Below are 57200 nucleotides of genomic sequence, written 5' to 3' on the forward strand. Positions count from 1 at the left end.
CGTCCGGCTCGATGCCGAGGAACATCGGCACCGAGCGGGGCACCTCGGGCAGCTCGTCCGGGCCGACCAGCACCAGCTCCGGCGGGGCGGCCTCACCGCGCACCAGCGCCCGGCCATCGTCGGTCGAGTCCAGCACCAGCACCCGGGCCCGCTCCCACGCCTCGGCGAGCCAGTCCGGGTCGGTACGCCGGTGCGCCGCCCGGTCCAGCGTGGACCGGGCCAGTGGCGGACAGACCTCGCCGCTCACACCGCCGCCCCGCTGCTCAGCCCGATGGTCCGCTCGCTCACGCCGGCTCCGTCCGGACCTCGGTGAGCGCGGCCAGCGGCTCCGCGATCCGCTCGGCGTCACCGAGGATCACGGTGACCGCCTTCGCCGGTGCGAGGTAGCGTGCCGCCGCCTCGGCGACGTCGTCCACGGTCGCCTTCGCCAGCCGGGCGGCATGCTCGGCGAGGAAGTCCAGGCGCAGCCCGTTGCCGGCGTACGCGCTGGTCAGCGATGCCAGCCCGGCCTGGGTCGACATGCCGAGCTGGAGCGTGCCGAGGGCGTACTGGCGGGCCTGCTCCAGCTCCTCCGGCTTGGCCGGCAGGGCGGCGAGGCGACCCAGCTCGTACCAGGTCTCCAGCAGCGCGGGTGCGGTGACCTCGGTGGCCACCTCGGCGGCGGCGACCAGCACCGACCCGGCCACCGAATGCTCCACCACCGAGTGCGGCCCGTACGTGTAGCCCTTGTCCTCCCGGATGTTCTCCACCCAGCGGGACGAGAAGTAACCACCGAAGAGCAGGTTGGCCAGTTGCAGGGCGGCGTGGTCGGGGTGCGTACGGGGCACCGCCGGCAGGGCGATCCGCAGCGAGGACTGCACCGAACCGGGCCGATCGACCAGCAGCAGCGGGCCGGGCTCCAGCGGCGGCGCGGGCGGCAGCTCAACGACCTTCCCGGCCCCGTCCCAGCCGGCGAGCGCCTGTTCGGCGGCGTCCAGGGCCCGTTCCGGCTGCACGTCGCCGACCAGCACCAGCACCGCGCCGGCCGGGTGCACCCGCTCGGCGTGCAGCTTGCGCAGCACCGGTGGCCGAACCGTGCGCACCTCGTCCGGCTCGGGGGTCTGCACCGCGTACGGATGCTTGCCGTAGATCCGCTTGAGCAGCGCGGTCCGGGCCAGGTGAGCGGGCTGGCTCCGGGCGACCTGGATCCGGTCGACCAGTCGGTCCCGCTCGGTCTCCACCCAATCACCGGGGTAGACGGCCCCGGTCAGCACGTCGGCGAGCAGCTCCAGCATCCGGCCCAGGCCGCTGACCAGGCTGGCCCCGGACAGCATCAGCCGGTCCGGGTCGATCCCGGCGGAGAGCCCGCCGCCGACCTTCTGCAGCTCGGCCGCGATCTGGGTCGCGGTGTGCGTCGCCGTGCCGGAAAGGATGGTCTGCGCGAGCATCCCGCCGCGGGCCAGGTGGGTACGCCCGAACGGCATCCACAGCCGCAGCTCGACCAGCGGAACCGCCTTCCGGCGTACGGCGATCACGGTGAGCCCGTTGGCGAGCGTGCGCTCGGCCTGCGTCGGCACCTTGAGCCTGCGGGTGGGCCCGAGCGGCGGCAGCGGCCGGGTCCCGGTCTCCACGGTTGCCGTCACTGATCTTCCTCCGTTCGCGACTGCAAGGCTCGCAAACCCGGCTCACTCCTCGCGCTCACCGAGCCGGTCCTCGTTCGCGACTGCAAGGCTCGCAAACCCGGCTCACTCCTCGCGCTCACCGGGCCGGTCTTCGTTCGCGACTGCGGGGCTCGCAAACCCGGCTCACTCCTCGCGCTCACCGGGCCGGTCTTCGTTCGCGACTGCGGGGCTCGCAAACCCGGCTCACTCCTCGCGCTCACCGGGCACCTCCCGGGATGACCTCAATGGACGCGCGGCGTTGCGGCCGCAGGGTGGCGGCGGCGGCGAGGACCTGCTCCTCGGTCACCTCGCCGACCAGCCGGGGCAGCTCGTTGAGCAGGCCCGGCTCGCCGCGCTGCTGTTCGAGTACGGCCATCCGCAGCGCCCGGCCGAGCACCGCGTCGGTGTCCCGCAGCAGGTGGGTGGCCATCCGGGCCTGGGTGCGGGCCAGCTCCCCCTCGGTCAGCCCGTCGGTGGCGAGCCGGTCCAGTTCCTCGTCGATGGTGCGCAGCACCTTGTCGACGTCGCCGCCGGGCGGCAGGTGGGCCTGGAGCAGCAGCGCGGTGGGGTCGCGCACGTCGAACGGGTCGCCCATGAAGCCGAGGTAGCCACCGAGACTGGTGACCGTGCGGTCCCGCTGCACCAGCCGCTCGACCAGCCGGGACGCGTCGCCGTCGGTGAGCACCTCGGCGAGGACCACGTACGGCAGGTAACCGGAGAAGTCGGTCACCGGGTCGGGCACCCGCCAGGCCCCGGCCACCGCCGGCAGCGGGGCCAGCCGGTCGGTGTACGAGGTGCGTCGCTCGGCGGTCAGGTCGGGCTCGGCGAAGTCGGGCCGGCGCGGGGCGGGTCGGGCCGGCACGTCCCCGAAGTGCCGCTCGATCAGCGCGGTCGCCTCGGCCACGTCGATGTCCCCGCTGACGGCGAGGACGGCGTTGCCGCTGGCGTAGTAGCGGCGGAAGAAGTCGGCGGCGTCGGCGACGGTGGCCGATTCCAGATCGTCGAAGGAGCCGTAGCCGTCGTGCGCGTTGGGGAAGGTATCGAACATGACCGGCGGCAGGGTCAGCCAGGGGAACCCGCCGTACGGCCGGTTGAGCACGTTGACCCGGATCTCCTCCTTGACCACGTCGACCTGGTTGCGCAGGTTCTCCTCGGTCAGCCGGGGGCCGCGCATCCGGTCGGCCTCCAGGAAGAGGGCCCGTTCCAGCGCGTTGCTCGGCAGGGTCTCGAAGTAGTCGGTGTAGTCCAGGTGGGTGGAGCCGTTGAAGGTCCCCCCGGCGCCCTGGACGTGCCGGAAGTGGGCCAGCTTCTCCAGGTTCTCCGAGCCTTGGAACATCAGGTGCTCGAAGAGGTGGGCGAAGCCGGTGCGGCCCTCCGGCTCGGACCGGATGCCGACGTCGTAGACCACCGCCACCCCGATCACCGGGGCGCTGCGGTCGGGGGTGAGCACCACCCGCAGGCCGTTGTCGAGGGTGAACCGCTCGACCGGGTACTTCGTCGCTGGAATTCTCGCTCTCGGCGGCACGGATCGACCCTAACGTGTCCGCACCGGCCGCACCGGCCGTGTGACGCGGCACTCCGGACGGCCGTCGTGGCGATCGGTCGACCAGTGCCACTTACTCCACCGAACAGGTAGGAAATACCGGGACCCTCCGGGTCGCCATTCCCGGATCGTGGATAGGCCTTGACGCCGCCCATCGCCTGCCCCACTCTTCCTACCAAGTAAGTAGGAATACTGTGGATTGGATACCCGATGAGACGGCTTCCCTTCCGTCGACTGCTCTCCGTGGCCACCCTCGCCGTGGTCGGCGCGGCCACCCTGGGCGCCACCGCGGCCTGCGGCGACGACACCGACAGCTCCGGCGGATCCGGTCCGGTGACGCTGCGCCTCGGCTACTTCCCCAACATCACCCACGCGCCGGCAGTGGTCGGGGTGGAAAAGGGAATCTTCGCCGAGACGCTCGGCAGCGGCGTCAAGCTCGACACGAAGACCTTCAACGCCGGCCCGGCCGCCATCGAGGCGCTCTTCTCCGGCGCGCTCGACGCCACGTACATCGGCCCGAACCCGACCGTGAACGCCTTCTCCAAGTCCAAGGGCGAGGCGGTCCGGGTCGTCTCCGGCGCCGCCTCCGGCGGCGTCGCGCTGGTGGTGAAGCCGGGGATCACGTCGGTCGAGCAACTGCGCGGCAAGAAGATCGCCACCCCGCAGCTCGGCAACACCCAGGACGTGGCGCTGCGCTACTGGCTCAAGGAGCAGGGCCTGACCGCCACCAAGGAGGGCGGCGGCGACGTCAAGGTCGTCCCACAGGAGAACGCGCAGACGGTGGAGACCTTCACCAGCGGCGCCATCGACGGCGCCTGGGTGCCGGAGCCGTTCGTCTCCCGGCTGGTCAACGCCGGTGGCAAGGTGCTGATCGACGAGCGCGACCTCTGGCCGGACAAGAAGTTCGTGATCACCAACCTGATCGTCAGCACCAAGTTCCTGAAGGCCCACCCCGACGTGGTGAAGAAGCTGGTCGAGGGGCAGGTCGCGGCGAACGACTTCGTCAACAGCAAGCCGGACGAGGCCCAGCAGGCCGTCTCCGACCACATCGGCAAGATCACCGGCAAACCGCTGGACCTCAAGCTGATCAAGCAGGCGTGGCCCACTCTGGAGTTCACCAACGACCCGATCCCGTCCTCGCTGAAGGTCGGCCTGGACCACGCGGTCGCCGTCGAGTTGACCGAGCCCGTGGACCTCACCGGCCTCTACGACCTGACGTACCTCAACGAGGTACTCAAGGCGCAGGGCAAGCCCGAGGTCACCCTGCCGTGACGTCGACCACGACCCTCCCGCGCGGCGCGACCGGCTCGGTCGCGCTGCGCGGCGTGACCAAGGTGTACGGCCAGGGCGAGCACGCCGTCCTGGCCCTGGACGGGGTGACGCTGGACGTCGCCCCGGGCGAGTTCGTCTGTCTGGTCGGCGCCTCCGGCTGCGGCAAGAGCACCCTGCTCAACCTGGTCGCCGGGCTGGACCGGGTCAGCGGCGGGCAGATCGACCTCGGTGAGGGGATCAACCCCGGCCTGATGTTCCAGGAGTCGGCCCTGTTCCCGTGGCTCACCGTCGAGTCGAACGTCGAGGTGCCGCTCAAGCTGCGCGGGCTGCCCCGGGACGAGCGCCGGGCACGGGTCGCCGAGTTGCTGCGCACGGTCCACCTGGCCGACTTCGGTCGCAGGCGCCCACACCAGCTCTCCGGCGGCATGCGGCAGCGCGTCGCCCTGGCCCGTACCCTCGCGCTGGACACGCCGGTGCTGCTGATGGACGAGCCGTTCGGCGCACTCGACGCGATGACCCGGGACATCCTGCACGACGAGTTGGAACGGATCTGGTCCGAGCGGAAGCTCACCGTGCTCTTCGTGACCCACAACGTCCGCGAGGCGGCCCGCCTCGCCGACCGGATCATCCTGCTCTCCAGCCGGCCCGGCCGGATCATCTGGTCCACCCGGGTCGACGTGCCCCGGCCCCGCCGGATCGACTCCCCGGAGATCGCGACCATCGCCGCCGAGGTCACCGAGCGGCTGCGTACGGAGGTGGGCCGTCATGGCCAGTGACACGCTCGCCGGGTCGTCGCGTACCGACGCGGAGATCACCGGCCTGGACGCGCTGGAGATCGCGGGCCGCGAGCAGAGCCCGACCCGACTGCGCCGGGCCTGGTCGGCGCTGTGGCCGAAGCTGGCCGCGCTGGCCCTGGCCATCGCGATCTGGCAGGGCGTGGTCTGGACCGGCTGGAAGGACCCGTGGGCCCTGCCCGGCCCGGCGACGGTCTTCGCGGACCTCGGCCACTACCTGGTCAGCTCGGCGCTCTGGGACGGCCTGGCGACCACCGGCCGGCGGGCCGCCGTCGGCTTCGCCGCCGCGGTCGCCGTCGGGCTGACGCTCGGCCTCGCCGTGGCCCGGGTGAAGGTGCTCCGGGCCGCCCTCGGCTCGATGATCACCGCCCTGCAGACCATGCCGTCGATCGCCTGGTTCCCGCTGGCCATCCTGCTCTTCCAGCTCAGCGAGCAGGCGATCTTCTTCGTGGTGGTGCTCGGCGCGGCGCCGTCGGTCGCCAACGGCGTCATCCACGGCGTCGACTACGTGCCGCCGCTGCTGGTGCGGGCCGGCCGCAACCTCGGCGCCCGGGGCCTCAACCTCTACCGGTACGTCATCGCGCCCGCGGCGCTGCCCGCCATCGTGGCCGGACTCAAGCAGGGCTGGGCGTTCGCCTGGCGCAGCCTGATGGCCGGCGAGTTGCTGGTGGTCATCGCCACCCGGACCTCGATCGGCGCGCAGCTCACCTACGCCCGAGAGCTCAGCGAGGCGCCCCGGCTGATGGCGATCATGATCGTCATCCTGGTGGTGGGGCTCGGCGTGGACGCCGCCTTCGGCGCGGCCGACAAGGCGATCCGCCGCCGGTGGGGCGTGCTGGACCAGGCCGGCAACTGACGCCGTGTACGTCTCCGCGCTTTTGGCCATGCTCGCCGTCGCCGACGCCACCGGGGCGGTGGCCTCCACCGGCGGTTACGCCGACGGCGTCCACCCTGGCCGGCGCGGGCCGGGGGTGGACGCCGACGGCGGGACCGATCAGTATTTGCCCGTGCAGTACAGGACGTGCTTCTTGTCGTTCATGAAGTCGAGTTCGCTGTCGTACTGGTAGAAGCAGGCCTGGGCCAGCAGACCCTTGTCGTTGGCCATCCGCGACCAAGCACCGTCCGAGGTCTGGCTGTCGTAGGTTGCCCGGAGGCTGCCGTCGGTGCGGTAGCTGCGGACCAGCACACCGCTGAGGTAGCCGTAGCTGCCGGTCTGCCGGCCCCAGGCCGTCCGGCACCAGGGGCTGTACCGCAACTCGACGTAGCTGGCGGTCGACACCGTCTTCGCGTCCATGTAGCAGTAACCGGCCTGGTCGACCATGGCGACGTACGTCTGCGGGTCCTTGTTGTCGCAGGCACTGCCACAGCCCACGGTGGCGGCCGACGCCGGTGAGGGCACGGCCATCATCCCGGCGACCACGGCGGCGGCCAGGCCGGCCGCGACACGGGCCAGCCGACGCCGGGAGGTGACCGCTGCCACCCGCCATACCCGCAGCTTGCTCAACACTCGCATGTTCTCGTCCAATCGCTCCAGAATGGGCGAAGCCATGGTGCGAGAACACATCATCACCGCGTCATCACGCGGCCATCACAGAATCACGGCAGGAGCCACCCGACCGCCATGACGCGCCGGCGGGGCTAGCCTGCGGTCAGCCCGACCGCCGGAGGCTGCGCCTCGTCCGGTCCGTGCAGTTCGACCAGGCTGGCCGGGGCGGCGTGACCTGGCCACTGGGGCCAGGGCGCGAACGCCGCGAGCACGGCGAGCAGCAGGCCCGCCCCCGCGACCAGCAACACCATCAGCAGCTCACGCGCCGCCCCCGACTCGGCATCGCCGGCCATGACACCCCTCCCGCGTGGCCGGCTCGGCCGGCCCGTGCACCCCCGCGCCAAGCATCGATCACGCCGGCCGCCCGAGCCTGTCGTCAATCAGACCCTTTTCGCGCCTGATTCCCGACTCGAAGTCCCGGCCCAAGGGGAAGGGCTGTACGGCCGGCCGGCCGCGCTGGATGCGGGCCGGCCGCGCCGTCGCGCCCGGGTGGGGCGCGCCGCGTGTCCCGACGTTGGGGAGCGCGGCTCAGAGCGGGCGGATGTTCTCCGCCTGCGGGCCCTTCTGGCCCTGGGTCACCTCGAACTCGACCCGCTGGTTCTCGTCCAGCGAGCGGTAGCCCGAGGTCTGGATGGCGGAGAAGTGGGCGAAGACGTCGGCGCCGCCGCCGTCCGGGGTGATGAAGCCGAAGCCCTTGTCAGCGTTGAACCACTTGACAGTGCCGATGGCCATTGTTCGTCTCCTTTGACGGAACGGTCCGACCCGCGCCTGTCGCGGGCCGGAATGGTGGTACGCCACCCGGCGCACCTGTCGCTGCTGGTCGCCCCGTCCGGAGAACTCCGGACACAACAAAAGTGCGCCTGGGCCACAATCCGCCAGGCGCACACAGAGCCTCTGGAAACCAAAACTGCAACGACGCCAAGGTATCACGGCCGGCGGCGCGGGCCGGCCGCCGGCGGAACTTCCGGCACGCCGGCGATCAGTGCGGTCAGTCCGTCGGCGTCGAGCAGGTCGGCCGGCCGGACGGTGGCCCCGTCCCGGACGTAGTGGAAGGCCGCCCCCACCCGCTCGACCGGCACACCGGCCAGCTCGGCCCAGGCCAGCCGGTAGACCGCGAGCTGCACCGCCGCCGCCTCGGCCTCCCGCCCGGTGGGCTGCCGGCCGGTCTTCCAGTCGACCACGTCGTACCGGCCGCCGGGGCGGGCGAAGACGGCGTCCATCCGGCCCCGGACCACCACGCCGGCGAGCACGGTGGCGAACGGCACCTCGACCTCCACCGGCACCCGCTCGGCCCACTCGCTGGCCAGGAAGCGCTCCTGAAGCTCGGCGAGCGCCTCGTCCGGCGCGGCGTCGTCGTCCGCCGCGCCGGGCAGCTCGTCCACGTCCAGCAGCCGGTCGGCGCCGAAGCGCTGCTCCAGCCAGGTGTGGAAGGCGGTGCCGCGCCGGGCGTACGGGTTGGGTTCGGTGGGCATCGGTCGGCGCAGCGCCCGGGCCAGGGCCACCGGATCGCGGCGCAGCGCCACCAACTGGGTCACCGACAGGTGCCCGGGCAGGTCGATCTCGACCGCCTCGGCCCGGCGGGCCAGCTCCGCCCGCTCGGCCAGCAGCAGATCGGCCTCCCGCCGCCACCGGGCCGCCTCGGGATCATCGCCCCGGCTCCCGGTGTCGTCGCCCCCGGGCACCGCCCCGGAGCCGCCGGCCGGCCGCTCGGTCCCGGCCCGGCCGCCCATCTGCTGGGCTTCCGTCGCTCCGGGATCGCCGGCCGGCCCGGCGATCGTGAGCCCGGCCGTCTCGCGGCGGGCCGCCGCCGGGTCGGCGAGGTAGCGGCGGACCAGCGCGGCGGCCTCGGCCAGCGCCGGGCGACGGGCGCCGAGCGGGTCGGCCGGCCACTCCGCCCGGAGCACGACCTCGGTGGTCGGGTTCACCGCGTCTCCGGCCGGCTCCGGCGCCCACTCGTCGACCAGATGCCCGGCCGCGCCGTCCAGGCAGGCGTCGTGCACCTCGCGCAGGAACACCGACGGGCCGCGGAACCTCTTCGTCCCCTCCCCCCACCAGTAACCCGAGCAGAGCAGCAGCCGCCGGGGCCGGGTCACCGCCACGTACGCCAGCCGGCGCTCCTCCCGCTCGTCGTGCGCCCGCCAGGCGTCGCCGAAATCCTCCACCGCCCGGGCCACCCCACGCTGGTCCTCCGCCCCGTGAAGGCCCAGCTCGGGCAGCCCGTCGGCGTCGCCGCGCAGCGGGAACGGCAGCACACCCAACCCGCCGAGCCAGTGGTCGGAGTTGCGCACCGGCCCCGGCCAGACGCCCCGGGTCAGCCCGGCCACCGCCACCACGTCCCACTCCAGGCCCTTCGCGGCGTGCGCGGTGAGAATCTGCACCGCGCCCTCCACCACCTCGACCTCGCCGGGGCTGAGGCCGCGCTCCTCGTCCTCGGCGGCGGCCAGGTAGGCGAGGAAGCCGGCCAGGGTCGCGCCGGGCGTCTCGCCGGAGAACCGGGCCGCCACGTCGCCGAGCGCGTCCAGGTGCCCACGGGCCAGACCGGCGTCGCCGGTGCCGTCCCGACCGGCCCGGACCGCCACCTCCACGTCCAGGCCGATGGTCCGCTCGATGTCCGCGATCAGCTCCGGCAGGGACTGGTCCAGCCGGTAGCGCAGCAGCGCCAGCTCCATCCCGTACGAGCGCAGCCGCGCGTACCCCTCCGCCGAGTACGCCTGCGCCGGCCCCAGGTCGGCGAGCGCCTCGACCAGGGTGGCCTCGTCGAGGGCGTCCACGGTGATCTCCGGCCCCCCGTCGCCGGCCAGTTCCCGGCGGGCCCTCGCGATGCCCTTCGCCCGCCGGTGCAGAGCGACCAGGTCGCGCGGCCCGATCCGCCAGCGCGCCCCGGTGAGCAGCCGCAGCAGCGCCGCCCCGTCGGTGGGGTCGGCGAGCACCCGCAGCGTGCAGACCACGTCCCGGACCTCGGGGGTGTCCAGCAGGCCACCGAGCCCGACCACCTCGACCGGCAGCCCCCGGGCACGCAACGCGGACTCGATGGCGGGGATCTGGCTGCGTAGCCGGACCAGCACGGCGGTGGTGGGGCGGTGCGGCACCGGAATGTGCTCGGGCAGCGCGCCGGGCATCCCGGCCGCGCCGCGCCAGGCGGCGAGCACGCTCTCCGCGATCCACTCGGCCTCGTCGGCGTACGTCTCCAGCAACGCGCAGTGCACGGTGCCGGCGGCCTGCCCGCGCGGGCTGCGGTGCGGGATCGGGTCCTTGACGCTGCGCGCCGCGTGCAGTTCCGGCACCCGGGCACCGGCCGCCCGCAGCGGCACCGAGAGCGCGTTGGCGACGCCGAGGATCTCCGGCCGGTTACGCCAGCTGGTGGTGAGGCTGAGCACGTCTGCGGGGGTGCCGTCGGCGCGGGCGAACTCGGTGGGGAACCGGTCCAGGGTGCCGGCGCTGGCGCCGCGCCAGCCGTAGATGGACTGGCAGGGGTCGCCGACGGCGGTGACCGGGTGGCCGCCGCCGAAGAGCGCGTTGAGCAGCACCACCTGGGCGTGGCTGGTGTCCTGGTACTCGTCGAGCAGCACCACCCGGAACCGATCCCGCTCGATCACCCCGACACCGGGGTGGTCCCGGGCCACCCGCGCGGCCCGGGCGAGCTGGTCGGCGAAGTCCATCGCCTCGAAGTCGTCCTTGCGCCGGGCGTACGCCCGGACCAGCGGCAGCAGCTTGAGCCGGGTCTGCTGGAGCTGCAACGCCTTGCGCACGTCGGCGTAGACCCGGCCGGGGCGGGACTGCACCTCGGCGAAGAACCGGCCGGTCCAGGCGGCCAGCTCGTCCGGGTCGACCAGGTGCTCGTCCAGCTCCCCGGCGAGGGCCAGCACGGCGTCGGTGACCGTGCTGGGCATCCGGTCCACCTCGGACATGTCGCCGTCGTAGTTGCGTACCAGCAGGTCGACGAGCTGCCAGCGGGACGCCTCGGTGAGCAGCCGGGTGGTCGGCTCGTAACCGGCGCGCAGCCCGTGCTCGGTGACGATCCGGCCGGCGTACGAGTGGTAGGTGGAGACGGTCGGCTCACCCGCGAGGGGGTCGTCGTGCGGGTCCCGGCGTGGCCGGCCCAGCCGGCGGATGAGCTGGTCGAGCCGGGTACGCACCCGGTGTGCCAGCTCGCCGGCGGCCTTGCGGGTGAAGGTGAGGCCGAGGATCTGCTCGGGTCGCACGTACTGGTTGGCGACCAGCCAGACCACCCGGGCGGCCATCGTCTCGGTCTTGCCGGACCCGGCGCCGGCGACGACCAGCAGCGGCTCCACCGGCGCGGCGATGATCGCGGCCTGTTCCCGGGTGGGTGCCGGCAGACGTAGCAGTTTCGCCAGCTCCACGGGGGTGTAGCGCGGGCCGGAATCGGCGGTCCGGGGCGCCGGGGTGGTGGCGGTGCCGAAGAGCGCGGGCTGGGTCACGGCTCGACCACCTGACGGCCCTGCCCGGACACCGGGCAGCTCGTCCGGACCGGGCAGACCCGGCACTTCGAGTTGGCGACCGCGGCGAAGGTGGCGGCGGCCATCGTGTCCGCGGTACGCCGGACCAGGGCGGTGGCCCAGCCGGCATCCGGCCCCTCCCCCGCGGCGGCCTGGGTCTGCTCCTTGGCCTCCTTGGCGCTCGTGCCGAGCTGCACCAGCGCGGCGCCGCCGGACTCGTCGCCGTACTCGGCGAACGCCCCCGCCTCCACCGCCGCCTGGTACGCGCCGAGCTGCGGATGCTCGGCCACCTCCCGCTCGGTGACCGCGGTCGACTTGCCGGTCTTCAGGTCGATCACCACGAGCCGCCCCTCGGCGTCCACCTCCAGCCGGTCCACCCGGCCGGTCAGCTGGACCGGCCGCTGCGGGTCGTCGAGGCGCACCGCGAACTCGTGCTCGATGGCGAGCAGCCGGCGCGGGTTGCCGGCCAGCCAGCGCAGCAGCTTGTCCACCATGGCCTCGGCACGGGTGCGTTCCGGCCCGACCATCCAGCGGGCGGCCAGCTCGATCGCGTCGAACCGGGCGGCCACGTACTCCAGCAGGGTGGTCCGGTCGACGCTGGCGTCCTCGGCCAGCATCGCGGCGGCGTGCACCAGGTTGCCGACCCCCTGCGCGGCGCTGGCCGGGGCGCTGCCGCCGTGCCGTTCCAGCAGCCAGCGCAGGCTGCACCGCAGGGCGCTCTCCATCGCCGACGGGGTGACCCGGACCGACTCGCCCTCGTCGACCAGCGGCCGGTCGTCGGAGAGGCCGCGCAGCCCCCACCAGTCGTCCGGGTGCGCCCCGGGCACCCCGGCGGTGGCCAGCCGGGCCAGCTCCGCCGCCGCCGCGTGCCGCCGGGTGGACGGCGCCGCCGGGTCGACCACCGCGGTACGCAGCTCCGCCACCAGCGCGGACAGGGTGAGCCCGCGCGGCGGCAGGGTGACCGGCAGGGCGGCCGGCGGCTCGCCCCGCGGTTCCGCGTCGACCGTCGGCACCGGCCCGTCCGACGCCGGTTGGCCGGCCGGCACGGCGGGATCCCCCGGGCCTCCCGCGGCGCTGCCCCGGGCCTGGCCGGCGTCGTCGCCGGTGTCCGTGCCGCGCCCGCCCCGGGCCTGGCCGGCGTCGTCGCCGCCCGGGCCCGTCGGACGGAGACCCGGAGCCGGGCTCACCGCCACCGCTCCCCCGCCGGCCGGGGGCGGTTCGGTGCCGCCCAGCTCGTGCAGGAAGCGGCTGGGCTGCTCCTCGTGATCGTCGCCGCCCACCGCCGCCGAGGCGACCGCGGTGACCAGCAGCCGGTGCCGGGCCCGGCTGACCGCCACGTGGAAGAGGCGGCGTTCCTCGTCGAGCAGCGCCGAGGTCTGCCCGACCAGGCTGGCCCGTACGCCGGTGCCGTCGGCCCGCCCGGCCAGCACGTCGACCAGCCGCTCGGAGCCGAGCAGGCTGCCGCGCAGCCGCAGGTCCGGCCAGACCCCCTCCTGCACCCCGGCGACCGCGACCAGGTCCCACTCCAGCCCCTTCGCGGCGTGCGCGGTGAGCAGGCGTACCGCGTCGCCCCGGTCGGCGCTGGCGGCCAGGGTGTCCGCGGGCAGGTCCTGCCCGAGCACGTGGTCGAGGAAGACCTCGGTACGCGCACCGGGCAGCCGGTCGGTGAACCGGGCCGCCGCGTCGAAGAGCACCAGCACCGCGTCGAGGTCCCGGTCGGCGGCCTCGGCACGCCAGCGCTGGGCGGTCTCGTGCTCGCCGGTGGCCTCCCGGCCCCGGGTGATCACGCCGGCCCAACGCTCGGCCAGCCCGCTCTCCCGCCACACCGCCCAGAGCACCTCCTCGGCGGTGGCTCCCGGGGTGGCCGCGGCCTGCCGGGCGGTCGCCAGCAGGCGCGCCACCGCCTGGGCGGGCTCCGCCCAGCGCCGCTCGATGGCGGCCAGCTCGGCCGGGTCGCGCAGCGCCTCGACGATCAGCTCGCCGGAGGGGCGCCGGTCGCCGGCGGCCAGCGCGAGCGCGCGCAGCCCCTGACGCAGCCGCCGTTCGGCGAGCGGGTCGGCGCCGCCCAGCGGCGAGTGCAGCAGGGCGACCGCGGACTCCTCGTCCAGCCGGTCGGGCTCCAGCGCGCAGCGGAGCAGGAGCAGCAGCGGAGCCACCCCGGGCTGGAGGTGCAGCGGCAGGTCCTCGCCGTGCACCACGGTCGGCACGCCGGCGGTGTGCAGGGCCCGCCGCAGCGACGGCAACTGCCGGCCGGTGGAGCGGACCAGCACCGCCATCCGGGACCAGGGCACCCCGTCGAGCAGGTGCGCCTCGCGCAGGGCGTGCGCCAGCCAGGCGGACTCGCTGGTCGCCGAACGGAAGGTGCGCACCTCGACCGTGCCGGGCGGCGCGTCGGGCAGTGGGCGCAGCCGCCGGTGCGCCGCCGGCCCGCGCAGTCGGCGGGCCAGCCGAGCGGTCGCCGCCAGCAGCTCCGGGCCGGCCCGGTACGACGTGGTCAGCACGACCTGCGCGGCGGGCGCTCCGGAGGCGGTGCGGAACCGGTGCGGGAAGGTGGTCACGCCCGCCGGATCGGCGCCCCGGAAGGCGTACGTGGAGGAGTCCGGGTCGGCGAAGGCGACCAGGGACTTGCCGCCGCCAGCGATGACGGCGAGCAGGTCGAGCTGGGCGGGGTCGGTGTCGGCGAGCTCGTCGACGTAGACGTGGGCCAGCCGGCGGCGCTCGGACGCCAGCAGCTCGGGGTCGTCGAGCAGCATGCCGGTGGCGGCCCGGACCAGTTCGGCCGGGTCGTACGCGATCGAGCCGCGGTTGCTCACATCACGCAGGGCGAGGACGGCGACGTACTCCCGCAGGAAGCGGGCGGCGGCCGGCCAGTCGGCGCGACCCAGCTTCTCCCCCAGCCGGGCCAGCTCGACCGGGCCGACGCCCCGCTCGGCGGCGCGCATCAGCAGATCCCGGAGCTGCTGGGCGAACGCCCTGGTCCGCAGTGCGGGGCGCAGGTCCTCCGGCCAGCCGACCGGGTCGTCATCCGGTTCCTCGCCGACCACGTCGAGCAGCTCGCGGATGATGAGATCCTGCTCGGGCCCGGTGAGCAGCCGGGGCGACGGCTCACCCCGCTCGGCGGCGGCCCGGCGGAGCAGCCCGAAGGCGTACGCCGGGAAGGTGCGCACCAGCGGCTCGCGGACCACCCGGTGCCCGGCGCCGACGAGCCGCGCCTCGATCCGGTGACGCAGGTCGGTGGCGCCACGCCGGCCGAAGGCGAGCACCAGGATCCGCTCCGGGTCGACGCCCTCGGTCACCCGCGCGGCGACCGCCTCGACCAGGGTGCTGGTCTTGCCGGTGCCCGGACCGCCCACGACCAGCATCGGCCCGGCGGTGTGCGCGACCACCTCGGCCTGCACGGCATCCGGCGGGCACGCGGCATCGCCCGCCGACCCCCCGGATCGCGGATCCTCCCCGGTCGCCTCAGGACCGACCCCCTGCCCCGCCCCGCCGGAGTGGGCGACCCCCGTCCCCACCCCGCCGGACCGGCGCACCAACCGATACGCCCCCATCACCGACATCCCACCACGCCGGTCCGACACCCCACCTCCCCCACCCCGCCGGTCCACGCCCAGCTCACGTCGATCATGAAGGTGTTGCCACGGGACGCCGACGCGCTGGGCGACAACTTCGTGATCAACGGGGTGGAAGCGGGTCAGCTGAGGTGGGGGGCGAGGAGGTCCAGGGCCTCCGGGACGGTGTCGGCGACCAGCAGGAGGTCCATGCCGGCGGGCTTGAGGAAACGTTGGTCGGCGAGGGTGCGCAGCCAGTCCAGCAGCGGCCGGTAGAAGCCGTCCGCGTCGACCAGCACCATGGGCTTGGCGTGCAGGGCCAGGGTGGCCGTGGTCCACACCTCGAACAGCTCGTCGAGGGTGCCGAGCCCGCCGGGCAGGGTGATGAACGCGTCCGACTTCTCGATCATCAGGGTCTTGCGGCTGGCCATCCCGTCGGTGACCACCAGCTCGTCGGCGGCCAGGTCGGCGACCTCCAGGTCGACCAGGGACTGCGGGATCACCCCGAGGGTGTAGCCACCGGCGGCCCGTGCGCCGTCGGTCACCGCGCCCATCATGCCGACGCAGCCGCCGCCGCTGACCAGGGTGTGCCCGCGCCGGGCCAGCTCCGCGCCGGTCTCGGCCGCCAGGTCCAGCCAGCGGTGGTCGAGCGTACGGGAGGACGCGCAGAACACGCAGATCGCGGCCACCGGTCAGCCCCGCCCCGCCGGGGCCGACCCGGGCTGGTCCCCCGCCGACGGCTCGGACCCGATCTCGACCGGCGGCTCGGCAGCGGTCTCGGGCGCTGCCGCCGCGGCGGCCCGCTGGTCGGCGGCGACCCGGGTGACCGCCTCCTCGCGGATCGCCTCCTGCTCGGCGGAGAGCACCGCCTCGGCCTCCACGATGTGCCGGACCGCCTCGTCAACGTCGTCGGTGAGGCACATCAGCTCCAGGTCGGACGGGCCGATCTTGCCCTCGGCGACCATGCTCTCCCGCAGCCAGTCGATCAGGCCCCGCCAGTAGTCGAGGCCCATCAGCACCACCGGGAAGCGGGTGACCTTGCCGGTCTGCACCAGGGTCAGCGCCTCGAACAGCTCGTCCATGGTGCCGAAGCCACCGGGCAGTACGACGAACGCCTGCGCGTACTTGACGAACATGGTCTTGCGGGCGAAGAAGTAGCGGAAGTCGATGGACAGGTCGGCCCAGTCGTTGAGGCCCTGCTCGAACGGCAGCTCGATGCCGAGCCCGACGGAGAGCCCGCCCGCCTCGCTGGCGCCCCGATTGGCCGCCTCCATCACCCCCGGGCCGCCACCGGTGATCACCGCGTACCCGGCCCGGGCCAGCGCGCCGCCCAGTTCCTCGGCCATCCGGCACTCGGTGCTGTCCGGCATGCTGCGGGCCGAGCCGAAGACGCTGACCGCCGGCGGCAGGTCGGCCAGGGTGTCGAACCCCTCGACGAACTCCGACAGGATGCGCAGCGCCCGCCAGGCGTCCTTGGTCTTCCAGTCGCCCCGGCCCCGGGAGTCCAACAGCCGCTGGTCGGCGGTGCTGGTCGGGATGGCCCGGTTGCGCAGCGTGACGGCACCCCGGTGCCGCTCACCGCGCGGGCCACGGCCGGGCTGCCGCACGCGCTCGCTCATGCCAGCACTCCGCTGCGCTGCGTGCCGCCATGAGGCACCACCACACTGCACTGATGATTCGCTCGCGTGCGCTCGCTCATGCCAGCACTCCGCTGCGCTGCGTGCCGCCATGAGGCACCACCACACTGCACTGATGATTCGCTCGCATGCGCTCGCTCATGGGGCCACCGTAGTGGAGCCACGGCGGCCGGATGCGGAGGCCGGCGAGTGAGCGAAATTCTTGGCGATCTTGGGCAACTAATTCTGTCGCCCGCACGTCTTACTATTCACATACGGGGTATGCCCCGGTGCGAGCGTTCGGGGGGAGGAGCCAGCGTTGATCAGCAACACCGAGATGATCCGGATCCGCCGGCAGATGCAGCGGCGGATCCGCGACGTGGTGGCCGAGCGCCGCCGTGCCCGCATGATGGAAGCCCACCACACCGACCTCACCGGCGAGTCCACCGATCCGGACGCCTCACTGACGACGACCGTCTGAGGCTTCGCCGACCCGACCTCCGGGGCCCGCGTCGATGACGCGGGCCCCGGTCTTTCAGAGCCCACGCGGACTCTGTCCGCCTCAGGCCGGGGCGAGCCAGCGGTGCAGGGTGGCCGCGCCGTCGCGGATCTTGGTCAGCTCGACGTGCTCATCGGGGTGGTGGGCCAGGTTCGGGTCGCCCGGGCCGAAGTTCAGCGCCGGGATGCCCAGGGCCGCGAACCGGGCCACGTCGGTCCAGCCCAGCTTGCCGACCGGGGCCGCCCCCACCGCCGCCAGGAACTCCCGCGCCGGCGCGGCCGCCAGCCCGGGCAGCGCGCCCGCCGCCATGTCGGTCACCGTCAGCTCGAAGCCGGCGAAGACCTCCCGCAGGTGCGCCTCGGCCCGCTCCGGCGTACGGTCCGGGGCGAACCGGTAGTTGACCTCGATCTCGCACCGGTCCGGCACCACGTTGCCGGCGACCCCACCGTGGATGCGGACCGCGTTCATGCCCTCCCGGTAGTCGCAGCCGTCGATGGTGACCCGCCGTGCCTCGTACGCGGTCAGCCGCCGCAGCACCTCCCCGGCCGCGTGGATGGCGTTCACGCCGTGCCAGGAGCGCGCCGAGTGGGCCCGTACGCCGGTGGTCGACACGATTCCCCGCATGGTGCCCTGGCAGCCGGCCTCGACGATCCCGTAGGTCGGTTCCAGCAACACGGCGAAGTCGGCCTGGAGCCACTCCGGATGGGACTGGGAGACGAGCGTCAGCCCGTTGTACTGCGACTCGATCTCCTCGGCCTCGTAGAAGAAGTACGTGACGTCGTAGCGCGGGTCCGGCAGGGTCACCGCCAGGTGCAGCGCGAAGGCCACCCCGGACTTCATGTCGGAGGTGCCGCAGCCGTACATCAGGTCGCCGCGCATGGTCGACGGGAAGTTGTTGTTGATCGGGACGGTGTCCAGGTGGCCGGCGAGCACCACCCGCTGCGACCGGCCGAGATCGGTGCGGGCCATCACCGTGTTGCCGTGCCGGTACGTGGTCAGGTGCGGTACGCCCCGCAGCACCTCCTCGACACAGTCGGCGATCGTCTTCTCGTTGCGGGAGACGGACTCTATGTCGACCAGTGCGCGGGTGAGCGCCACCGGATCAGCCAGGACCTCGGGGGTCAGCGGGTTCTGCATGCCTCGCACGGTACCGTCAGCACTGGTGAGCGCGTGGAGTGAGCTTGCGAGCCCCTCGGCGAGCACGAGGAGTGATCCGGCGAGCCCCCGCGGTCGCGAGCAGCAGCCGGCGTAGCCGCGAACGAGAGGTAGAGCTGTGACGTCCGATTCGGCCTGGGGCATCGGTCTGGCCACGACCACCGCTGACGATCTGGTGCTCGACACCTGGTACCCGACCGGCAAGCTCGGGCTCGGGGAGCTGCCGCTCGTCCCCGGAGAGGACCAGGCCGACGTCCTCGACCTGCCGCCCGGCGCGGTCGGCGGGCGGGCGCTGCCCGGGCTGCGTACGGTCCAGGTGGTCACCGTGATCGGCTCGCTGGACGATCCGATCAAGGACGCCGCCGACGCGTACCTCCGGCTGCACCTGCTCTCCCACCGCCTGGTCCGGCCCAACGAGCTCAACCTCGACGGCATTTTCGGCAAGCTGGCCAACGTGGCCTGGACCTCGGCCGGGCCGTGCCCGCCGGAGCGGGTGGACGAGTTGCGCGTCATCGAGCGCGCCGCCGGCCGCCACCTCGCCGTTTACGGGGTGGACAAGTTCCCCCGGATGACCGACTACGTGGTCCCGTCCGGCGTGCGGATCGCCGACGCGGACCGGGTCCGGCTCGGCGCCCACCTGGCCGCCGGCACCACCGTGATGCACGAGGGCTTCGTCAACTTCAACGCCGGCACGCTGGGCACCTCGATGGTCGAGGGCCGGATCGTGCAGGGCGTGGTAGTCGGCGACGGCTCCGACATCGGCGGCGGCGCCTCGATCATGGGTACCCTCTCCGGCGGCGGCACGGAGAAGGTGCGCATCGGCGAGCGGAGCCTGATCGGCGCGAACGCCGGCGTGGGCATCTCGCTCGGCGACGACTGTGTGGTGGAGGCCGGGTGCTACATCACCGCCGCCTCGAAGATCACCCTGCCGGACGGCCGGGTGGTCAAGGCCCGCGACCTCTCCGGCGTGGACGGGCTGCTCTTCTGGCGCAACTCGGTCACCGGGGCGCTGGAGGCGAAGCCGCGGACCGGCCGGGGCATCGAGCTGAACGCGGCCCTGCACGCCAACGACTGATCGGTCCGCCGGTCGACGTACCGGGCGCGGCACCCGGGTCGGGGCACCCACTCCGGCCCGGGTCCATCTCCGGTCCGGCCCTCGCCGCGGCCCGGACCGGGCATGATCTCCCAGTGACCACCATGAGGGAACGCATGCTCGCCGGCGAGCTGTACCTCGCCGACGACCCCGAGATCGTCGCCGATCTGGACCGGGCGGCCCGGCTCACCGAGCGCTTCAACGCCGTACCCGCCGACGACCCGGAGGGGCAGCTCGCCGCACTACGCGAGCTGCTCGGCTCGCTCGGCGAGGGCAGCTGGGTCCGGCCGCCCTTCCACTGCGACTACGGCTGGCAGACCCACCTCGGGCCGCGCTGTTTCGTCAACTTCAACGCGGTCTTCCTCGACGTCGCCCGGATCACCATCGGCGCCGACGTCCAGATCGGACCGAACGTGCAGCTCCTGACGGCCACCCATCCGCTCGATCCGGCGGCCCGGCGGGCCAAGTGGGAGGCGGCCAAGCCGATCACCATCGGCGACAACGCCTGGCTCGGCGGCGGAGCCATCGTGCTGGCCGGCGTCACCATCGGGGAGAACACGGTGGTCGGTGCGGGCGCGGTGGTGACCAAGGACCTGCCGGCCAACGTGGTTGCCGTGGGTAATCCCGCTCGACCGGTACGCGATCTCAAACAGGCCACCTGACCTGCGAAAACGGGCAGCAAAACCAGTACGAGGCGGAGACCCGCAACCGCAGCGGCTGCCTGGACGCGATCGAGTGCCGCCGCGAACGGGCGGTGGTGGCCGGCTGCTCCGCCGGACCGTGCCGTCACCCCGGCAGGGGATCGACCAACCGGACCACCAGGTCGGCCCGGTCGGCGGTGCCGGCGACCCGGGCCGCGTTCGCCTCGTCGCTGCCCAGCGCCCAGGCGCGGGCCTGCTCCGGGGTCTTGCCGTACGCCTCGTGCCGGGCGGTCAGCCTACGCACCCGCAGCCCGGCGTCCAGGTCGAGGAACCAGGCCTGGTGCAGCAACGGGCGCACCTCCCCCCACGGGTCGTCGGGCAGCAGCAGGTAGTTGCCCTCCGTCACCACCAGCCGGACCTCGGGCGGCACCTCGATCGCTCCGGCGACCGGCTCCTCCAGGTGGCGGCGGAACGCCGGCGCCCACACCGAGGTCGGCTCCAGCCGGTGCAGCCGGCGCAGGACGGAGACGAAGCCGTTGGCGTCGAAGGTGTCCGGGGCGCCCTTGCGGTCGGCCCGGCCCAGTCGAACCAGTTCGGACTGGGCCAGGTGGAAACCGTCCATCGGCACCAGCCGGGCGGCCGGGCCGACCTCGGCGACGATCCGCTCGGCCAGGGTGGACTTGCCCGCACCGGGCGCACCGGCGACGCCCAGCAGCTGTCGCGGGCCGGCGCCGGCCAGGGCCCGCGCCCGGTCCACCAGCTCGCCGAGGGGGAGCACCTGAGCCGGTGGCATCAACCGAGCACCGGCTCGCTGATGGTGAACCGGGCCTCGACCGCCGCCTGCACCGGCTGCGGCTGCGGATCCAGCTCCAGCTCGGGCGGGGCGTCGCCGGCCCGCGCGTAGGCCGCCTTCGCCAGCATCGGCGGGGCGGCGGCCAGGCCGGTGTCGGCCAGCTCCACCAGGGCGGTCACCCGGGCACCGAGCGCCTCCGCGTACTCCCGGGCGCGGGCCAGGGCGTCCGCGATGGCCGCGTGCCGCGCCTCCCGGTACGCCGGGCTGTCCGGCCGCAGCGCCCACCAGGGGCCGGCCACCTCGACCTGGTCCTGGTCGGCCAGGCGGAGCATCAGCTCGCCGAGCGCGGTGAAGTCGGCGACGGTGACGGCCGTGGTGACGCTGCCGTGGTACGCCACCACCCGCTCGCCGGACCGTCTCGTCTCCGGCCAGACCCGGAGCTGGCCGTTCTCCCGCCGCTCCACGACCGGCCCGGCCGCGTCCAGCAGCACCCGGACGGCGGCGGCCCGCTCGGCCAACCGGGTCAGCGTGGTCTCCCGGTCCCGGTCCCGGGCGGACACGGTGACCGTGAACCGGGCCAGTTCGGGAGCGACCTCCCGGTACGCCTCGCCGCGTACCGCCACGACCGGTGCGTCCGACATGCTCCTCACCCTAGTGGCGGGCCGACCGGCAGGTGCGCCGTGTAGGCCACCGCGCCCGCCTCGACCCGGCAGCCGGTGAGGTGGCCGCCGGCCGCCCCCAGCTCCCGGAGATACGCCAGCTCCCCCGCGTGCTCGACCTCGGCCGGGAACTCGCACCGATGGGTGGTGTACGAGCGGGCGCCCAATGCGGCCCGGGCCGCCCGCGCCTCGTCCAGCCGAGCCGTGAGCGCCCCGGCGTCCCCGGCCGCCAGCGCCTCGGCGAGTTCGTCGAGGACGTTGCGGACCGCGCCCAGCTCGGCCAGCGCCCGCTCACGGTTGCCGAGCAGCATGTTCGCCGTCCGGGCCGGCGGGCCGCCGGCCACCCGGGTGCCGTCGGTGAAGCTGCCGGCGGCGAGCGCGAGCACCGCGTCGCGCAGCGCCGCCCGCTGCACGGCCCCGGCCAACGCGCCCGCGAGCAGGTGCGGCACGTGCGAGGCGAGCGCCGCGGCGGTGTCGTGCTCCGGCGCGGACATCGGCACCACCTGGGCGTGGAAGACGTCGATGAGCAGCGCGGCGAGCCGGCGGAACGCGGCCATCCCGGTCGGCGCCGGGCAGAGCACCCAGGCGGCCCCGTCGAGCAGGGTCGGGGAGGCGGCGGCGAGGCCGGCCCGGTCGGCGCCGGCCATCGGGTGGCCGGGCACGAACCGGTGCCCGAGCCCCTGTGCGGTGGCGGCGGTGGCCACGTCGGCCTTGGTGCTGCCCACGTCGGTGAGCACGCACCCGTCGTCGGTGACGCCGGCCACCCGGGTCAGCGTCGCGGGCAGGGTGGGCAGGGGGCCACACAGGAAGACCACGTCCCGGCCGGCGACCGCATCCTCCAGGGCGTCCGGTACGACGACGCCCCGCTCGGCGGCGTGCCGGCGGGTCGCCGGGTCCGGATCCCAGCCGGCGACGTCGAGGCCGGCGTCCCGCAGCCGGAGCAGCACCGAGCCACCGATCAGGCCGGTGCCGACCACCGCCGCCCGCGCCTGCCCGTTGGCTGCGCCCACCGTCACCTCGGTCCGCTCGTACGTCGGCGTCGCCGCTCCATCACCGCGCCGAGGATATCGCCCCGGTGGCCGGCACGGTCGTGCTCGCCGGCCGGGCAGCCGTGCCTCAGCCTCCGGCCGACGGACACGGAAGGGGGTTGTCCGAGCAGGGTTGACGTCGTACCGTCCCCCGACGGCCCGCCCGGCATCGAAGGCGGGCACTTCTCACGGAAAAGGGAAAAACATGTCCGCGACATACCGGGCACTCGCCTCGGTGGTCATGTTGATCGGCTTCTACGTCGTCGCGCTGCTCCAGCTCGCCGCCGTCGCCGCGCTCGGCGTGTGGCTGTTCAGCCACACCAACGGCCTGCTGACCGGCAAGGTGCTGCTCCCGCTGCTCGTCGCGCTCGGCGCGGTGGCCGTGGGGCTCTGGAAGGCGATCCGTACGAAGAACGAGCCGCTGCCCGGCCCGGTCCTGGGTGAGCGGGAGGCGCCGCAGCTCTGGGCCACCGTACGGGAACTGGCCACCGCGGTCGGCACCCGCGCGCCCGACGAGATCCGCCTGCTGCCGGACGTGAACGCGGCCGTCAGCGAGCAGACCCGGCTGCTCGGCCTGCTCGGCGGCCGGCGCACCCTCTACGTCGGACTGCCGCTGCTGCTGGGCCTGCGGGTCGACCAGTTGCGCTCGGTGCTCGCGCACGAGCTGGGCCACTACTCCGGCCGGCACACCCGGCTCGGCGGGGTCGCCTACCGGGGTCGGCTGGCGATCGAGGAGACCATCGAGAGGATCAGCCCGCGCAACCCGATCGGGTGGGTCTTCAAGGGCTACGCGATGCTCTACCTGATGGTCGACAACGCCGCGTCGCGCCGACAGGAGCTGGAGGCCGACCGGGCGTCGGTGCGGCTCGCCGGCCACGAGGCGGCGACCTCCGCGCTGCGTACGCTGCCCGCGCTCGATGCGGCCTGGGCGTTCTACATGCGCCAGTACGTCGAGGCGGGCTGGTCAGCCGGGCTCGCGCCGGACGACCTGTTCGGCGGCTTCGCCCAGTTGCTCGACGCGCGCCGGGACGAGATCGACGAGCTGCGCGAGCACGCGCCCGAGCGGAAGACGTCCCGCTGGGACACCCACCCGCCGGTCGGCGTACGGGTCGCCGCGATGGCCGACTCGCCCGCGGCGGAGGTACGGCCGGACGACCGGCCGGCCTGGATCGTGCTCGCCGACGTGGCGGGCGCCGGCCGGCAACTCCAGAGCATGGTGGTCGAGCACGGCTCGCGTCGGATCCTGCCCTGGCCCGAGTTCGTCGCCGAGTGGATGGCCGCGTCCACCCAGCAGCGGGCGGACCGCGTCTACCGGGCGGCCGGCCGGTTCACCGGTACGGCGATGCCGGGTCTGCCCACGGTGCTGGACCTGGTCCGCGCCGGCCGGCTCGGCGAGTTCGCCGAGCAGTTCTTCTCCGGCGCCACCCGCCAGGAGGCGGCGGTCGCCTTCGCCGGGCCGATGGAGGCGCTGCTCGACAACGCGGCGATCCGCTCGGGGCGGGCACACTGGCAGCTCTCCTGGTCCGGGCCGGCCCGGCTGGTCGGCCCGGACGGCGAGCCGTGGGACCTGGCCGAGATCGCCAAGCTGGCGGTGTCTCCGGAGACCCTGGACGTGGCGCTGGCCCGCCTCGCCGAACGGGGCATCGATGCGGCGCAGGCGACGGTGGTGCAGGCCCGGGCGTCCGCGCGCAACGCCGACCTGATCGGCGGGCTGGCCAACATCAAGATCGACGGCCGGGAGCACGACGTGCTCGTGTTGGACAACGGTCTCGTGCTGATCCCCGACCCGGGCAAGTCCAGCGAGGGGGAGAAGCGGCTCACGGAGCTGGTCCGCGCGGAGCCGGTGAGCGAGGTGGCCGCCCGCCACCCCTACCTGCCGTACGAGGAGATCACCTCGGTCGAGGTGACCCGGGAGGTGCCGTTGAAGGCGACCCTGACCCTGTACGACGGCCGGGTGGTGCAGGTGCAGGAGTTGATGGCCAGCGAGTTCCTGGAGAAGCACAGCCGGGACACCCTGCTGCGGGTGTTCGAGCGGATCAACGCCTGATCCGGGCAGTGCGGCGGCCGGTCCTCCCGGGCCGGCCGCCCCACGGGTCCGTCCTGGGCCGGGCGGCCGCCGCGCGCCGACGGTCAGGGTTGGGCGCCGCCGCGCGCCGACAGTCAGGGTTGGGCGAGCCGGTCGGCGACGGTCAGGGTTGGGCGAGCCGGTCGGCGACCGCCGCGATGTGCTCGTCGGACTCGGTCAGCGCGACCCGGACGTGCCGGGCGCCGGCCGGACCGTAGAAGATCCCGGCGGCGGCCAGGATGCCCCGCCGGGCCAGCCAGTCGACGGTCTCCCAGCAGTCCTCGTCCCGGGTCATCCAGAGATAGAGCCCGGCCTCGGAGTGCTCGACGGTGAAGCCCGCGCCGGTGAACGCGGCGCGTAGCCGCTCGCGCCGGACGCGGTAACGCTCCCGCTGCTCGTCGGCGTGTGCCTGGTCGCCCAGCGCGGCCACCATCGCCGCCTGCACCGGTGCGGGCACGATCATGCCGACGTGCTTACGGATCTTGAGTAGCTCGGCCACCAGCGCCGGGTCACCGGCCACGAAGCCGGCCCGGTAGCCGGCCAGGTTGGAGCGCTTGGAGAGCGAGTGCACCGCCAGCACGCCCTCGTACGACCCGCCGCAGACCTCGGGCGACAGGATCGAGACCGGCTCGGCGTCCCAGCCCAGCGGCAGGTAGCACTCGTCGCTGGCGACCACCGCACCACGCTCGCGCGCCCAGTCGACCACCTTGCGCAGGTGGGTGGCGGGCAGCACCCGCCCGGTCGGGTTGCCGGGCGAGTTGACCCAGACCAGCCGTACCCGGGAGGTGGGGCCGACCGCGGTCAGCGAGTCGGTGCGTACCGTGGTGGCGCCGACCAGCCGGGCCCCGTCCTCGTACGTCGGATAGGCGATCGACGGCACCACGACCACGTCGCCCGGACCGACGCCGAGCAGGGTGGGCAGCCAGCCGACCAGCTCCTTTGAGCCGATCGTGGGCAGCACGCCGAGCCCGTCGACGCCCGCCCCGCACGCCCGGGCGACCCAGGCCGCGATGGCGTCCCGCAGCGCGGGTGTGCCCGCGGTCAGCGGATAGCCGGGGGCGTTCGACGCGTCGGCCAGGGCCTGCCGGATCACCTGGGGCACCGGGTCGACCGGCGTGCCCATCGAGAGGTTGATGAGACCGCCCGGGTGCGCCGCGGCCGTCGCGGCCGCGGCGTCCAGGGTGTCCCAGGTGAAGTCGGGCAGGCGCGACGAGACCGGCGCGGGCCGGTTCAGTGGCCCTCTCCGCGCGGCGGCTGGGACGCGACGAACGGCGCGTCCTTCTCCACCTTGCCGATCTTGGAGGCGCCGCCCGGCGAGCCGAGATCCTCGAAGAACTCGTAGTTCGCCCCGGTGTAGTCCTTCCACTGCTCCGGGACGTCGTCCTCGTAGAAGATCGCTTCGACCGGGCAGACCGGCTCACAGGCACCACAGTCGACGCACTCGTCGGGGTGGATGTAGAGCATCCGGTTGCCCTCGTAGATGCAGTCGACCGGGCACTCCTCGATGCATGCCTTGTCGAGCACGTCCACGCACGGCTCGGCGATGATGTAGGTCACCGGTCTTCTCCTCCGCAAGACTCGTCGCGATCACCTGCGACGGTAAGAGCCTAGTATCTCGCCGGGGAGGAGGTCGATCGTGCTCCGACAGCAGGATGTGGGACACCGGATCGTGGTCCGCCGGATTGTGGGGATTCGCGAAGGCCGCCCCCTGTTCACCGACGCTCTCGGCGAGTTGGTCGAGCTGAGCGAGACCCACATCACCCTGGCCACCGATAGGGGTCGGCTACGGGTCCCGGTGGGCGAGGTGCACCGGGCGAAACGGGTGCCGCCGGCCCGCCGACCGACCGCCGCCGCCGTGGTCGCCCTGGAACTGGCCGCCGACGAGGCGTGGCCCGCGCCGGTCCGCTCCCGGCTCGGCGGCTGGCTGCTGCGCGCCGCCGAGGGCTGGACCGGCCGGGCGAACTCGGCGCTGCCGGTCGGCGACCCGGACCGACCGCTGCCCGACGCGCTCGACGCCGTGGAACGCTGGTACGCCGACCACGGCCAACCCGCCCTCGTGAACACCCCGCTGCCGCTCGCCGCCCCGGTCGGCGCGGAGTTGGACGCCCGGGGCTGGGACACCCGCCCGCCGGTGCTGGTACAGACCGCCCCGCTCGCCGCGCTGCCACCCGCCCGGGTTGACCTGCCACCGGTCGAGCTGGCCGACTCGCCGTCGGACGCCTGGCTCGCCGTCGCCGCCGCGCGCAAGGGCAGCCTGCCGGACGTCGCCCGGCACGTGCTCACCGCCGTGGACCGGGTCCGCTTCGCCCACGTGTACGCCGACGGCCGGCTGCTCGCCGCCGGTCGGGGCACGGTGACCGGCGGTGGCCGCTGGCTGGGGCTGACCTCGATCGAGGTGCTGCCCGAGGCACGCCGGCAGGGACTGGCCGGCCGGGTGATCCGCGCCTTGGTCGACTGGGGCGTCGCGGAGGGTGCCACGCAGGCGTTCCTCCAGGTGGAGCAGCGCAACACGCCGGCGGTGAACCTCTACCGGGGGCTCGGCTTCACCACCCACCACACCTACCTGACGCGGGTCGCCCCGGCCTGAGCGCGGGTCAGCGGCGGACCACCTTGCGCGGCTTCGTGGCCTTCAGCTCGGCGTACCGCTTGAGCTGTCGGGAGCGGAAGTCCCGGCCGAGCGCGGTGAGCGTCAGGTAGCCCACCAGCACGCCGGCCGCGGTGGCCGCCAGGTAGAGCCAGATCTGGGCGAAGAACGTCCCGGCGCCGTCGGCGAACGGGCTCTTGCCGACCAGCAGCGGGCCGACGAACAGGGTCAGCGCCAGCGCCACCCCGATCGCGGCGGCCAGGTCGCCGGCCAGGCGACCAGTCGGCCGGTCGCTGCCCCAGCGGAACGCCAGCACGGCGAGGATCAGCCCGATGACCAGGAACATCGCCAGTGTGACCCGGTCGGCGGCGGTGTCGTCGTCCGGGAAGCCGAACTTGATGACCAGCCGGGCCACCGCGTTCACCACGAACAGCGCCGCCGCCAACACGCCGACCGCGCCCCACCGCTCCCTCATCGCACGCCTCCACCGTCGCCGCCCGCCCCGACGGCGGACTCTTGGCAGGAATATGTACCACCACGACCGGTGCGGCGTCAGCACTCAGGAGGCGGTCGGCGGCACCACGATCTGCCGGAAACCCAGCACCGCGAAGGTGATCGCGCCCGCCAGGATCATGCCGAGGCCGAGCAGGTTGTCACCGGTGAGCACGAGGTCACCCTCGGCGGTCTTGAAGCTGCCCGCGGCGATCACCACGAACCAGGGCACGGCGGGCAGCGCCACCGCCCAGCGCGTACCGACCGCGGCGTGGGCGAACCAGGCCACCAGAACCGTCAGCACCACCACCGCGGCGATCCCGCCGACCGCGAGCGAGGTGCCGACCACCGTCTTGGACAGGCCGGCGGGCCGGCCCTTGACGACCTCCCAGGCCCAGGTGGCGAAGAGCAGGTTCAGCACCGCAGCGAGCAGACCCGCCCAGACCGACACGACCCCACCGCCGATCCGCAGGGCGGCGTCGGCCGGCCCCGGCCGCGCGGGCGGCTCGGCGGGCGGCGACTCGGGGGTGACCGACATCGGTACGGCCGGCAGCGTCACCGGAGGCCGGCCACCGCGACCGGGGACCGCTCCGGCCCGTCCAGCGACAGCCCGGCGAAGAGGTCGTCCTCCCAGCCGTACGGGCCGTGGCCCGGCCCCTTCTCGCCGACCGCGAGGGTGAAGTATTCCACCCCCATGAACTCGGCGCCGAAGTTGCCGGCGATCGAGTAGAGCCAGGAGGTGGCCGGGATCTGGGTGGCGTGGGCCCGCATCGCCGCCTCCTTGGCGGCGTGCTGGTCGGTGGCGTCGATGCACGCGGCGATCTCCGGGTCGGGCGTGCCGAACGGCAGGTCGTCGACGCTGTCGATGCCGGCGAACGGGTTGTCGGAGGCCTCGGTGAACGAGTTCAGGCCGGCCTCCAGCACGCTACGCGGCATCGCCGTCCAGTAGACCTTCGCCGGGGCGATCCCCTCGGCGGCGGCCAGCTCGACGGCGCGCATCGCCACCCGGTGCGCCTGGATGTGGTCGGGGTGGCCGTAGAAGCCGTTGGCGTCGTACGTGATCAGGACCTGCGGGCGGACCTCGCGCATGACCTCCAGCAGTTGCCCGGCGGCCTCGTCGAGGTCGGCCTGCCAGAAGGCCCGGGGGTGCTCGTTGGTGGCCAGGCCCATCATGCCGGAGTCCCGGTAGCGGCCCGCGCCACCGAGGAAGCGGTGGTCGGTGACGCCGAGCGCGGCGCAGGCGGCGGCCAGCTCGCCGAGCCGGTAACCGCCGAGCTGGTCGGCCTCGGCCGCGGCGAGCTGGGCCAGCTCCGGCACGTGGATCTCGCCCTCCTCACCCAGGGTGCAGGTCACCAGGGTGACGTGGGCGCCGGCGGCGGCGTAGTGCGCCATCGTCGAGCCGGTGCCGATGGACTCGTCGTCGGGGTGCGCGTGGACCAGCAGGAGGCGTCGGTCGGGCAGCGTCGTCACGACGGTCACTCTATCCGGCAGTCCTGCCCCGGCGATGCTTACGCGTCCGCCCAGGTCGGCCACATCACGCCCGACCCGCCTCTACGATCTACAGGCGTGGACTTTCCCGAGCTGGCCGCCCGTACCCGTCGGTTCAGCCACGGGGCGCCGCGCGCCGTCTCCGTCGCGGACGACGGCTCCCGGGTGATCTTCCTGCGCTCGGCGGGGCCGGAGGACCCGGCCGACGCGCTCTGGCTGCTCGACGTCGCATCGGGCAAGGAGAGGCTGGTCGCGGACCCGGCGGTGCTGCTCGGGTCGGACGGCGAGCCGGCCGCGCTCGCGCCGGGGGAACGGGCGCTGCGCGAGCGGCTGCGCCTCAGCACCTCCGGCATCGGCTCGTACGCCCTGGACGCGGCCGGCCGGGTCGCCGCGTTCGCGCTGGCCGGCCGGTTGTTCCGGGCCGACCTGGTGCACGGCGACGTGGTCGAGGTGGCCACGGTCGGCCCGGTGATCGACCCGCGCCCCGACCCCACCGGCGAACGGCTGGCCTACGTCACCGACGCCGCCGAGGGGGTCCGCCGGGGGCAGCTCCGGGTGGTCGAGCCGGACGGCGCCGACAACCTCCTCGCCGGCGAGGACAGCGGCGTGACCTGGGGACTCGCCGAGCACATCGCGGCGGAGGAGTTCGGCCGCTACCGCGGCTACTGGTGGGCCCCGGACGGGCGCACCGTGCTGGCCGCCCGGGTGGACGAGTCCCGGCTGCCGCACTGGCACCTGCACGATCCGGCCGACCCGGCGAGCCCGCCGACGACCATCGCGTACCCCCGGGCGGGCGGGCCGAACGCGCAGGTCAGCCTGCACCTGCTCGACCTCGACGGCGGCTGGGTCGACGTGCACTGGGACCGCGAGACCTACCCGTACCTGACCTCGGTCGGCTGGGCGGACGGCGGGCCGCTGATCACCGTGCTGCGCCGGTCGCAGCAGCACGGCCTGGTGCTGGCGGTGGACCCGCGCACCGGGGAGACGCAGGTGCACGCCGAGCTGGCCGACCCGCGCTGGGTGGAACCGATCCCCGGTACCCCGGCGCACCTGCCCGACGGCCGGGTGCTGGTCGGCGGCGAGCTGGCCCACGACGGCTACGACGCCCGCTGCCTGTTCGCCGATGGCACCCTGCTCACCCCGCCCTCGCTGTACGTGCGCCGGGTGGTGGGGCGGCTCCCCGGCGGCGGCAGCGCCCCGGCGGACCTGCTGGTGGAGGCGAGCGAGGGCGAGCCGAGCCAGCGCCACCTCTACCGCATCCGGACGGTGATCGGCGGCGGGGTGGACGCCCGCCGGATGGGCAGCGACCCGGGCTGGCACACCGGCGCGATCGGCGGCGCCACCCTGGTGGTCGGCACCGCGTCGCTGGAGCACCCGGGCACCCGCTGGTCGGTGTGGCACGGCGACCGGGAGGTGGGCGAGCTGCGCTCGCTGGCCGCGACCCCGCCGTACGCGCCGCTCCCGATCATGGTGCGGGTGACCGACCGGCGGCTGCCGAGCGCGGTGCTCTATCCCTCCGAACACGTCAAGGGCACGAAGCTGCCGGTCCTGCTGGACGTCTACGGCGGGCCGGGGCACCAGGAGGTGGTCGCCGCGCGGGCGGCCTGGCTGGAGCGGCAGTGGTGGGCCGACCAGGGCTTCGCGGTGGTCACCATCGACAACCGGGGCACCCCGGGCGTCGCCCCGTCGTTCGAGAAGGCCATCCACCGCCGGGTGGCCGACGTGATCCTGTCCGACCAGGTGGACGCGCTGACCGCGCTCGCCGGCAAGCACCCGGACCTGGACCTGGCGCGGGTGGCGGTGCGGGGCTGGTCGTTCGGCGGCTGGCTGGCCGGGCTGGCGGTGCTGCGCCACCCGGAGCTGTTCCGCTGTGCGATCGTCGGCGCCCCGGTCACCGACTGGACCCTGTACGACACCGCGTACAGCGAGCGCTACCTGGGGCTGCCGGAGGACGGCATGGACGTCTACGCCCACCATTCGCTGGTCGAGCTGGCCGCCGAGCCGGTCGGCGACCCGGCGCAGGCCCGGCCGATGCTGCTGGTGCACGGTCTGGTCGACGACAACGTGCTGGCCGCGCACACGCTGCGGCTCTCGGCGGCGCTGCTGGCCGCCGGCCGGCCGCACGCGGTACTGCCGCTCACCGGGGCCACCCACATGGCCACCGGCGGCACCGCCGAACGCCTGCTCAAGCTGGAACTCGACTTCCTCCGCCGGAGCTTGTAAGGAGGGGCCCCTTCTTAACGCCTGCGGTAGAGCAGGGGCCCCCTCTTAACACCGAGGTTAAGAAGGGGCCCCTGCTTTCAGGCCGTTACTGCTTGACGAACGCGTTCACGAAGGAGACGTTGCCGAAGATGCTCTCGATGAAGAGGCCACCGGCCTTGGAGCCGTGCAGGTTGAAGGACACGTCCGCGTAGAGCGGGACCGCCGGGGCCACCTCCTCCATGATCTTCTTGTCCAGCTTGGCCCACTCAGGCGCCTGGGCGGCCGGGTCGATGGCCAGCACCCGGTCGAACTCGGCGTTGATCGTGTCGCTGTTGACGTACGACGTGTTGCTGTTGCCCGCGGGCTTGATGTTGCGGCCGTCGAAGAGCACCGGCAGGACCGCGGCACCGCTGGGCCAGTCAGCCGCCCACGAGTCGAGGTAGATGTCCCACGCGTTGTCCTTCTTCTTGACGTCGTCGAGGTAGGAGTCCGCGGGGGTCGTCTTCACCGTGATCTTGAAGCCGGCCTTCTCCAGGTTGTTCTTCAGCTGGGTGCCGAGCCGCTGGTTCAGGTCGTCGTCCCGCACGGCGAGCACCAGCGGAGTCTCCTTGCCGCCGAGCAGCTCCTTGGCCTTCTCGGGGTTGCCGTTCGGGCCGGCCGGGTAGGCGTCGTACTTCTCGAAGCCGAGGGTGGCCGGCGGGAGCAGCGTGGTCAGCGGCGACGCGACGGCCTCACCGCCGAGCGCCTTGATCAGGCCTTCCCGGTCGATCGCGTAGTTGAGCGCCTGGCGCACCTTGAGGTCAGTGACCCGCTGGGTGTTGATGGTGAGCCGGTTCGCGCTCGGCGTCGGCGCGAGCAGCGAACGGCTCTTGAGCGCCGCGTCACCGAGCACGCGCGAGATCAGCGAGGCGGGAACCGTGTTGAAGGCGACCGCGCTCTGGTCCGGGCCGTTGTCGGCGACCATGCGGTTGGCCTGCGCGTCCGGCGTGGTGCCGAACGACCAGACGAACTTGTCCGGGTACTGGTGGCGCACCGGGTCGGTCTTCGGGTCCCACTGGTCGTTGCGCTCCAGCACCACCTCGACACCCGGCGTCAGCTTCGTGATCTTGTAGGGGCCAGAGGAGAACGGCTGGTTGTCCACGTTGACGCCGGTGTCCTTGTCCGGCGGCAGGGGTGCGGTGGCCGGCAGCGACGCCGCGAAGGGCAGGTCACAGTGGGCGGTCTTGAACTCGAACCGCAGGGTCTTGTCGTCCGGCGTGGTCAGCCCGGGGGGCAGGGAGCCCTTGTTGGCCTTGAAGTCCCAGACGGTGTCGTACTGCGCGCTGTCGGCCAGCCACTCCTGGATGTAGGTCGGGCCACCGGTGAGGTCGGGGTTGAACGAGCGGGCGATGCCGTACGCGATCTCCTTGCTGGTGATCGGCCGGCCGTCCTCGAACTTCAGCCCGTCCTTGATCTTGAATTCCCAGACCTTGCAGTCGTTGTTGACGTTCTTGCCCGGGGTCTCGGCAAGGTCGCCGACCAGGGTCAGGCTGCCCTTGCCGTCGTCCTTCCACGTGGTCAGATAGCGAGCGTAGAGCGGGGCCCCCATCAGCCCGGCGAAGGAGTAGACCCGCTGCGGGTCCAGGTGCGAGATCTGCGTCTCACGGAGGATGGTGAGGGTGCCACCCTTCGTCGCCCCCGACACCTCGGGGGCGGGGCCGAGCGAGTCCTTGGGGTCGGTCGCGATGACCCCGGTGGTCTTCCGCTCGGTGTCCACATCCGTCTTGGTGCCGGTGTTCTTGCTGCACGCGCCCAGTGCCAACGCCACGGCGAAGGCGCTGCCTGCGGCAGCGACCACTCTGGCTCTCATGATTCCGTTCCTTCCGGCCTTCCGATTTGAAGGAAAGCTTCGCTCAATAGCCCATGAAGGTAAATTTCAATCGAATAACGGGCCGGCAACAATCCCCCGATCACCCGAGCCGGATGCGGGGATCGATCGCCGCGTAGAGCAGGTCCACCACGATGTTCGCCAGCACGATGAAGAACGCGGAGATCAACACGGTGGCCATGATGGTCGGCAGGTCGCCGAGCCGGACGGCATCCACCGCCGTCCGCCCCAGACCCCGGATGCCGAACGTGGTCTCGGTGATGATCGTGCCGCCCAACGCCGATCCGAGGTCCAGCCCGGCGATCGTCACCATCGGCGTGATCGCCGCGCGCAGCGCATGCCGGCCGTACACCTTTCCCTTGCTCAGGCCCTTCGCCCGGGCGGTGCGGACGAAGTCCTCCGACAGCGTCTCCAGCATCTGGGCCCGGGACAGCCGGGTGTAGACGGCGGAGAAGAGGAAGGCCAACGACCACCAGGCCAGGACGAGACCGCCGGCCCATTCGAGCGGATCCTCGAGTATCGAGGTGTAACCCGGCGTCGGCAGGATGTGCAGGGTGTAGACGAAGACGAGTTGCAGCACCGCGCCCACGAAGTAGAGCTGTAGCGAGGCCCCGGTGAGGGAGAAGCCGACCGCCAGCCGGTCCAGCACGGTGCCCTTGCGTAACGCGGAGACCATGCCGAGGCCGACGCCGAGGACGAGCCAGATGATCGCTGCCGGGATGACGATGCTCAGGGTCACCGGCAGCACGCGGGCGAACGTGTCGCTGACCGCCTCGCTGTTGACGTACGAGTAGCCCAGGCACGGCGCGTCGCACTGCCCGCCCTGCGCGCTGCCCAGGTCCCGGCCGACGAAGATGCCCTTCATGTAGTTGAGGTACTGCTCGGGCTTGGGGTCGTTCAGACCCAGCTCGTCGCGGACCCGCTCCAGCCGCTCGGTGTTGCAGTTCTTCGGGCACATCCCGGTGACCGGGTCGGCGGGGAGTGCGAAGAACATCAGGAACGCGACGATGCTGACCGCGGTGAGGGTCAGCACCGCGGTGAGGATGCGCTTGATCAGAAATCGCACCATGTCACACCTCTAGCGAGACGACTTCGGGTCGAGCGCGTCACGCAGCGCGTCACCGAACAGGTTGAAGGCGAAGACGAGGACGAAGATCGCAACGCCGGGGAAGAAGAGGTACGCGGGATCGGTCTGCATGAAGTCGATGCTCTTGAAGATCATGGCACCGAAGTCGGGGGTCGGGTCGACCATGCCCACGCCGAGGAAGGAGAGCGCGGCCTCGCTGGTGATGTACGCCGGCAGCGCCAGCGAGAAGGAGACCAGGATCGGAGCCCAGATGTTCGGCAGCAGCTGCCGGAACGCCATGTGCAGCAGCCCCGCACCGCTGGCCCGGGCCGCCTCGACGAACTCCCGCTCGCGCAGCGAGATCACCTGGCCGCGTACCAACCGGGCGGTCGCCGTCCAGCCGAAGGCCGCGAAGATACCGATGATCACCACCATCTTGAACCAGTCCGGCGGATTGTCCCGCGGGCCGTAGAAGCGCAGCGCCACGGTCGGCACCACCGCCAGCGCGAAGATCAGGTACGGCAGGGCCAGCGTGAAGTCGATGACCCACCCGATCACCGCGTCCACCCAGCCGCCCAGGAAACCGGCGACGACGCCGAGCACGATGCCGGTGCCCGCGGTGATGATCGCGGCGGCGAAGGCGATGAGCAGCGAGGTACGGATCCCGTAGATCAGCCGGATGAAGATGTCCCGGCCCAGTTGCGGCTCCAGGCCGAACCAGTGCTCGCCGGAGACCCCGCCCGCGTAACCGAGCGGCATGCCCGTCCCGTCGAGCTGGTCCTGGAACTGCTGGTACGGCCCGACCCCGTACAGCCGCTCGATGAGGGGTGCGGCGAGCGCGATGACGAGGAAGAGCGCCACCGTCACGCCACTGATGATCGCGGTACGGTCGCGCCGCAGCCGGGCCCAGGCGAGCTGCCCTGGCGAGCGACCGACGAACTCCTTCGCCGTCGCCTCGGGCGCCGCGTCGCCGGGCGTCCGGGGCCCCGCCTCGCCCAGCGCCGTGTCGTCAACCGGTGACAGGCTCATAGCGTCTCCCCATCACTGTCATGACCGCCGGCCTCCGGGAAGTGGCAGGCGACCGTCTGCGCCCCGCCGTCCCGCCGCACCAGTGCCGGCTCCTCGTTGGCGCAGCGTTCCTGCGCCTTCCAGCACCGGGTACGGAACCGGCAGCCCGACGGCGGGTTGAGCGGGGTCGGGACGTCACCGACCAGCCGGATCCGCCCGGAGGTGTCGGTCTGCGCCACGTCGGGCACCGCGGACAGCAGTGCCCGGGTGTACGGGTGCTGGGGCCGTTCGTAGATGTCGTCGCGGTCGCCGACCTCGACGATCTTGCCGAGGTACATGACGGCGACCCGGTGGCAGAAGTGCCGGACCACGGCCAGGTCGTGGGCGATGAACACGAACGCCAGGTCGAGGTCGCGTTGCAGATCGCGCAGCAGGTTGATGACCTGGGCCTGGATGGACACGTCCAGGGCGGAGACGGGCTCGTCGGCGACGATGAGTTTCGGGCGCAGCGCGAGGGCGCGGGCGATGCCGATACGTTGGCGTTGCCCGCCGGAGAACTCATGCGGGTAACGGTTGTAGTGCTCCGGGTTCAACCCGACCAGTTCAAGGAGCTCCTGCACGCGTTTCTTGATCCCGCCGGGCGGGTTGACGCCGTTGACCTGCAACGGCATGGCCACGATCCGGCCGACGGTGTGGCGGGGGTTCAGCGACGCGTACGGGTCCTGGAAGATGATCTGCAGGTCCTGCCGCAGCGACCGTAGCTCGCCACGGCGGGCGTGGGTGATGTCCCGGCCGGCGAACTCGATCGACCCGGCGGTCGGTTCCAGCAGCCGCACCAGCATCCGCCCGGTCGTGGTCTTGCCACACCCGGACTCCCCGACCAGGCCCAACGTCTCACCCGGACGCACCTCGAAATCCAGGCCGTCGACCGCCCGTACGGCGCCCCTGGCCCGGAAGCCCTCCCGCACCGGGAAGTGCTTGGTCAACCCGCGCACCTTCAGCAGTGGTTCGGTCATCGGGGGCCCACCTTCGCTCGCGACCGCGGTGCTCCGCCGCGCTACGTTCCTCGCGCTCACCGAGCGACTCCCACCTGGGCGATGTCCTGCTGGTAGAGCCGGGTGCGTTCCTCGGCGGGCAGGTGGCAGGCGACCAGGTGGCCCGCCTCCCCGGCCGGGCGCAGCTCCGGCACCACGGTGCGGGAGCGGTCGCCGTTGCGGCCGGCGTAGCGGCAGCGCGGGTGGAACGCACACCCCGACGGCAGATTGATCAACGACGGCGGATTGCCCCTGATCGGCACCAGATCCGCGTCCGCATCACCATGCAACGACGGCACACTCGACAACAAACCCCACGTGTACGGATGCTGCGGCCGACGCAACACCTGCTCCACACTGCCGTACTCGACCGCCCGACCCCCATACATCACCAACACGTCATCAGCCACCTGACTGACAACACCCAGGTCATGCGTGATCAAAATGATCGCCGACCGGAACTCCGCCTGCAGATCCGCCAACAGATCCAGAATCTGCGCCTGCACAGTGACATCAAGAGCGGTGGTCGGCTCATCCGCGATCACCAGATCCGGATCATTCACCAGAGCCATCGCGATCATCGCCCGCTGCCGCATCCCACCCGAGAACTCATGCGGATACTGATCGAACCGCTTCCCCGGCTGCGGAATCCCCACCCGACCCAACATGTCCACCGCCCGCTGCCGGGCCTCCCGCCGACCCGCCCTCGGATGATGCACCCGATACGCCTCAGCGATCTGCCGACCAACCGTGTAGTACGGATGCAACGCCGACAGCGGATCCTGGAAGATCATCGCCATGTCCCGGCCCCGCAGCCGCCGCACCTCCTCCTCCGGCAACCCGACCAACTGACGCCCACCCACCGAGATCTCCCCGGTGATCCTGGCCCGCTTCGCGTTGTGCAGACCCAGCACCGCCAACGACGTGACGCTCTTCCCCGAGCCCGACTCACCCACGATCCCCAGCGTGCGGCCCCGCTCCACCGAGAACGACACCCCGTCCACCGCCCGGACCACACCGTCCTCGGTGTCGAACCGCACCCGCAGATCCTTGACCCGCAGATAGGGACCCTCACCGGAGCGCTGCTCCGGGACCACGGGGCGGTCCGGTTCCCCGGACGGCGCCGACTCCGACCTGCCCACGACCGCCTCCCCCTCAGTGACGAAGAGAACTTACAGCAAAGTTCTGGAGGCGAAAATAATCTACAAAACGTGGGATGTCAGTGGGCTGAGCGTAACGAGTGGGTTTCGGGCTTGACCAGCCCCAGCAGGAGACTCAGGTCCACCAAGGCGTGCCGTGATCGCCGGCGGGCCGTTCCAGCGCGTCGAACTCTTCGACTGGGGCCTCCACCTCGCCTAGGGTCGGCGCATGAGCGAGTTCGACGCGGCGGCCGATGCCGTCCAGGCCGCCCTCGACACGGGAGCCCGGTACGCGGACGTCCGGGTGATGCACCGCCGCTACGAGTCGATGTCGGCCCGCAACGGCGACATCGAGGAGCTGACCCAGGACGAGAGCATCGGGCTGGGCGTCCGGGCGCTGGTCGGGTCGAGCTGGGGCTTTCACGCCGTACCCGAGCTGTCGGACGCCCGCGACGCCGGCCGGCGCGCCGCGGAGATCGCCGCCGCGAGCGCGCGGGTCCCCGGCCCGCCGATCGACCTGGTCCCGGTCGCGGCGACCGTCGCGAGCTGGGCCTCCGGGTGCGAGGTGGACCCGCTCGGCGTCCCCCTCTCCGACAAGGGCGACCTGCTGGTCCGTGCCACCGAGACGATGCGCGCGCACGGCGCCGACCTGGCCGAGGGGCTCTACCAGATCTGGGACACCGCCAAGTGGTTCGTCTCCAGCGAGGGGCATCGCATCGACCAGCACATCCGTGAGTGCGGTGGCGGCATTTCGGCCACTTCGATCGGCGAGGGCGAGACCCAGCGCCGGTCCTACCCGAGCTATCGCGGGCAGTACGGGACGACCGGCTGGGAGCTGGTCACCTCGCTCGACCTGGCCGCACACGCCGCCCGGATCGCCGAGGAGTCCCGGGAGTTGCTCACCGCGCCGGAGTGCCCGTCCGGCGAGACCGACCTGATCCTCGGCGGCGAGCAGCTCGCCCTGCAGATCCACGAGTCGGTCGGGCACGCCATCGAGCTGGACCGGATCCTCGGCTGGGAGGCCGCCTTCGCCGGGACGTCCTGGCTGGACCTGAAACAGCTCGGCACGTTGCACTACGGCTCCGAGCTGATGAACGTCACCATCGACCCGACCATCCCGGGCGCGCTCGGCAGCTTCGGCTTCGACGACGAGGGCTCCCCGGCGGTCAAGCGGGACGCGGTCCGCGCGGGACGCTGGGTGGGGGTGCTCGCCGGCCGGGACTCGGCCGCCGTCGCCGGCCTCGGCTACGGCGGCAGCGTACGCGCGGACGGCTGGGCCCGGCTGCCGATGGTGCGGATGACCAACGTGGGCCTGGAACCGGGCCCGCACACCCTCGACGAGATCATCGCGGCCACCGACGACGGGGTGCTGATGGACATCAACCGCTCCTGGTCGATCGACGACAAGCGACTCAACTTCCAGTTCGGCTGCGAGGTCGGCTGGGAGGTGAAGAAGGGCCGGCGGGGGCGGATGCTGCGCAACCCCACCTACACCGGCATCGGGCCGGTCTTCTGGCGCTCGATGGACATGCTCTCCTCGGAAATCGTGCCGTGGGGCACGCCGAACTGCGGCAAGGGCCAACCGGGCCAGGTCGGGCACACCGGCCACCCGGCCGCCCCGGCCCGCTTCCGCAACGTCCGGGTGGGGGTGCGGGCATGAGCGAGCTGGATGTCGCCGGTCAGGTCGTCGAGCTGGTCCGCCGGCTCGCCGGGCCGGACGCACAGGCCGAGGTCACGGTGGCCCGCGCCGACCTGGCGCTGACCCGGTTCGCCAACTCGTTCATCCACCAGAACGTCGCCGAGTCGGGCACAGCCGTGCGGCTACGGCTGCACACCGGCGGGCGGACGGCCGCTGGCAGCGGCAGCCTGCTCGATCCCGACGGGCTGACCGCCCTGGTCGAGCGGGCCCTGGCGGCGGCCCAGCTCGCCCCGCCCGATCCGGCCTGGCCGGGGCTGACCGCGCCGGCACCCGTCCCACCGGGCGCGGTCTTCGACGAGGACACCGCGTACGCGACCCCGGACGAGCGGGCCGCCCGGGTACGCGCCTTCGTGGACGCCGCCGGTGGGCTGGAGACGGCCGGCTACTGCCGGACGGCGTACCGGTCGGGTGCGTTCGCCAACTCGGCCGGCCATTCGGCGGTGGGGCGTACGGCGGAGGTGGCGATGGACGGCATCGCGCGTACCGGCCGGTCCGACGGGGTGGCCCGGCGCTGCGCCGACCGCCTCGGTGAGCTGGACGGCACGGTGCTCGGCGCGCGGGCGGCGGCGAAGGCGCGGGCCGCGGCCGATCCGGTCGAGCTGCCCCCGGGGCGGTACGACGTGGTGCTCGAACCGTCCGCCGTCGCCGACCTGCTCCAGAATCTCTCCTGGTTCGGCTTCAACGGCAAGCGGTACGCCGAACGGCAGTCCTTCGTCGAACTCGGCGCCGTCCAGTTCGACCCGTCGGTGACCATGGTCGACGATCCGCTGCACGCCTCGGCCCTGCCGTACGACATGGAGGGCACGCCTCGACGCGCCCTGACCCTGGTTGACGGCGGCACCACGACGGCGGTGGTGCACGACCGGCGCAGCGGCGCCGAGGCGGCGGCCGCGTCCACCGGTCACGGGATGCCCGGCGCGGCCACCTTCGGCCCGATCCCGCACAACCTCCGCCTGCTCCCGGCCGCCGCCCGCGCCCTGGGCGGCGACAGCCCGGCACCGGTCGACGGGCCGGCCGGCGACGAGGCGGCGGGCGGCCCGGGGGCCGGGGCGGTGGCCGACCCGGACACCGCCGCGCTGGTCGCCGGAGTGCGGCGCGGGCTGCTGGTCAGCGACTTCTGGTACACCCGGGTGCTCGATCCGATGCGCCTGGTCGTCACCGGGCTGACCCGGAACGGGGTGTGGCTGGTCGAGGACGGGGTGCTCACCCGGGCGGTCCGCGACTTCCGCTTCACCGAGTCGTACCCCCGCGCGCTGGGGCCGGGCCGGGTGCTCGGCGTGGGCCGGCTGACGGGCCGCCAGCCGGACCGGACCGACGGCGTCTGGTGGGAGGCGCCGCCGCTGCGGCTGGCGTCGTGGAACTTCACCGGCGGCGCGTCCGGCTGACCGAACCTGCCGCCACCCGGCACCCTTCAAAATATTGATCTTGCTCCGGGTCTTTCCAACCTGCTGGACACACGGGACACTGCGTTGCGCGGCCACGCCGCGAAGATCGGCGTAACGTGTGTCATTTAGCTGCGCCGTTTCGTCGGCGTGGTCGTTGGTGTGCGCAAGACGTGGCAGTGGACGCGGTCTCGCCGGTCCACTGGCCGGTACGGAAGGTGATCCGCCGCCCCCGCGAGGGCGCCGTCAGGGAGACGACTGGAATGACATCAACGGCAACGAGGCCGCGTGGGGCGCGCGCACGCGCCGCGATCGCGGCGAAGACGTTGCGGACCGACCGCTGGTGGTTCGCGCCACTGATCACCGTCGTCGGCCTCAGCGCCTGGGTCATCTACGCGACGGTCCGGGTCTTCATGCACAGGTATTACTGGGTCGAGGATTTCCACTACCTCACGCCGTTCTACTCCCCGTGCGTGACCGACCGGTGCGTCGAGGGCTCCGCGCACGTGGGCACCTATCTGCCGAGCTGGTGGATCATCCCGGACGCGGCGTTCACCCTGCCGTTCCTGCTGCTGTTCCGGCTGACCTGCTACTACTACCGCAAGGCCTACTACCGGTCGTTCTGGCTCTCGCCGCCGGCCTGCGCGGTCCCGGACGGGCACAAGTCGTACGGCGGGGAGACCCGGTTCCCGCTGCTCGGGCAGAACCTGCACCGCTACTTCTTCTACGCCGCCGCGATCATCTCGATCATCAACACGTACGACGCGGTCTACGCCTTCCACTCCCCCAAGGGCTTCGGTTTCGGGCTCGGCAACCTGATCCTGATCGGGAACGTGGTGATGCTCTGGGCGTACACCATCTCCTGCCACTCCTGCCGGCACATCATGGGCGGCCGGCTCAAGCACTTCTCGAAGCACCCGGTGCGCTACAAGGCCTGGACCTTCATCTCCTGGCTCAACGTCCGGCACATGCAGCTCGCCTGGATCACCCTCGGCACCCTGGCCCTCACTGACTTCTATGTCATGGCGGTCGCGGCCGGCTGGTTCAACGACCTGCGGTTCATCAACTGAAGGCCCTCACATGACTGAGACGCGAATCGAACGACACCACTACGACGTCGTCGTGATCGGAGCCGGCGGCGCCGGCCTGCGCGCGGCGATCGAGGCTCGGCTGGCCGGCAAGAAGACCGCGATCATCTCGAAGTCGCTCTTCGGCAAGGCGCACACCGTGATGGCCGAGGGCGGCGCCGCCGCCGCGATGGGGAACGTGAACTCCCGGGACAACTGGCAGGTGCACTTCCGCGACACCATGCGCGGCGGCAAGTTCCTCAACAACTTCCGGATGGCCGAGCTGCACGCGAAGGAGTCGCCGCAGCGGATCTGGGAGCTGGAGACGTACGGGGCGCTGTTCGACCGTACGAAGGACGGGAAGATCTCCCAGCGCAACTTCGGCGGCCACGAGTACCCGCGGCTGGCGCACGTCGGCGACCGGACCGGGCTGGAGCTGATCCGCACCCTTCAGCAGAAGATCGTCTCCCTCCAGCAGGAGGACAAGCAGGAGTTCGGCAACTACGAGGCGCGGATCAAGGTCTTCGCCGAGACCACCATCACCGAGCTGCTGCTCGACGGCGACCGCATCGCCGGCGCGTTCGGTTACTACCGGGAGTCCGGGGAGTTCATCCTCTTCGAGGCGCCGGCCGTGGTGCTGGCCACCGGCGGCGTGGGTCGCTCCTACAAGGTCACCTCGAACTCGTGGGAGTACACCGGAGACGGTCACGCGCTGGCGCTGCGCGCCGGGGCGACGCTGATCAACATGGAGTTCCTCCAGTTCCACCCGACCGGCATGGTCTGGCCGCCCTCGGTGAAGGGCATCCTGGTCACCGAGTCGGTCCGCGGCGACGGCGGGGTGCTGAAGAACTCCGAGGGCAAGCGGTTCATGTTCGACTACGTACCGGACGTGTTCCGCAAGCAGTACGCGGACAACGAGGCCGAGGCGGACCGCTGGTACACCGACCCGGACAACAACCGGCGTCCGCCCGAGCTGCTCCCCCGCGACGAGGTCGCCCGCGCGATCAACAGCGAGGTCAAGGCCGGTCGGGGTACGCCGGCCGGCGGCGTCTACCTGGACATCGCCTCGCGGCTGCCGGCCGAGGAGATCCGCCGCCGCCTGCCGTCGATGTACCACCAGTTCAAGGAGCTGGCCGACGTCGACATCACCAAGGAGCCGATGGAGGTCGGCCCGACCTGCCACTACGTGATGGGCGGCGTCGAGGTGGACCCGGACTCCGGCGCGGCGGCGGGCAGCGTACGTGGGCTCTTCGCCGCCGGGGAGGTCTCCGGCGGGATGCACGGCTCCAACCGGCTCGGCGGCAACTCGCTCTCCGACCTGCTGGTCTTCGGCAAGCGGGCGGGTGGACACGCCGCCACGTACGCCGAGCAGCTCACCTCGCGCCCGACGGTGGCGGTGGCGGCGGTGGAGGCCGCGGTGGAGACGGCCCTCGCGCCGTTGCAGCGGGACACCGGCGAGAGCCCGTACGTCCTCCAGCAGGACCTCCAGGCGGTGATGGGAGATTTAGTAGGAATCATCCGCCGGGAGGGTGAGCTGGCCGACGCGCTCGGCAGGCTGGCCGAGCTGCGGGAGCGGGTGGCCAAGGTGAGCGCGGCCGGCGGCCGGCGCTACAACCCGGGCTGGCACCTGGCGCTGGACCTGCGCAACATGCTGGTGGTCTCGGAGTGCACGGCGAAGGCCGCGCTGGAGCGGCAGGAGTCGCGCGGCGGGCACACCCGGGAGGACTTCCCGAAGATGGACCCGACGTGGCGGCGGGTGAACCTGGTCTGCTCGCTCGACGGTGAAACGGTCCGGCTGGAGCACAAGCCGCTGCCGAAGATGCGTCCGGAGCTGATCTCCCTCTTCGACCGGGCGGAGCTGGCCAAGTACCTGACCGACGAGGAACTCGCCGAGTTCGACGCCCTCGCTGAGGAGGCGAGCAAGTAATGGGGACCAAGAGGCAGTTCCGCATCTGGCGGGGCGACGAGACCGGCGGCGACCTGCAGGACTACACGGTCGAGGTCAACGAGGGCGAGGTCGTCCTCGACGTCATCCACCGGTTGCAGAACACGGAGGCGCCGGACCTGGCCTGCCGGTGGAACTGCAAGGCGGGCAAGTGCGGCTCCTGCTCGATGGAGATCAACGGCAAGCCGCGACTGAGCTGCATGACCCGGATGTCGACGTTCGAGGAGGGCGAGACCGTCACGGTCACCCCGCTGCGGACGTTCCCGGTCATCCGGGACCTGGTCACCGACGTCTCGTTCAACTACGAGAAGGCCCGGGAGACCCCAGCGTTCGCGCCGCCGCCCGGCGTGGCCCCCGGCGACTACCGGATGCAGCAGGTGGACGTCGAGCGCTCGCAGGAGTTCCGCAAGTGCATCGAGTGCTTCCTGTGCCAGAACGTCTGCCACGTGATCCGCGACCACGAGGAGAACAAGCCGGCGTTCTCCGGTCCCCGGTACTTCATCCGGGCGGCCGAGCTGGACATGCACCCGCTCGACGCGAAGGCCGACCGCAAGGAGTACGCGCAGGCCGAGATGGGCCTCGGCTTCTGCAACATCACCAAGTGCTGCACCGAGGTCTGCCCGGAGCACATCAAGATCACCGACAACGGGATCATCCCCATGAAGGAGCGGGTCGTCGACCGCAGGTACGATCCCCTTGTGTGGCTTGGTAGCAAGATCTTCCGGAGGGGTCAGGTGCCTCAGACCAGCGTGACCAGCGGGCATCACAGCGGCACCGCGACCGCCAGCGGCGAGCGGCCGGTGCACTCGCACGCCGGCGGCTCGCACGACGCGCGGTCCGAGTCGCAGGCGCAGCAGGGCGTCAACTGGCACCGCGAGGTGCCGCACCCGACGGCACCCGCCGTCGACGCCAACGGCAAGCTGCCGCTGACCGAGCTGACCTTCGACCGGGCAGCGGCGCCGTCGCCGTTCGGGGACGACGTCACGTTCCCGCTGCCGCCGGAGCACCTCAACTTCGCTCACCCGCAGCAGGACGAGCCGAAGCACTGAGCACGGAACGGACGACGACGGGGGCCGCGGCACATGCCGGCGGCCCCCGTCCCGTTTCCGCTCCCGCGTCCGTTATCCCTGGTCAGGGGGCCGGCGCGGGGCCGCAGTCAGGACCCGGCGAGCAGCGGACGCAGGGCGGCGACGATCGGCGCGTCGGCGGGCAGCCAGGGCACGCTGTCCAGCTCGGCGGCGGAGAGCCAGCGCAACTCGGAGTGCTCCAGGGCCTTCGGCTGGTCACCGTGGAGGAGCCGGGCCGCGTACACCCGGAGGACGGAACGGCCATGAGCCATTCGTACGTCGCGGCCGACCCGCGCGCCGATCTCCACGCGTACGCCGAGCTCCTCGGCGCACTCACGGACCAGCGCGACGGTGTCGGTCTCCCCCGGCTCCACCTTGCCGCCCGGGAACTCCCAGCGGCCCGCCACCTCGGGCGGCGCGGAACGGGCGCAGGCCAGCACCCTGCCGTCCACGATGATGGCCGCGCCGACGACCACCTTCGGCTCACGCCGGTCGTCCTGTCCGCTGCCGCTTACCCGTTCGGTCCGCACGGGCGTCCAGGGTGCCAGATCAATCGGCGGTTTGGGTACCTGAGCGCGCCGTCAGGACAGCAGAACCCGGAAATGTGGGCGTGGACACACCATCTGTGCGGCGACAGACTAGAGACCGTCGACTAGGACACGGGACGGCGACGATTTGGCCACAAGCCGACAACGACGCCTGGGAGGTGTGGTGAAGCGCGTGCTGTTCAGCGGCCGGGCCAAGCACGACTACCTCAGCGACGCCCTCACCCTGCTGTCCGGGTGGACCCGCGACGGTGAGGAGATCCGCCGCACACTCGTCCTGGACGACACCCAGCACGCCGCGTTGACCGAGCGGGTGAAGGTGGTCGCCGACGCGCTGCGCCTGCGTCCCGAGATCAGCCGTCGCGCCGACCGTACGCAGATCCGGGTGGGCCACGGCGACAGCGAGCCGCTCACCGAGGGTGAGGTCCTGCTGGCCGCCCGCATCGAGGACGCGGTCCGCGCCGTCACCCAGCCCTGAACGGCTGGCGCGTCCCGCCTACCGTCGTCGTCATGACCACCCCAACGTACGACCGCAAGGAACAGTTCCAGCAGATCCAGAGCGGGCTCCTGGCCGGTGAGCAGATCATCGCCGTCTACGACGCCGTCGGGACGGGCACCGGATTCATCGGTCTGACCGACCGTCGCGTGATCATCCAGGACCGCTCCTTCGTCGGCAAGCGGTACGCCATCACCAGCATCCCGTACTCGAAGATCACCAGCGTCAGCGTGGTCAGCAACAAGTCGTGGGGCGGTTCGTTCTTCTCCACCGGGGCGATCGCGATCAACGTCGGCTCGCAGACCTACGAGGTCGAGTTCCGGGGCGCGGAGAAGAGCCACCACGTGCACAACGTGATCCTCCACCACATCTCCTGACCCGATGTACCTGCCTGGGATACTCGTCCGCATGCGGAGCTGGCTCGGGGTCGTCAAACGGTGGTGGGGCGTTCGCCCGGTCCGCTGGGCGCTGCTCGCGGTCGCCGCCAGCGCGGTGCTGGCCACCGGTGGCAGCGTGGCCAGCGTGGCGTGGCTCCGCGGCGGCGCCGAGGGCCACATCTTCACCGAGACCGACGTGCCGGAGGCGCCCGTCGCCCTGGTCCTGGGCACCAAGGTGGAGGCGGACGGCACCCCGTCGCGGTTCCTCACCGCCCGGCTGGAACTCGCCCAGCGGCTGTTCACCGCCGGCAAGGTCCGCGCGATCCTGGTGTCCGGCGACAACATGCACGCCGACTACAACGAGCCCGAGGCGATGCGGCGCTGGCTGCTCGACCGGGGGGTGCCGAGCAACAAGGTGGTGCCCGACTACGCCGGCTTCGACACGTACGACTCGTGCGCGCGGGCCAAACGGATCTTCGGCGTGGACCGCCTGACGGTCGTGACCCAGTCATTTCACGTCCCCCGCGCCGTGGCGCTGTGTCGACACCTCGGCATCGAGGCCAACGGCGTGGGTGACGACAGCGTCCGGCAGTACTCCAAGTGGCGGATCGGCTCCATTCGCGAGTACGGCGCCTCGGTGAAGGCCGCGGTGGACGTACTCTCCGGCCGTGACCCCGTCCACCTGGGCCGGCGCGAGACCGGCATCGACGACGCCCTCCGCGCCGGCTGACGTCGCTCAGCGGGTCAGCCGCCCACAGGGTCGAACCGGCCCGCCGACCAGGAGCTGTTCACCACCTGGAACAGGGCCATGTCCTGCCACTCGCCGGCGATGTTGAGGTACGCCGGCGCGACACCGATGGGCAGGAACCCGTTGCGCTTCAACACACGCTGCGACCCGACGTTGTGCAGCAACGTCTCCGCCTGCACCCGGTGCAGCCCCAACTCCTCGAAGGCCACCCGCACGATCTCCCGGACCGCCCGGGTCGCCACGCCACGATCGTTGTGGCTGGCGCTCACCCAGTAGCCCACACTGCACGACTGGAACGGGCCCCGCACGATGCCGTTCAACGTGATGCGGCCTACCACGCTGCCGGAATCCAGAATGACGTGCGGCAACTTCGATCCCTGCGCGTGTTGGGCGAGGTCGGCCTGGAGGACCGCACGTTGGCCGTCCGCCGTGAAGTAGTCCTCGCCCCGGAGCGGCTCCCACGGCGCGAGGAAGTCACGGTTGAGGCGGAGCAACTCCGCCAGGACCGGCGCATCATCGAGCGCGACCAGCCGGGTGGGACTCACCCGCCCATGGTCACACGGAGACCCGCCGCCGCTTACCTCGGGACGCCAGGCAGCCGCGCGTCACCTACCGTCGCCGTGGCGGCGTTCAGCACAGCCCGGAGCGGTACGTGTGGAAACCCCTCGCCCGTGCCGGTATCCGGCCCCAGCCGGGTGCTGTAGAAGGGTTCGTCGTCACGGTCATCCTGCTGAGCCCACAGGTTGCCGGCCTCGTCACGCCGCCAGATGACGTGCTGACCGCGGAAGTCGGCGCGATCGAGCCAGTCGGTGCCGCGCGGCCAGTAGCCCTCCCACCGCGCAGGGCGCAGTGCGGCGTACGCCGCATCGACGGTGGCGACCGCCTGGTCCACGTCGTCATCGTCAAAAACGGCGGCGAACCGGCACAACAGGGCCAACGGAACCCCGGAATGCGGCAGCTGCGGATCACGCGCGGCGATCGCCCGGCAGATCAGGTCGAGTTCGGACCAACGCAACGCGTACGGGTGCCAGTGCGCGAGGTCGTCCCATCCGAGCTCGGCCGGCTCGGACAGGTCCGGGGTGGTGATCATCAGGCTGTACGAGTCGAGCGAGACGTCAATGCTCAGTACGACGTGATGGCCAGCGCCGACCTCGAAGGCCACGTCGAGCGACGAGTCGGCGCAATCCTCGTCCTCGTCGTCATCGTCGTCCTCGTCCAACAGGTCTTCGAGGTCACCAAGCCGATCCGCCCCGGGTCCCTCCTCGTGGGCGAAGGTGTACCGCGCCCAGAACACCGGATCGTGCAATGACTCCCGCAACACCGATGGAATCGCCACCAGGCGAACTATAGGGACTCCGCAGGCGGCTCCAGTACCGGGTCAGCGGCAGACGTACGCCAGCAGGCCCTCCGACCGACGGCCCATCGTCCACCTCGGCTGGCAGCCGACCGAGCGCAGCCGCGATGATGAGGTGAACCGGACCATCGCCCTCGATGCGAAGCTCCACGAGGACCACCGCACCGCGGGACGGCCCCGGCTGGGCCACACTGCTCGATCCAGAGGGCAACGAGTTCTGCATCGAGCGGCGTAAGGGCCTATGAACCGGCCGGAGTCAGACGTTGAAGCGGAACTCCACGACGTCGCCGTCCTGCATGACGTACTCCTTGCCCTCGATCCGGACCTTGCCGGCGGCCTTCGCCGCCGCCATCGATCCGGCCTCGACCAGGTCGGTGAAGGAGACCACCTCGGCCTTGATGAAGCCGCGCTGGAAGTCGCTGTGAATGACCCCCGCGGCCTCCGGCGCGGTCGCGCCGACCGGGACGGTCCAGGCCCGCGCCTCCTTGGGGCCCGCCGTCAGGTACGTCTGGAGCCCGAGCGTCCGGAAACCGACCCGGACGAGCTGGTCCAGCCCCGGCTCGGACTGCCCGATCGACTCCAGCAGCTCGCGGGCCTCCTCCTCGGGCAGGTCCACCAGCTCAGACTCGATCTTGGCGTCCATGAAGACCGCCTCGGCGGGGGCGACCAGCGCGCGCAGCTCGTCGAGGAACTCGGCGTTGCCCAGCTCGGCCTCGTCGACGTTGAAGACGTAGAGGAACGGCTTGGTGGTGAGCAGGTGCAGCTCGCGCAGGTGCTCCAGCTCGATCTTGGCGGCGGCGGCACCCGCGTACAGGGTGGTGCCGCTGTCCAGGACGTCGACGGCCTTCTTGGCGGCCTCGACGGCGGCGGCCCGGTCCTTGCGGAGCTTCGCCTCCTTCTCCAGCCGGGGCAGCGCCTTCTCCAGGGTCTGGAGGTCCGCCAGGATCAGCTCGGTGTTGATCGTCTCGATGTCGTCGGCCGGGGAGACCTTGCCGTCGACGTGCACCACGTTCGGGTCGGAGAAGGCGCGCACCACCTGGCAGATCGCCGTGGCGTCACGGATGTTCGCCAGGAACGCGTTGCCCCGGCCCTGCCCCTTGGAGGCGCCCCGGACCAGGCCGGCGATGTCGACGAACGAGACGGGCGCCGGCAGCACCTTCTGCGAGGAGAAGATCTCGGCGAGCTTGTCCAGCCGCTCGTCGGGGAGCCCGACCACGCCGACGTTCGGCTCGATGGTGGCGAACGGGTAGTTCGCGGCGAGCACGTCGTTCTTGGTCAGCGCGTTGAACAGGGTGCTCTTGCCGACGTTGGGCAGGCCCACGATGCCGATGGTGAGACTCACGACGAGCCAGCTTACGCGGTTCACCGCGCGCCTCGGACAGGCAGGCCCGCCGCCGGCACCGAAAAGGGACGGCGGTCACCACGAACGCACAGTCAGTGCCCCGCTCAGCGGGACTGGCCGGTCAGCAGCCGCGGTTCGATCCGGGTCTCCCGCACGCCGCCGTCCGTTTCCCGGGTCACCCGGTACGCGGCGGCGCCCTCCCGGTCGGCCACCGCCTCGGCCAGCCGGGTGCCCCGGTAGACCAGCCCCACTCCGTCGTCGGTGCAGTAGCTGGTCGGCAGCGTGCCGTCGCCGACCAGCCTGTGCATCAGCGGCCGGCGCTGCGACTCGCCGTCGTAGTGCACGCCGTTGCCGTACGGGAGCCAGCCCAGCCCTTCGGTGAACGGCCGCAGGGTCGGGCCGTAGCTGTCGGTGGCGCCGCCCAGGTGCCAGCAGATCGACCCGGCCGAGATCCCACCCAGCACCACGCCGGCCTGCCAGCACTCGTGCAGGATGTCCGGCAGGCCGTGCACCCGCCAGACCGCGCAGAGGTTGGCGACGCTGCCGCCGCCGACCCAGATGATGTCCTGGGCGAGCAGGTGGGTCCGGATGTCCTCGACGTTGGGCATCGGGAACAGGGCCAGGTGGGAGGGGCGGAACCGGGTGCCGGCGAACGCGCCGTAGAACACGGTGTAGGCGGTGGGCTGGTCACCGACGGCCTGGTTCAGGTAGCAGATCCTCGGCGCGTCGCCGGCCTCCGCCAGCTCGCCCATCAGGTCGAAGACCGGCCCGGGCTGCGCGTCGTACGGGCCGCGGCGCCGGCTGGCGAAGCCGGTGCTGGCGGCGACGATGGTCGGTTCGCTGGCGGGCATGCTCGTCCTTCCGATGGGTGCTGGGCGGGCGGGGTCATCCGTCGGCGCCGGGCTCGTCCGCCTCGGCGGCGGCGAGCAGCGTACGCAGTAGGTCGGCCAGGCGTTCCTGGTCTCCGGGCGGCAGCGCGTCGAGGACCTGCCGTTGCACGGCCAGCCCGGCGTCGACCGACTCCTCGACCACCCGCCGGCCCTCGTCGGTGAGGCTCACCCGCAGCGCGCGCCGGTCGGCGGGGTCGGGTGCGCGCCGGAGCAGCCCGGCGCGTTCCAGCCGGTCGAGCCGGCCGGTCATCCCGCCGGAGGTGAGCATGAGCGTCGCGGTGAGCGCCTTCGGCGGCAGCGTGTACGGCTCGCCGGAACGGCGCAGCGCGGCGAGCACGTCGAACTCGCCCCGGCTGATCCCCCAGCCGGCGTACACCCGCTCCTGGCGGTCGCCGACCAGGCGGGCCAGCCGGTAGATGCGCCCGAAGACAGCCATCGGCTCAAGCCGCATCCCGGCCCGCTCCCGGCGCCACTGCTCGACGATCACGTCCACGTCGTCCGCTGCCACGCAGGAGATTGTGCCGCACCCCAGCTCTTCCCATTTCGCTCGACACCAGTTAGCTTAGCGCTAAGCTACTTAGCAACGAGAAAAGAGGGTTGTCATGAATCGCCGCTGGACCGATGTCGCGCTCACCGCCGCCGCCCCGGCCACCTGGGGCACCACCTACCTGGTCACCGCCGAGCTGCTCCCGGCCGACCGGCCGCTCTGGTCCGGCGCGATCCGGGCCCTGCCGGCCGGCCTGCTGCTGCTCGCCCTCACCCGGAACCGACCACGGGGGCACTGGTGGTGGCGCTCCGCCGTGCTCGGCGCGCTCAACATCGGGGCGTTCTTCCCGCTGCTCTTCGTGGCCGCGTACCGGCTCCCCGGCGGCACCGCGGCCGTGCTGGGCGCCGCCCAGCCGCTGCTGGTCGCCGCGCTCACCGTGGCCGTCCTCGGCGAACGGCCCGGCCGGCCGGCGCTGCTCGCCGCGCTCACCGCCCCGCTGGGCGTCGCCCTGGTGGTGTTGCGGCCCGGCGCCGGCCTCGACCCGCTGGGCGTCACCGCCGGGCTGGCCGGCGCCGCCGCGATGGCGGCCGGGCTGGTGCTCACCCGCCGCTGGGGGCGGCCGGCCGGCATCGGCACGCTCGCCGCGACGAGCTGGCAGCTGGTCGCCGGCGGGCTGATGATCGTGCCGGTGGCCGCCTTCGTCGAAGGCGCGCCGCCCGTGCCCGACGGGCCCGCTCTGCTCGGGTACGCCTGGCTCGGCCTCGTCGGCACCGCGCTGGCGTACGCGCTGTGGTTCCGTGGTGCGGCACGGCTGCCCGTCACCCGGGTGTCGGTGCTCGGCGCGCTCAGCCCGTTGACCGCCGCCACGCTCGGCTGGCTGGTGCTGGGGCAGGCCCTCAGCCCGATCCAGCTCGTCGGCTTCGCGGTGGCGGTCACCGCGATGGTGGCCGGCCAACTGCCGAGCCGGTCGGGGGGCGGCTCGCGTACGCCGCTCGGACCGGGCCGCTCGCCGGTCAGCCGGCCAGCAGTCGCGGCCACTCCGGCACCCCGTCGCGCCACTCGGGCAGCGCTCCGGGGGGCAGCTGCGCGGCCGCGGCGAGCGGCAGGGTGAACCGGTGCGCGGCAGCGGGGCCGGCCGCGTACGACTGGTCGAGCAGCCAACGCACCTCGTCGGCCGTCCAGCCCAGCCCGCCCCGGCCGGCGATCTCCCGGACCAGCCGCAGGCCGACCCGGGTGTCGTCGTCGTAGAAGCGCATGCACCAGTGGTGCGCCCACATGCCGAGCGCCCGTAGCCCGCCCCCGTCGAGCGAGCCGGCGAGCCGGCCACAGGCGGTCTCGGCGAAGGACCGCCCCGGGTCGTCGGCCCGGTCCCGCTCGATCGCCCCGTACGCGGCCGGCGCCACCACCCGCATCCGGTCGTAGAAGCCCTGCACCACCGCCCGGTCCAGCCGCACCCGCCCCGACCGCATCAGCGGGCACCTCGCCCGGCCACGCTCGCCACCCCCGCACCTTCTCCCGTGTTGGTGGCCGGACGGTACCGGCCACTACCGACACTTTCCGCGCCGGAATCCGTTGCGGCCCAACGGATAGCGGCTGCGACCTGGGGCGACGGAACTGCTGCGGGTCGCGCGTGAAGGGCCCTCCGTCCCGGGGAGGAGGGCCCTTCGGGCGCGCGGTGGGCGCTCTCCGCGGATCAGTGGTGATCTCGACGCGGGCGGGGTGAGCCGCGGGGAACGAGGGCGGGCGTACGGTCGGGTCCGAATCCCGCCAGCCGAGGGCTGGACCAGCGAGGCAGGATCGGTGGCATGGAGTTGGACTTCGAGCGGTGCTACCGGGCCGTCGACAGCCGTGACCAGCGCTTCGACGGCTGGTTCTACACCGGTGTGACGTCGACCGGGATCTACTGCCGGCCATCCTGCCCGGCGATGACGCCGAAACGGCAGAATGTCCGCTTCTTCCCGTCCGCCGCCGCCGCACAGGGTGCCGGCCTGCGGGCCTGCCGCCGCTGCCGCCCCGACGCCGCGCCGGGCTCGCCCCAGTGGGACGTCCGGGCGGACGTGGTCGGGCGGGCGATGCGGCTGATCGCGGACGGGGTCGTGGACCGGGACGGCGTACCGGGCCTGGCGTCCCGGCTCGGCTACACCGAGCGGCACCTGCACCGGATGCTCCGCGCCGAGTTGGGCGCCGGGCCGCTCGCGCTGGCCCGGGCCCAGCGCGCCCAGACCGCCCGGACCCTCATCGAGACCACCGGGCTCGGTCTGGCCGAGGTCGCGTTCGCCGCCGGCTTCGGCAGTGTCCGGCAGTTCAACGACACGGTCCGCGAGGTGTACGGGGCGACGCCGTCCGACCTGCGGGTCAGCCGGGGCCGGCAGCGCGCGGCCGGCGGGGCGGGCACCATCACGTTGCGGCTGGCGTACCGGCCGCCGTTGCACGCGGGGGCGCTGCTGGACTTCCTCGCCCTGCGGGCCCTGCCCGGCGTCGAAGAGGTACGCGACGGGACGTACCGCCGAGGGTTGCGCCTGCCGCACGGCGCCGGCACGGCCGCCCTGACCCCGGCCGACGGGTACGTGGTCGCCACGCTGCGCCTGGCCGACATGCGCGACCTGGCCCCCGCGGTGGCCCGCTGCCGGCGCCTGCTGGACCTGGACGCCGACCCGGTCGCCGTCGACACCACCCTGGCCCAGGACCCCGCCCTGGCCCCGGCGGTCCGGGCCGAACCGGGCATCCGCCTCCCGCACGCCGTGGACGGCTTCGAGATGGCCGTCCGCGCCATCACCACCCAGCAGATCTCCCTCCGTTCCGCCCGCACCACCCTCACCCACCTCCTCACGGCCGCCCACCCCGTCCCCGTTGATCAAGAAGTTCGCGTCGAGGAAACGGCCCCCGCCGGACGCAAACTCCTTGATCAACCCGAGACGGAGCGGGGGGCGGAGGGCTCGCTGCGGGGGTTCCCGACGGCGGAGGAGGTGTTGGGGGTGCCGGATGAGGGGTTCCGGATGCCGACTGCGCGGCGGGAGACGATCCGCGGGGTGGCGCGGGCCGTGGCGGACGGCTCGCTCGACCTCGACACGGGTGGGGACCGGGAGGAGACGGTGCGGCGGCTGACCGCGCTGCCCGGGATCGGGCCGTGGACCGCCGGCTACGTGGCCATGCGGGCCCTCGGCGACCCCGACGTCTTCCTCCCCACCGACCTGGGCGTACGCCGGGGTGCCGCCGCCCTCGGCCGGCCCGACGACCCGAAGACCCTTGACGCGTACGCGGACCGCTGGCGCCCCTGGCGGTCGTACGCGGTGATTCGACTCTGGAGAACGGCATGACCATCCTGGACAGCAGCGTCATCGACACCCCCGCCGGCCCGCTGAGCGTGCTCGCCGGACCCGACGGGGCGGTACGCGCCGCCGGCTTCACCGCCGAGCCGGCCGGCCTGGTTCCGCTGATGCATCCCAGCCTGCGCGGTGAACTGAGGGACCGGGCCGACCTCGGCCCGGTTACCGCCGCCGTCCGCGCCTACCTCGACGGCGACCTGGCCGCTATCGACCCGGTCCCGGTCGAGCAGCACACCGGGGGCGTCTTCATGGCGCACGCCTGGCAGGTACTGCGCGACGTGAAGCCGGGCGAGCCGGTGACGTACACCGGTTTCGCCGAGTTGGCCGGGCGACCGGCCGCGGTACGCGCCGCCGCGGCGGCCTGCGCCCGCAACGCCGCCGCCCTGTTCGTCCCGTGTCACCGGGTGCTGCGCACCGACGGCACGCTCGGCGGCTACCGCTGGGGCCTGGGCGTGAAGAAGTGGCTTCTCGGTCATGAGGGGCGCTGACCACCATGACGGGCGGCTGACAACAAGTTGACAGAAACGCTGTTCGTATTTGCCGCTACCGTCGGATAGTGCCCGCGCGGAGCGACGGCAATCCCCCGGCGTGTCATGACGCCCGTCCCCACTCGCTGCGCAACCTCTGGCGGCTGCGCACCTACCTGCGCCCGTACGCGGCCGAGTTCGCCTGGCTGCTGCTCGCCGCCCTGGCCGCCACGGCGGCGAGCCTGGCCGTACCCCTGGTGGTGCAGCGGGTGGTGGACGGGCCGGTGGCCCGGCACGACGTGGCCGGGCTGGTCCGGCTCGGCGTCCTGGCCCTGCTGCTCGGGCTGGCCGAGGCGGTGCTGATCTTCATCCGCCGGTGGACCCAGTCCTCCTCCTCGGTCGGCATGGAGGCGGCGATCCGCGCCGACCTCTACGCCCACCTGCAACGCCTTCCGGCCGGCTGCCACGACCGCTGGCAGTCCGGCCAGCTCCTCTCCCGGATCACCAGCGACCTGTCGGTGATCCGCCGGTTCCTCTCCTTCGGCCTGCTCTTCCTGGTGCTCAACCTGGTCACCTACGCCGCCGTGGTGGTGCTGCTGATCCGGCTGCACCCGTGGCTCGGGCTGCTGGTGGCAGCCAGCGCGGTGCCGCTGTTCCTGATCAGCCGCCGGTTCGCCCGCCACTACCACGCGGCGTCCCGGCGGATGCAGGACCAGCAGGGGGACGTGGCCACGCTGGTCGAGGAGACCGCGCAGGGGCTGCGCACCATGCGGGCGTACGGACGGGGTCCGGAACTGGCCACCCGGTTCGCCGACGGCGCCCGCCGGCTGCACGACACCGGGGTCGGCAAGGCGCGGCTGCTGGCGCGCACCTCGGCGTCGTTCGACCTGGTCCCCAACCTGACCCTCGGGGTGGTGCTGGTGGCGGGGGCGGCCTCCGCCGCCCGGGGCGGACTCAGCATCGGTGGGCTGGTCGCCTTCGTCAGTCTCCAGCTCATGCTGATCTGGCCGGTGCAGTCGCTCGGCTGGATCATCGCCAACGCGCAGGAGGCGGCGACCGCCGCCGACCGGATCCAGGAGCTGCTGGACACGCCGCCGACCATCGTGGACGCACCGCACGCCCGGTCGCTGGACCGCGCCGACGTCCGCGGCCGGCTGCGCTTCGAACGGGTCACCTTCCGCTACCCCGCGACGGCCGCGCCGGTGCTGCGCGAGGTCGAGCTGACCGTCGAGCCGGGCGAGACGCTGGCCCTGGTCGGTGCCACCGGCTGCGGCAAGAGCACGCTGCTCTCGCTGGTGCCCCGGCTGCACGAGGTGACCGGTGGCCGGATCACCCTGGACGGGCACGACCTGCGGGACCTGCGGCTCAGTTCGTTGCGCCGGCTGGTCGGGATGGCCTTCGAGGAGCCGGCCCTGTTCTCCATGTCGGTCTGGGAGAACCTCACCCTGGGCCGGCCGGACGCCGGCGAGGAGGAGGTACGGGCGGCGCTCGCGCTGGCCCAGGCCGAGTTCGCGTACGACCTGCCGTGGGGGCTGGCCACCCGGGTCGGCGAGCAGGGACTCTCCCTCTCCGGCGGGCAGCGGCAACGGCTGGCGCTGGCCCGGGCGGTGCTCGGCCGGCCCGCCCTGCTCGTGCTCGACGACCCGCTCTCCGCGCTGGACGTGCACACCGAGGCGCTGGTCGAGGCGGCGCTGCGCCGGGTGCTACGGGACACCACGGCGCTGCTGGTGGTGCACCGCCCGTCGACCGTGGCGCTGGCCGACCGGGTGGCCCTGCTCGACGACGGTCGGATCGTCGCCGTCGGCACCCACCGCGAGCTGATGGCCGGGGTGCCGGCGTACCGGGCGGTGCTCTCCGCGGCGCCGGAGCGGTGCGGCGAGCCCGGTTCCACCCCGGCCGGGCGGTGGCCGGACGGCGTCGGCCTGGTGCGTTCGTGAGCCGGGCGGACGACCCGCCCCGCGTGCCCCGGCCGCGCCGCGGCGACCGCCCCGACCCGCGCCGACCCCGGGACGGCGGCCCCGACCCGCGCCGCCCCCGCCATGGCGGCCTCGACCCGTGCCAGCCCGCGGACGATCGCGAGGGTGGGCCCGACCGGCCGGGCGGCGCGCACGGCCCGGGCGAGGAGGTCGACCTCGCCCGGTGGCGCGGCCGGGCCAGCGACCCGGACGCCGACCGCAGCCGGGCCGAGGACGCCACGCCGGAGGCAATCGCCCGGCTCCGGGCCCGCAGCCGGGTGCTGCTCGGCGAGCTGCTGCGCCCGCACCGGCGCCGGCTCGCGCTCGCGGTGGCGCTGCTGCTGGCCCAGAACGCCGCCGCGATGGCCGGGCCGTACCTGGTGATGCTCGGCATCGACCGGGGTATCGCGCCACTGCGGGCCGGCGACCCCGGTCCGCTGATCGCCGTCGCCGCCGCCTTCGTCGTCGCCACCGGCATCGGGTACGCGGCCCGGCGTGCCTTCCTCACCCTCGCCGCCCGGATCGGCCAGGCCGTCCTGCTCGACCTCCGCCAGCGGGTGTACGGCCACTTCCTCCGCCTCGACGTCGGCTTCCACCAGCGCTACACCTCGGGCCGGATGGTGTCCCGGCTGACCAGCGACCTGGACTCGATCGCCGAACTGGTCGACGGCGGGATCGACAAGCTGGTACTCGCCGCGCTGTCGGTGCTGTCGGTGGCCGGCATCCTGCTCTGGCTGGACCTGCCGCTGGCAGCGGCCACCCTGCTCGCCTTCCCGTTCCTGTTCTGGCTGTCCCGGTGGTTCGCCCGCGCCTCCGCCGCG

The 57200-nt window shown here is 72.8% G+C and carries 52 protein-coding genes and 1 pseudogene (2 of these 53 only partly in view); 22 read left to right on the plus strand and 31 right to left on the minus strand.

What is annotated here, in order from left to right; translation table 11 throughout:
- The 3 genes from nudC to GA0070604_RS27040 form a co-directional block, all read right to left on the minus strand.
- Positions 1-247 carry the beginning of an NAD(+) diphosphatase gene (gene nudC / locus GA0070604_RS27030; protein ID WP_091124650.1) on the minus strand. 698 nt of this gene lie to the left of the window's left edge, so 247 of the gene's 945 nt are visible here — the first part of the coding sequence; the start codon lies at positions 245-247; its stop codon lies beyond the left edge, outside the window.
- A 37-nt stretch (positions 248-284) separates the two neighbouring features.
- Positions 285-1622: a M16 family metallopeptidase gene (locus GA0070604_RS27035; protein ID WP_091124653.1), complete on the minus strand. Its 1338-nt coding sequence runs from the start codon at positions 1620-1622 to the stop codon at positions 285-287.
- A gap of 235 nt (positions 1623-1857) precedes the next feature.
- Complete coding sequence (locus tag GA0070604_RS27040) at positions 1858-3165, minus strand: M16 family metallopeptidase (RefSeq protein ID WP_091124656.1); 1308 nt, start codon at positions 3163-3165, stop codon at positions 1858-1860.
- A 228-nt stretch (positions 3166-3393) separates the two neighbouring features.
- On the opposite strand from GA0070604_RS27040, the gene GA0070604_RS27045 reads away from it, so the two are divergent.
- Genes GA0070604_RS27045 through GA0070604_RS27055 form a run of 3 tightly spaced genes read left to right on the plus strand, consistent with a single transcriptional unit; the run spans position 3394 to position 6105 of the window.
- Positions 3394-4455 carry an ABC transporter substrate-binding protein gene (locus tag GA0070604_RS27045; RefSeq protein ID WP_091124660.1) on the plus strand — a complete coding sequence of 354 codons (1062 nt, stop codon included), beginning with the start codon at positions 3394-3396 and terminating at the stop codon, positions 4453-4455.
- On the plus strand, positions 4452-5231 hold the full coding sequence (locus tag GA0070604_RS27050) for an ABC transporter ATP-binding protein (RefSeq protein ID WP_091124663.1): 780 nt from the start codon (positions 4452-4454) through the stop codon (positions 5229-5231). The genes GA0070604_RS27045 and GA0070604_RS27050 overlap by 4 nt, the downstream gene beginning before the upstream one ends.
- Positions 5221-6105, plus strand: a complete 885-nt coding sequence (locus GA0070604_RS27055; protein WP_091124666.1) for an ABC transporter permease — start codon at positions 5221-5223, stop codon at positions 6103-6105. Before GA0070604_RS27050 ends, GA0070604_RS27055 begins: the two co-directional genes overlap by 11 nt.
- Before the next feature lie 138 nt (positions 6106-6243).
- Here the strand turns inward: GA0070604_RS27055 and GA0070604_RS27060 are convergent, their stop codons facing one another.
- From GA0070604_RS27060 to GA0070604_RS27090, 7 genes and pseudogenes are all read right to left on the minus strand, one after another.
- Positions 6244-6798 (minus strand): DUF2690 domain-containing protein, encoded by a 555-nt coding sequence (locus GA0070604_RS27060; RefSeq protein ID WP_167363581.1) that lies wholly within the window; start codon positions 6796-6798, stop codon positions 6244-6246.
- An 89-nt stretch (positions 6799-6887) separates the two neighbouring features.
- Positions 6888-7088: a hypothetical protein gene (locus GA0070604_RS27065; RefSeq protein WP_091124672.1), complete on the minus strand. Its 201-nt coding sequence runs from the start codon at positions 7086-7088 to the stop codon at positions 6888-6890.
- Between the two features lie 235 nt (positions 7089-7323).
- Positions 7324-7527, minus strand: coding sequence for a cold-shock protein (locus tag GA0070604_RS27070; protein WP_067374184.1), 204 nt, complete (start codon positions 7525-7527; stop codon positions 7324-7326).
- Between the two features lie 194 nt (positions 7528-7721).
- Complete coding sequence (locus GA0070604_RS27075) at positions 7722-11234, minus strand: ATP-dependent helicase (RefSeq protein WP_091124676.1); 3513 nt, start codon at positions 11232-11234, stop codon at positions 7722-7724.
- Positions 11231-14803, minus strand: a complete 3573-nt coding sequence (locus GA0070604_RS27080) for an ATP-dependent helicase (protein WP_091127445.1) — start codon at positions 14801-14803, stop codon at positions 11231-11233. Before GA0070604_RS27080 ends, GA0070604_RS27075 begins: the two co-directional genes overlap by 4 nt.
- A gap of 143 nt (positions 14804-14946) precedes the next feature.
- Positions 14947-15492: an LOG family protein gene (locus GA0070604_RS27085; RefSeq protein ID WP_091124680.1), complete on the minus strand. Its 546-nt coding sequence runs from the start codon at positions 15490-15492 to the stop codon at positions 14947-14949.
- A 102-nt stretch (positions 15493-15594) separates the two neighbouring features.
- A pseudogene (locus GA0070604_RS27090) lies at positions 15595-16422 on the minus strand (LOG family protein); the annotation flags it as partial.
- A 316-nt stretch (positions 16423-16738) separates the two neighbouring features.
- On the opposite strand from GA0070604_RS27090, the gene GA0070604_RS32795 reads away from it, so the two are divergent.
- A complete protein-coding gene (locus tag GA0070604_RS32795) occupies positions 16739-16900 on the plus strand; it encodes a hypothetical protein (protein ID WP_167363582.1) in 162 nt (53 codons plus the stop codon).
- An 81-nt stretch (positions 16901-16981) separates the two neighbouring features.
- On the opposite strand, the gene dapE is transcribed toward GA0070604_RS32795, so the two are convergent.
- The gene (gene dapE, locus GA0070604_RS27095; protein ID WP_091124683.1) at positions 16982-18055 is read right to left on the minus strand and encodes a succinyl-diaminopimelate desuccinylase; all 1074 of its coding nucleotides are present in this window, start codon (positions 18053-18055) and stop codon (positions 16982-16984) included.
- A gap of 136 nt (positions 18056-18191) precedes the next feature.
- Here dapE and dapD point away from each other — a divergent pair, with 136 nt between their 5' ends.
- Complete coding sequence (gene dapD / locus GA0070604_RS27100) at positions 18192-19148, plus strand: 2,3,4,5-tetrahydropyridine-2,6-dicarboxylate N-succinyltransferase (RefSeq protein ID WP_091124686.1); 957 nt, start codon at positions 18192-18194, stop codon at positions 19146-19148.
- A 113-nt stretch (positions 19149-19261) separates the two neighbouring features.
- Positions 19262-19828, plus strand: coding sequence for a sugar O-acetyltransferase (locus GA0070604_RS27105; RefSeq protein ID WP_091124690.1), 567 nt, complete (start codon positions 19262-19264; stop codon positions 19826-19828).
- Positions 19829-19952: 124 nt separating this feature from the next.
- On the opposite strand, the gene GA0070604_RS27110 is transcribed toward GA0070604_RS27105, so the two are convergent.
- From GA0070604_RS27110 to GA0070604_RS27120, 3 genes are read right to left on the minus strand one after another with little or no spacing between them, the layout of a single operon-like run.
- The gene (locus GA0070604_RS27110; protein WP_091124693.1) at positions 19953-20600 is read right to left on the minus strand and encodes a nucleoside/nucleotide kinase family protein; all 648 of its coding nucleotides are present in this window, start codon (positions 20598-20600) and stop codon (positions 19953-19955) included.
- Positions 20600-21241, minus strand: coding sequence for an SIMPL domain-containing protein (locus tag GA0070604_RS27115; RefSeq protein ID WP_091124697.1), 642 nt, complete (start codon positions 21239-21241; stop codon positions 20600-20602). The genes GA0070604_RS27110 and GA0070604_RS27115 overlap by 1 nt, the downstream gene beginning before the upstream one ends.
- Before the next feature lie 5 nt (positions 21242-21246).
- Positions 21247-22269, minus strand: coding sequence for a prephenate dehydrogenase (locus GA0070604_RS27120; RefSeq protein WP_091127446.1), 1023 nt, complete (start codon positions 22267-22269; stop codon positions 21247-21249).
- A gap of 223 nt (positions 22270-22492) precedes the next feature.
- On the opposite strand from GA0070604_RS27120, the gene GA0070604_RS27125 reads away from it, so the two are divergent.
- Positions 22493-24334 (plus strand): M48 family metallopeptidase, encoded by a 1842-nt coding sequence (locus GA0070604_RS27125; protein WP_091124701.1) that lies wholly within the window; start codon positions 22493-22495, stop codon positions 24332-24334.
- A gap of 142 nt (positions 24335-24476) precedes the next feature.
- Here GA0070604_RS27125 and dapC read toward each other — a convergent pair whose 3' ends face one another.
- Positions 24477-25586 carry a succinyldiaminopimelate transaminase gene (dapC, locus tag GA0070604_RS27130; RefSeq protein ID WP_091127447.1) on the minus strand — a complete coding sequence of 370 codons (1110 nt, stop codon included), beginning with the start codon at positions 25584-25586 and terminating at the stop codon, positions 24477-24479.
- Positions 25583-25909: a ferredoxin gene (gene fdxA / locus GA0070604_RS27135; RefSeq protein WP_091124705.1), complete on the minus strand. Its 327-nt coding sequence runs from the start codon at positions 25907-25909 to the stop codon at positions 25583-25585. Before fdxA ends, dapC begins: the two co-directional genes overlap by 4 nt.
- 79 nt (positions 25910-25988) lie before the next feature.
- Between fdxA and GA0070604_RS27140 the strand changes: the two genes are divergently transcribed.
- On the plus strand, positions 25989-26939 hold the full coding sequence (locus GA0070604_RS27140) for a GNAT family N-acetyltransferase (protein ID WP_091124709.1): 951 nt from the start codon (positions 25989-25991) through the stop codon (positions 26937-26939).
- Positions 26940-26946: 7 nt separating this feature from the next.
- Here the strand turns inward: GA0070604_RS27140 and GA0070604_RS27145 are convergent, their stop codons facing one another.
- From GA0070604_RS27145 to mshB, 3 genes are all read right to left on the minus strand, one after another.
- Positions 26947-27411 carry a hypothetical protein gene (locus GA0070604_RS27145; protein ID WP_091124713.1) on the minus strand — a complete coding sequence of 155 codons (465 nt, stop codon included), beginning with the start codon at positions 27409-27411 and terminating at the stop codon, positions 26947-26949.
- Between the two features lie 84 nt (positions 27412-27495).
- Positions 27496-27966, minus strand: a complete 471-nt coding sequence (locus GA0070604_RS27150; protein ID WP_208602358.1) for a hypothetical protein — start codon at positions 27964-27966, stop codon at positions 27496-27498.
- Between the two features lie 17 nt (positions 27967-27983).
- The gene (mshB, locus tag GA0070604_RS27155; protein ID WP_208602176.1) at positions 27984-28907 is read right to left on the minus strand and encodes an N-acetyl-1-D-myo-inositol-2-amino-2-deoxy-alpha-D-glucopyranoside deacetylase; all 924 of its coding nucleotides are present in this window, start codon (positions 28905-28907) and stop codon (positions 27984-27986) included.
- Between the two features lie 87 nt (positions 28908-28994).
- On the opposite strand from mshB, the gene GA0070604_RS27160 reads away from it, so the two are divergent.
- The gene (locus tag GA0070604_RS27160; RefSeq protein WP_091124723.1) at positions 28995-31139 is read left to right on the plus strand and encodes a S9 family peptidase; all 2145 of its coding nucleotides are present in this window, start codon (positions 28995-28997) and stop codon (positions 31137-31139) included.
- An 85-nt stretch (positions 31140-31224) separates the two neighbouring features.
- Here GA0070604_RS27160 and GA0070604_RS27165 read toward each other — a convergent pair whose 3' ends face one another.
- From GA0070604_RS27165 to GA0070604_RS27185, 5 genes are all read right to left on the minus strand, one after another.
- On the minus strand, positions 31225-32967 hold the full coding sequence (locus GA0070604_RS27165) for an ABC transporter substrate-binding protein (protein WP_091124727.1): 1743 nt from the start codon (positions 32965-32967) through the stop codon (positions 31225-31227).
- Between the two features lie 100 nt (positions 32968-33067).
- Entirely contained in the window at positions 33068-34054 is a 987-nt protein-coding gene (locus tag GA0070604_RS27170; protein WP_091124730.1) for an ABC transporter permease, read from the minus strand.
- Between the two features lie 9 nt (positions 34055-34063).
- The gene (locus GA0070604_RS27175) at positions 34064-35080 is read right to left on the minus strand and encodes an ABC transporter permease (protein ID WP_091124733.1); all 1017 of its coding nucleotides are present in this window, start codon (positions 35078-35080) and stop codon (positions 34064-34066) included.
- Entirely contained in the window at positions 35077-36075 is a 999-nt protein-coding gene (locus tag GA0070604_RS27180; RefSeq protein WP_091124737.1) for an ABC transporter ATP-binding protein, read from the minus strand. Before GA0070604_RS27180 ends, GA0070604_RS27175 begins: the two co-directional genes overlap by 4 nt.
- A gap of 56 nt (positions 36076-36131) precedes the next feature.
- A complete protein-coding gene (locus GA0070604_RS27185; RefSeq protein ID WP_091124740.1) occupies positions 36132-37235 on the minus strand; it encodes an ABC transporter ATP-binding protein in 1104 nt (367 codons plus the stop codon).
- Positions 37236-37461: 226 nt separating this feature from the next.
- On the opposite strand from GA0070604_RS27185, the gene GA0070604_RS27190 reads away from it, so the two are divergent.
- The 5 genes from GA0070604_RS27190 (at position 37462) to GA0070604_RS27210 (ending at position 44374) form a co-directional block, all read left to right on the plus strand.
- Complete coding sequence (locus GA0070604_RS27190; protein WP_091124743.1) at positions 37462-38892, plus strand: TldD/PmbA family protein; 1431 nt, start codon at positions 37462-37464, stop codon at positions 38890-38892.
- Entirely contained in the window at positions 38889-40316 is a 1428-nt protein-coding gene (locus tag GA0070604_RS27195; RefSeq protein ID WP_091124748.1) for a TldD/PmbA family protein, read from the plus strand. The genes GA0070604_RS27190 and GA0070604_RS27195 overlap by 4 nt, the downstream gene beginning before the upstream one ends.
- A 260-nt stretch (positions 40317-40576) precedes the next feature.
- The gene (locus GA0070604_RS27200; RefSeq protein ID WP_091127448.1) at positions 40577-41383 is read left to right on the plus strand and encodes a hypothetical protein; all 807 of its coding nucleotides are present in this window, start codon (positions 40577-40579) and stop codon (positions 41381-41383) included.
- Positions 41384-41393: 10 nt separating this feature from the next.
- A complete protein-coding gene (locus GA0070604_RS27205; RefSeq protein ID WP_091124751.1) occupies positions 41394-43307 on the plus strand; it encodes a fumarate reductase/succinate dehydrogenase flavoprotein subunit in 1914 nt (637 codons plus the stop codon).
- The gene (locus GA0070604_RS27210) at positions 43307-44374 is read left to right on the plus strand and encodes a succinate dehydrogenase/fumarate reductase iron-sulfur subunit (protein WP_091124753.1); all 1068 of its coding nucleotides are present in this window, start codon (positions 43307-43309) and stop codon (positions 44372-44374) included. Before GA0070604_RS27205 ends, GA0070604_RS27210 begins: the two co-directional genes overlap by 1 nt.
- Before the next feature lie 107 nt (positions 44375-44481).
- On the opposite strand, the gene GA0070604_RS27215 is transcribed toward GA0070604_RS27210, so the two are convergent.
- A complete protein-coding gene (locus GA0070604_RS27215; RefSeq protein ID WP_167363583.1) occupies positions 44482-44922 on the minus strand; it encodes a (deoxy)nucleoside triphosphate pyrophosphohydrolase in 441 nt (146 codons plus the stop codon).
- Between the two features lie 178 nt (positions 44923-45100).
- Here GA0070604_RS27215 and GA0070604_RS27220 point away from each other — a divergent pair, with 178 nt between their 5' ends.
- The 3 genes from GA0070604_RS27220 to GA0070604_RS27230 are packed head-to-tail and all read left to right on the plus strand — an operon-like array spanning position 45101 to position 46540.
- Complete coding sequence (locus tag GA0070604_RS27220) at positions 45101-45415, plus strand: 4a-hydroxytetrahydrobiopterin dehydratase (protein ID WP_091124756.1); 315 nt, start codon at positions 45101-45103, stop codon at positions 45413-45415.
- Positions 45416-45447: 32 nt separating this feature from the next.
- A complete protein-coding gene (locus GA0070604_RS27225) occupies positions 45448-45810 on the plus strand; it encodes a PH domain-containing protein (RefSeq protein ID WP_091124759.1) in 363 nt (120 codons plus the stop codon).
- A 31-nt stretch (positions 45811-45841) separates the two neighbouring features.
- Positions 45842-46540: a SanA/YdcF family protein gene (locus GA0070604_RS27230; RefSeq protein ID WP_091124762.1), complete on the plus strand. Its 699-nt coding sequence runs from the start codon at positions 45842-45844 to the stop codon at positions 46538-46540.
- A gap of 14 nt (positions 46541-46554) precedes the next feature.
- On the opposite strand, the gene GA0070604_RS27235 is transcribed toward GA0070604_RS27230, so the two are convergent.
- The 5 genes from GA0070604_RS27235 to GA0070604_RS27260 form a co-directional block, all read right to left on the minus strand.
- Entirely contained in the window at positions 46555-47103 is a 549-nt protein-coding gene (locus tag GA0070604_RS27235; protein WP_091124765.1) for a GNAT family N-acetyltransferase, read from the minus strand.
- 32 nt (positions 47104-47135) lie between these two features.
- Positions 47136-47777, minus strand: coding sequence for a hypothetical protein (locus GA0070604_RS27240; RefSeq protein WP_208602177.1), 642 nt, complete (start codon positions 47775-47777; stop codon positions 47136-47138).
- 391 nt (positions 47778-48168) lie between these two features.
- On the minus strand, positions 48169-49254 hold the full coding sequence (ychF, locus tag GA0070604_RS27250) for a redox-regulated ATPase YchF (RefSeq protein ID WP_091127450.1): 1086 nt from the start codon (positions 49252-49254) through the stop codon (positions 48169-48171).
- Between the two features lie 104 nt (positions 49255-49358).
- The gene (locus GA0070604_RS27255; RefSeq protein WP_091124772.1) at positions 49359-50105 is read right to left on the minus strand and encodes a Type 1 glutamine amidotransferase-like domain-containing protein; all 747 of its coding nucleotides are present in this window, start codon (positions 50103-50105) and stop codon (positions 49359-49361) included.
- 34 nt (positions 50106-50139) lie between these two features.
- Positions 50140-50652, minus strand: coding sequence for a MarR family winged helix-turn-helix transcriptional regulator (locus tag GA0070604_RS27260; protein WP_091124774.1), 513 nt, complete (start codon positions 50650-50652; stop codon positions 50140-50142).
- 94 nt (positions 50653-50746) lie between these two features.
- On the opposite strand from GA0070604_RS27260, the gene GA0070604_RS27265 reads away from it, so the two are divergent.
- Positions 50747-51742, plus strand: coding sequence for an EamA family transporter (locus GA0070604_RS27265; RefSeq protein ID WP_167363584.1), 996 nt, complete (start codon positions 50747-50749; stop codon positions 51740-51742).
- On the opposite strand, the gene GA0070604_RS32800 is transcribed toward GA0070604_RS27265, so the two are convergent.
- Complete coding sequence (locus tag GA0070604_RS32800; protein ID WP_167363585.1) at positions 51645-52100, minus strand: hypothetical protein; 456 nt, start codon at positions 52098-52100, stop codon at positions 51645-51647. The genes GA0070604_RS27265 and GA0070604_RS32800 overlap by 98 nt on opposite strands.
- Before the next feature lie 336 nt (positions 52101-52436).
- Here GA0070604_RS32800 and GA0070604_RS27270 point away from each other — a divergent pair, with 336 nt between their 5' ends.
- From GA0070604_RS27270 to GA0070604_RS27285, 4 genes are all read left to right on the plus strand, one after another.
- Positions 52437-53948: a DNA-3-methyladenine glycosylase 2 family protein gene (locus GA0070604_RS27270; RefSeq protein WP_091124777.1), complete on the plus strand. Its 1512-nt coding sequence runs from the start codon at positions 52437-52439 to the stop codon at positions 53946-53948.
- On the plus strand, positions 53945-54445 hold the full coding sequence (locus tag GA0070604_RS27275; protein WP_091124780.1) for a methylated-DNA--[protein]-cysteine S-methyltransferase: 501 nt from the start codon (positions 53945-53947) through the stop codon (positions 54443-54445). Before GA0070604_RS27270 ends, GA0070604_RS27275 begins: the two co-directional genes overlap by 4 nt.
- Positions 54446-54513: 68 nt before the next feature.
- Positions 54514-56361: an ABC transporter ATP-binding protein gene (locus GA0070604_RS27280; protein ID WP_091124784.1), complete on the plus strand. Its 1848-nt coding sequence runs from the start codon at positions 54514-54516 to the stop codon at positions 56359-56361.
- On the plus strand, positions 56358-57200 hold the 5' end (the start) of the coding sequence (locus GA0070604_RS27285) for an ABC transporter ATP-binding protein (protein ID WP_244162095.1). It continues 1188 nt past the right edge of the window; the window shows 843 of its 2031 coding nt (coding positions 1-843); the start codon lies at positions 56358-56360; its stop codon lies beyond the right edge, outside the window. Before GA0070604_RS27280 ends, GA0070604_RS27285 begins: the two co-directional genes overlap by 4 nt.

It is taken from the genome of Micromonospora eburnea, assembly GCF_900090225.1.
In the GTDB taxonomy this organism is placed as follows: Bacteria; Actinomycetota; Actinomycetes; order Mycobacteriales; family Micromonosporaceae; genus Micromonospora; species Micromonospora eburnea.

Coding starts and splice junctions, on each gene's coding strand:
- GA0070604_RS27045 (WP_091124660.1), top strand. CDS start 3,394: ATGAGACGGCTTCCCTTCCGTCGACTGCTCTCCGTGGCCACCCTCGCC.
- GA0070604_RS27055 (WP_091124666.1), top strand. CDS start 5,221: ATGGCCAGTGACACGCTCGCCGGGTCGTCGCGTACCGACGCGGAGATC.
- GA0070604_RS27060 (WP_167363581.1), bottom strand. CDS start 6,798: ATGGCTTCGCCCATTCTGGAGCGATTGGACGAGAACATGCGAGTGTTG.
- GA0070604_RS27065 (WP_091124672.1), bottom strand. CDS start 7,088: ATGGCCGGCGATGCCGAGTCGGGGGCGGCGCGTGAGCTGCTGATGGTG.
- GA0070604_RS27070 (WP_067374184.1), bottom strand. CDS start 7,527: ATGGCCATCGGCACTGTCAAGTGGTTCAACGCTGACAAGGGCTTCGGC.
- GA0070604_RS27080 (WP_091127445.1), bottom strand. CDS start 14,803: ATGGGGGCGTATCGGTTGGTGCGCCGGTCCGGCGGGGTGGGGACGGGG.
- dapE (WP_091124683.1), bottom strand. CDS start 18,055: ATGCAGAACCCGCTGACCCCCGAGGTCCTGGCTGATCCGGTGGCGCTC.
- GA0070604_RS27110 (WP_091124693.1), bottom strand. CDS start 20,600: ATGCCACCGGCTCAGGTGCTCCCCCTCGGCGAGCTGGTGGACCGGGCG.
- GA0070604_RS27115 (WP_091124697.1), bottom strand. CDS start 21,241: ATGTCGGACGCACCGGTCGTGGCGGTACGCGGCGAGGCGTACCGGGAG.
- GA0070604_RS27125 (WP_091124701.1), top strand. CDS start 22,493: ATGTCCGCGACATACCGGGCACTCGCCTCGGTGGTCATGTTGATCGGC.
- GA0070604_RS27145 (WP_091124713.1), bottom strand. CDS start 27,411: ATGAGGGAGCGGTGGGGCGCGGTCGGCGTGTTGGCGGCGGCGCTGTTC.
- GA0070604_RS27150 (WP_208602358.1), bottom strand. CDS start 27,966: ATGTCGGTCACCCCCGAGTCGCCGCCCGCCGAGCCGCCCGCGCGGCCG.
- GA0070604_RS27165 (WP_091124727.1), bottom strand. CDS start 32,967: ATGAGAGCCAGAGTGGTCGCTGCCGCAGGCAGCGCCTTCGCCGTGGCG.
- GA0070604_RS27170 (WP_091124730.1), bottom strand. CDS start 34,054: ATGGTGCGATTTCTGATCAAGCGCATCCTCACCGCGGTGCTGACCCTC.
- GA0070604_RS27175 (WP_091124733.1), bottom strand. CDS start 35,080: ATGAGCCTGTCACCGGTTGACGACACGGCGCTGGGCGAGGCGGGGCCC.
- GA0070604_RS27180 (WP_091124737.1), bottom strand. CDS start 36,075: ATGACCGAACCACTGCTGAAGGTGCGCGGGTTGACCAAGCACTTCCCG.
- GA0070604_RS27190 (WP_091124743.1), top strand. CDS start 37,462: ATGAGCGAGTTCGACGCGGCGGCCGATGCCGTCCAGGCCGCCCTCGAC.
- GA0070604_RS27195 (WP_091124748.1), top strand. CDS start 38,889: ATGAGCGAGCTGGATGTCGCCGGTCAGGTCGTCGAGCTGGTCCGCCGG.
- GA0070604_RS27200 (WP_091127448.1), top strand. CDS start 40,577: ATGACATCAACGGCAACGAGGCCGCGTGGGGCGCGCGCACGCGCCGCG.
- GA0070604_RS27205 (WP_091124751.1), top strand. CDS start 41,394: ATGACTGAGACGCGAATCGAACGACACCACTACGACGTCGTCGTGATC.
- GA0070604_RS27210 (WP_091124753.1), top strand. CDS start 43,307: ATGGGGACCAAGAGGCAGTTCCGCATCTGGCGGGGCGACGAGACCGGC.
- GA0070604_RS27225 (WP_091124759.1), top strand. CDS start 45,448: ATGACCACCCCAACGTACGACCGCAAGGAACAGTTCCAGCAGATCCAG.
- GA0070604_RS27230 (WP_091124762.1), top strand. CDS start 45,842: ATGCGGAGCTGGCTCGGGGTCGTCAAACGGTGGTGGGGCGTTCGCCCG.
- GA0070604_RS27255 (WP_091124772.1), bottom strand. CDS start 50,105: ATGCCCGCCAGCGAACCGACCATCGTCGCCGCCAGCACCGGCTTCGCC.
- GA0070604_RS27265 (WP_167363584.1), top strand. CDS start 50,747: ATGAATCGCCGCTGGACCGATGTCGCGCTCACCGCCGCCGCCCCGGCC.
- GA0070604_RS32800 (WP_167363585.1), bottom strand. CDS start 52,100: ATGCGGTCGGGGCGGGTGCGGCTGGACCGGGCGGTGGTGCAGGGCTTC.
- GA0070604_RS27270 (WP_091124777.1), top strand. CDS start 52,437: ATGGAGTTGGACTTCGAGCGGTGCTACCGGGCCGTCGACAGCCGTGAC.
- GA0070604_RS27275 (WP_091124780.1), top strand. CDS start 53,945: ATGACCATCCTGGACAGCAGCGTCATCGACACCCCCGCCGGCCCGCTG.